The following is a 47,490-nucleotide window of genomic DNA, read 5'->3' on the forward strand; positions in this document are numbered from 1 at the left end:
GAAATTGTCCGTTTAACAGCCAAATATGGTGGTTTGTTATGGGGTGAACATGGCAAAGGATTCAGGGCAGAATATAGTCCGGCGTTTTTTGGCGATACTCTTTATGATGAGTTACGCCGGATAAAAGCAGCATTTGATCCACTTAATCGATTGAATCCGGGGAAAATTTGTCCACCCATTGGCATTGATGCCCCGATGATGAAAGTCGATGATATAAAGCGTGGCACTTACGATCGCACGATTCCAGTCAATGTAAGAGAGACGTTTCGTGGGGCGATGGAATGCAATGGCAATGGCCTGTGCTTCAATTTTGATGTCAAAAGCCCCATGTGCCCATCCATGAAAATCAGCCAACATCGTATTCATTCCCCCAAAGGCCGGGCAACACTTGTCCGGGAATGGCTGCGGCTTTTGACAGAGCAGGGAGTTGAACCAAAATTATTGTCGTCAGGGCTGGAGCAGGAACGCCCCAGTTTGCGGGGGCTGATTGAAAAAACACGCTATAGCTGGCGGGCATGGCAAGGTGAATACGATTTTTCACATGAAGTGAAAGAAGCTATGTCAGGTTGCTTGGCCTGCAAGGCCTGTTCAACCCAATGCCCAATCAAGATTGATGTACCTTCGTTCCGTGCTCGTTTTCTGGCGCTTTATCACAGCCGTTATATGCGCCCGTTGCGCGATCATATTGTGGCTAATGTTGAACACAGTACGCCATTAATGGCAAAGGCTCCGCGGGTATTTAACTTTTTCCTGAAACAACCGTGGGTGCAAAAAATTAGCCAGCGCACTATTGGCATGGTTGATTTACCCCTGCTTTCTTACCCAACATTGCAACAGCAACTGGCAGGCCACTATGCAGCAAGGACAACGCTGGAGCAGTTGGAAAACTTGCCATCATCCCAGCGTGAGCAGCACATTCTGATTGTGCAAGATCCTTTTACAAGTTATCACGATGCGAAGGTGGTCAGTGATTTTGTACAGTTGACTGAAAAATTGGGATATAAGCCGGTTTTGTTGCCATTTTCACCCAACGGGAAAGCCCAGCATGTTAAAGGCTTCCTGAATCGGTTTGCCAAAACGGCTAATAAAACGGCTGAATTTCTCAATCGGGTTTCGCGGTTGGGGATTCCGATGGTTGGTGTTGATCCTGCTTTAGTGTTGTGTTACCGAGATGAATATAAAGAAATTCTTGGCGAACAGAGGGGGAGTTTTAACGTTCAGTTGGTACATGAGTGGCTAATTGATATCCTGCAGGGCAAATTGTCCCAAGGGAAATTCACTGATGCAGCTTCCAGCCATGACTGGTATTTATTGGGGCACTGTACTGAAGTAACGTCACTGCCTAACAGCGGCAAACAATGGGCTGATATATTTCATTATTTCGGCCATCAGTTAAATAATATTAGTGTGGGATGCTGCGGCATGGCAGGCACTTATGGCCATGAAAAGAAAAATCTGGAGAACTCGCTTGGCATCTACAAACTTTCATGGGCTCCGGCATTGGAGAATCTATCTTTGGATAATTGTTTGAGTACGGGATATTCATGCCGCAGTCAGGTGAAACGTATAGAAGGAAAATTAATTAAACATCCATTGCAAGCCTTATTGGAGATAGTGCCGTGATTTGGAAACGTAATATAGATATGACTTCACTGAATGAAATGAATCGTAAAAGCATGGTATCGCATGTAGGAATTGAATTTACTCAGCTTGGCGATGATTTTATTGAAGCAATAATGCCTGTGGATCAACGGACAAAACAGCCGTTTGGCATTTTGCATGGTGGGGCGTCTGTAGTCTTGGCTGAAACACTGGGTTCGTTTGCTGGATATCTTTGTTCCGAGGGGGAGCAGAAAGTGGTAGGGGTTGAAATCAATGCTAACCATCTGAAATCTGTCCGTGAAGGTACTGTTAGAGGCGTCTGTAAACCTATTCACCTTGGGCGTTCACATCAGGTTTGGCAGATTGATATCTATAATGAACTACAACAATTATGCTGCACATCTCGTCTGACAACGGCTATTTTATCTTAATAACATCCGATTAAGCCGTCTCATTACGTTTTTGTTCCTGTCATTAGGTGGCAGGGACAAGCTGGTATGCTCTATTGTGAGCATAATTTACTATGAACACAGTTTACTACAGGCATTGTTTACCTCGAATAAGATAGAATAGTCCCGCAAAATAGTCTATTAGTTAACCACAAACATTCAAGTATGATTTCAGGGAGCATGTATGAATCGGTTTTTAACTATTGTCGGCATGTGCTTGATTGGTATGTTATCTTTAAGTGGATTGGCTAATATTGCCCATGCTGCCGAGTATCCTTTACCGCCTGCCAATAGCCGTCTTATTGGTGAAAATAGCACCTATACTGTGTCCGATGACAATCTCCCGTTGGAATTTATTGCAGCGAAATACCAAATAGGCTTATTGGCAATGTTGGAAGCTAACCCTGGGGTGGATCCATATTTGCCGAAAGCTGGTACTGAGCTGATTATTCCATCACAAATGTTACTTCCAGATACACCACGTCAGGGAATTGTCATCAATCTGGCTGAACTTAGGCTCTATTATTACCCTAAAGGAGCAAACAATGTCATCGTATACCCTATTGGTATAGGGCAACTTGGGCGCAATACGCCAACAATGACAACATCGGTCAGTCAGTTGATCAAACATCCAACATGGACACCGACCGCCAATATTCGCAAAGATTATGCCAGCCGGGGAATTACTCTGCCTGCCGTTGTGCCTGCTGGGCCAGAAAATCCAATGGGAGACTTTGCATTACGTCTGGCCGCCGGGCGGGGTGAATACCTGATCCACGGGACAAATGCAAATTTTGGCATTGGGATGCGTGTCAGTTCTGGCTGTATTCGCTTGCGGCCCGATGATATTGAAGAGTTGTTCCGAACAGTGCCGAAAGGGACTCGTGTGCAGATCATCAATGAACCGGTAAAATATGCCGTGGAGCCTGATGGCAAACGTTATGTCGAAGTGCATCAGCCACTGTCGAAAACTGAGTCAGATGATCCACAGTTGATGCCAATTGTACGTTCTACGGGGTTGGTCGAATTTATTGATAATCCTGCCACAGATGAAGTTATTGTTGATCAAGCGATTAATCGTCGTTCAGGCATGCCAGTACAGGTAAATAAAGGTCAGGTTCCAGATAATCCAAAGGGAGTGAGTGTCTCAAAACCTATTGAAGCAGTACCTGTAGAAAATAGTGAAGAAGCCATTTCTGGAATTAAACCAGCAGACGTTTCATCATTGCATCAGCCAGAGCCAATTTATCAGCCGGGTATTTAGCTGTTGTGAGGAAGGGCGGGAAACTGTCATTTTTGCTGGGAGTCAGGGAGAGATAAATAAAATGGCGTACAACTGAGTACGCCATTTTTTTATTAGTACAAGTTTATTTCTTGTATGAACGGACTTGGTTATTAAGGCGTTGATTTGCACGAGCCGCTTCGTCTTTAGCTGATTGTACATCAGAACGGATAGAACTGAGGTCATTGCTCAGCTGGTCAACTTTAGAACCCAGAGTTTGAACCTGAGAAGCGAGCTGTTCAACTTTAGTCGCGCTCGAACAACCAGCCAACAGAGTAGAAGCCAGAATTACTGCACCAAATACAACTTTAGTACGATTCATTACATTACCCTCTAGATTAAGTTAATCTCCAAGTAGCCTTCTAAGTATTACACAAACTATTTTAGAAAGAGAATAAATTTTTGCTACAAAAAAAATTTTACTGTTCTTTATCTCAGAATAATCCAATAAATTTTGGATATCGGTAATAAAATAGAGATTTTTCACTTATTTCAAATTGAGAAAACAAGCTAATGTAATCGCCTATATCTCACCAAATTTATTGCAAAAACGACATGTAATAGAAAATATAAAAACTTCAAATTTTCTTCTGTTTTATGGATGTGAATATTATTTCATGATTAACGTGCCACCGAAGATTAGGCAGCACGTTATTTATGCTTTCAGAAATTAATTAACAAAAATTTAAAGCACGTGAACAGAAGAGGTATTGGTTGTACCGCTTGGTACCAGCGCACCGGATACCATCACGACGACTTCACCTTTATGCGCCATTCCACTTGCCAGAGCTGCTTCTTTACCGATACGGTAAAAATCATCAGTAGAAGCAATTTCTTTGACTATCTGAGTAGAAACGCCTTTGACCAGCAACAATTGGCGAGCGGTGATTTCATTCGTGGTCAGCGCCAGAATCGGAGCGTTAGGGAAATATTTACGGATAGATCTTGCAGATTTACCGCCATAGGTAGCCACGACAATCAGTGGCGCTTCCAGTTTTTCTGCAATTTCGACAGCGCCACGACTGACTGCTTCGGTAACACGCAGTTTCTGGGTTTTAGTACTTTCAATGCGGCTATTCATAACGCGATCTGTACGTTCACAGATAGTTGCCATGATAGAAACTGCTTCAATAGGGTATTTCCCTTTAGCACTTTCACCAGAAAGCATAACCGCATCAGTACCATCCAAAATGGCATTGGCAACATCACCGGCTTCAGCGCGGGTAGGGCGTGGGTTTTTGATCATGGAATCCAGCATCTGGGTTGCAGTAATCACAACTTTACGTGCCGCATTACATTTTTCGATCATCATCTTCTGTGCGAAGATAACTTCTTCTACAGGAATTTCGACACCCAGATCACCACGAGCAACCATGATACCGTCTGATGATTCAAGAATTTCATCGAAATTGTTCAGACCTTCCTGGTTTTCAATTTTAGAAATAATTTGAATATGTTCGCCACCGTGTGCTTTAAGGTGCTCACGGATCTCCAGTACATCGGCACGTTTACGGATGAAAGATGCTGCGATGAAATCTACGCCTTGCTCACAACCGAATACCAGATCTTGTTTATCTTTCTCTGCCAGTGCAGGAAGGTTGATGGAAACATTTGGCAGGTTAACACCTTTATTTTCGCCCAAATCTCCATTGTTCAATACTTCGCAGATGACTTCAGTTTCAGTGACTTGTTTGACTTTCATGGCGATCAGGCCGTCATCAACAAGAACAGTGTTACCTTGAGCCAAATCAGCCGGCAACCCAGCATAAGTCACGGCTACGCGTTCTTGATTGCCGATGACGGATTTGTCTGTTGTAAAGGTGAAGGTCTGGCCTGCAGTAAGGGATACATCATTACCGCCTTCCAGTTTCATGGTGCGGATTTCAGGACCTTTAGTATCCAGTAGGATTGCTGCTTTTTTGCCTGTTTTCGCTGTGACTGCGCGAATATTTTTAATACGTTGACCATGCTCTTCGTAGTCACCGTGAGAAAAATTCAAACGCATTACGTTCATGCCTGCGTTTAGCAGCTCCGTCAATTTCTCTTCGGATTCTGTTTTTGGCCCGATAGTACAAACAATTTTGGTTTTTTTCATGACAATCTATCTACTGGTTTTAATGGATTAAAAGAGTGAATCGCCAACCATTGACATTTATGCCAACAATCGCCTGGTATTGTAAGTTGCGCAACATAATGGAAAAGGATGGCAAAACGCGTCAAATGGTTTTTTAGCGCACAGCCAGACATACGCAGGTATGCGAACTGGAAGCAATTAATTATCTGTGGTTTTTTCTGAGTTCGGTAAATCAATTGGCTGAAACCATTCAACTTATGATAGGGACGTATTATAGAGACTAATTTCTGTGAAATGAATCAAAAAAATGGTTCTTGAAAAGATTTATATGAGGAAAAGGGGCAACAGTTCAGCTCATGTTAAAGAAATCAGAGAGTTGTTGCGCAAACAGGATGTAATTGAATTTTTAGTGAGAAAATAATTGGAGGACATTTAGTGTAAGTAAATGAACAGGAAATGGAGAGGGTAGAAAAATAATATAACGAGGAAGCAGAAGAAAAACAGGGTTGAATGATATATGGTGCGTCCGAGTGGACTCGAACCACCGACCCCCACCATGTCAAGGTGGTGCTCTAACCAACTGAGCTACGGACGCACTTGAGAATTTTTGTTTCAGTCTGAAATTTGGTGCGTCCGAGTGGACTCGAACCACCGACCCCCACCATGTCAAGGTGGTGCTCTAACCAACTGAGCTACGGACGCAATCTAAATTTCTGTGGCTGACAACGGGGACGAATATTAACGGGCACTGCGCATTCTGGCAAGGGAAAAAGTGCAAATTCTTGTTCAACTGCTCGCATTTACATCTTTTAGAACGAATTTACAGCTTTCTCCCTTAATGCTGATAATTTGATGTACGAAATTATCAGCAATTGAATTAATGAGAGGATCGATTCAAAACAAACTGAACAGGTTGTTTTTGTGTCCACATAATCCGATAACCCATCATAAATGCTGCGGCAGTGAGACCAATGATGAACCCAATCCAGAATCCCTGTGGCCCCATTGGTTCCGTAACATAATCAGTCAGTGCCAGGATATAGCCACTGGTCATCCCGAAAAGCCAATAAGAAATCAAGGTGATAAAGAAAATAGAACGCGTGTCTTTATAGCCACGCAATACACCTGATCCAATAACCTGAATGGCATCTGAAAGCTGATAAATTGCAGCAAACAGCATTAAATGGGAGGCAAGAATGACAACTTCGGTATTGTCGTTGTACATAAACGCGATTTTTTCACTGAACAGTACCGTGAAAGTTGCAGTCGCACAGGCAATAATCAAACCGACAATCAGACTGGTATAAGCCGCGACTTTAGCGCCTTCGGTTGATCCTTTACCCAGATTATAGCCAACACGGATAGTTGCAGCGATCCCCAATGACAGAGGGAACATAAACATCATTGAACTGAAATTGAGGGCTATTTGGTGACCCGCAACGGCGACCACGCCAAGTGGAGAAACCAACAATGAAACAACCGCAAACAGGGTAACTTCAAAGAACATCGCAAGGGCAATAGGTAAACCAAGTAATATAATCCGTTTCTGGGTATACCACTTGGGTGCCGAAAAGTTGTTAAATGTTTGGATGTCTTTTTGACTGGGGGAACATTTAACATAAGCCAGAAGCAGCAGGAACATTACCCAATAAACAGTCGCTGTTGCAACACCACAACCGACACCACCTAATTCTGGTGCACCGAATTTACCATAAATGAAAATATAGTTAACGGGAATATTAACCAATAACCCGGTAATACCGATGACCATGCCTGGCTTAGTTTTCGACAATCCTTCACATTGACTGCGCAAAACCTGAAAAAACAGATAGCCGGGTGCTCCCCACATGATGGCGTGAATAAAGTCTGTCGCCTTTTGGGCTAATGCAGGATCAATATTATGTTGCGCTTCGATAATGAATTGGCTGTTATACAATAACGCAATAACAAAGATAGAAAGGAATGTCGCCAGCCAAAAACCTTGTTGAGTTTGCCCGGAAACTTTTTTCCTCTGACCAGAGCCATTCATATGCGCAATTATCGGGGTTAAAGCGAGCAATACACCTTGACCGAATAAGATAGTAGGTAGCCAGATTGATGTGCCTACGGCAACAGCTGACATTTCAATTGCACCGGCTTTACCGGCCATGACTGTATCGACGACCCCCATTGCAGTTTGTGAAAATTGTGCAATGATGACGGGGATCCCCAAAGCGAGCAAACTACGCGCTTCATTTAAATATTTCTGCACGTACTACACCTTTATTTAATTGATAATTAATTGAAAAAACAAGTAATACTTTTGCGAGCAAACGATAGTAGTCGAAAGGTATCGCTTATAAGCAATCGCATTGTATAGGACTCATTTTTATTAATCCAATTGTAGTACGATGCTTATACTCAATAAGTGACGCTTTAACTATGCTTATCCTCATGTACAGTGGTGCTCGAAAGTAATACAGCACTATAAGTGAAGCAGTGAATATGTTGCATAGTGTTTAAAGTAATGCTGTTTAAAATGATAGTGTTTAAAGTGATAGTGTTTAAAAACAGTGGGTAGGTTAAACTAACTTGCTATGTGAAATGATTAAAGAGGTTCGCATGTTTACAGGTATCGTTCAGGGAAAAGCACCGATAGTTGCCATTGAAGAAAAAACGCACTTTCGGATCCATACCGTTAAATTTCCGGCTGAATTATTACCCGGAATTGAAACGGGGGCTTCTGTTTCCCATAATGGTTGCTGTTTAACAGTGACTAAAATTGATGGTGATTTAGTTAGTTTTGATCTGATGAAAGAAACGCTGCGGTTAACTAACCTTGGTGAACTTAAAGTTGGCGATATCGTCAATTTGGAAAGGGCAGCCAAATTTGGTGACGAAATTGGCGGGCATTTGATGTCTGGCCATATCATTACAACTGCTGAAATTGCAAAGATATTTACTTCAGAAAATAACCATGAAATTTGGTTTCGAGTTCACGATAAACAGCTGATGAAGTATATCCTGCATAAAGGTTTTATCGGTATTGATGGGATCAGCCTGACAATTGGCGATGTTGTAAATAATCGCTTTTGTGTGCATTTAATACCAGAAACGTTAGAACGTACAACGTTGGGTAAAAAGCGTCTTGGGGCAAAAATCAATATTGAAATTGATCCACAAACTCAGGCGGTTGTAGATACCGTTGAACGGGTTATGGCACAACAAGAACAAACAAAATTATTGATTCAAGCGGAAGAGCAATAAAAAATCTTATTGAATTACCGTGAATTCAAATCGCCTTAAATTACCGTAATACAAAGCACAGTAATCAGGGAGTAATAGCAATGATGTTATAGCTATATCACTCCAAAATATAAAAGCTACAGAAATTGTTCTTCTGTAGCTTTTTAGCTCTCTCAGAGACGTTTTCTACCTAGGGACTCTTAACCCTTTCTCAATACCTCGCGGACTGAAAACAACCTGCCACAATTGAATATCCCTGGCACGGAATGCACCTGCACAGGCATTCAGATAATAACTGAACATCCGTTTGAAACGTGGGCTGTAGTTATCTTCAATTTCATGCCAACTGGCAATAAACCGCTCATACCATGCCATGAGTGTCCGATCATAATCGGCACCAAAATTGTGCCAGTCTTCCATCACAAATTTTCCATTACTTGCCTTGGCTATCTTTGATATTGATGGTAAACAGCCATTTGGGAAAATATATTTTGTGATCCAGGCATCGGTTCCCAATTTATCACGATTGGAACCGATGGTGTGGAGAAGGAATATTCCGTCAGGTTTCAGATTTTTTTTCACAATATCAAAATAGTTGGCATAATTTTTGGGACCAACGTGCTCGAACATACCGACGGAAACAATGCGATCAAACTGAAAATTTAAATTCCGGTAGTCTTCAAGAATAATTTTTACATCCAGATCCTGACAACGCTCTTGGGCAAATTTCTGCTGTTCTGCGGAAATCGTCACACCAGTAACAGAGACGCCGTAGTTTTTCGCAGCATAAGCGGCTAAGCCACCCCATCCACAACCAATATCCAATAATGTCATGCCGGGGGAAAGCTGTAATTTTTCGCAAATCAGACGAAGCTTATGGGTTTGAGCCTCTTCCAATGTGTCAGCATCTTTCCAGTAACCGCAGGAATATTGCATATAAGGATCAAGCATGTGGGTAAAAAGATCATTGCCTAAGTCATAGTGTTCTTCGCCGACAATCCAAGCTCTTTTAGGAGACTGTAAATTAAATATGCGAGAAGTAACTATTCTTAAAATATCTTTGGCATTTTTAGGTATACGATGTTCTAAACCAGCCCGTAATATTTTATGAAAGAAAATATCAAGGCGATCACATTCCCACCAACCATCCATATAACTTTCACCCAGCCCCAGAGAACCTTCTTTTAATACCCGCTTATAAAAGTCAGGGTTTTTTATGCATATATCGGAAGGGCGCTTGCCGTTGATTTCAATATCAGCTTCCTGAAGTAATTCCTGAGCAATTCGATGCCAAGAGTCAGTTGTTGTGTTTTTACCTTCAACGAAAGATGAACTCATATACTCTCCAACATTTGTGTGGTGGAATTTTGAGGTATCACTTTTTAGCTGATTTTTATTATGTTAAAGCTATATAAACTTATCTGGAAATGATGAGAAAACTATAAAAAACCGCGAACGGTATTTTCATCCTGAAATGAAAGGGAGCTTCACTGCCCTGAAAAACCTCAAGTTCCAAGTTTTTAGAATAATGAATCGGTATGAGTATATGAGTGAAACAACATTTAAACAATCGACAAAAGGTCACACATTAGCGTGACCTTTAGATAATAATGTTCTTAGATATTATTTTTTAAAAAATAGCATTATTTGCTTAATCATTTTTTTTGGTTTTTTTCTTTTGTAACCAATAGCCAAACGCCATCGGCACAATAGTGGAAACCATAACTGTTGTTGTCGAAAGGAGAGGATTATTCATAAAAATAGAAACAATCATACTTGCGAAAAAGCACAGACCCAGTTGCAGAGCATTTTGTAATGCGGCGGCCTTGCCACTGCTATTGGGGTAAACAGAAAGTGCGTTAGCCACAGCAATTGGATAGGATGCGCCGTTCATTGCAGCCATGATACAAAATGGAACCAAAATAGCCATAAATGAAGGTTCATTTAAAACGGAAAGCAAATAAATGATGAACATGCTCACCGAATAACCAATCAGCAGGAATGGAAATACCGTTTCGCTTTTCACTTTTTCCAGCAGGATGCGACAACCATATCCACCGATCATAAATGCCAGAGTTTGAGGAATGTAACTCAACCCAATATCGGTAGGGTTATAGCCCATATTTTCCAGAATTATTGGTGAACCTGTCAGCCAAGCAAAAAAACCAGCACTGCAAGCAGCATAAATCAACACGTTACCGCTAAAGACAGGTGAACGGAGCAATGCGAAGAAAGAAATTGATTTCTCATTGACATTGACTTCAGTGCTCTTGTTTTTCTTGGCTAGGAAAAATGTTGGTATCAACAATAAAAGTGTCACGATCATTAAAACAAGAAAAATGATTTTCCAGCCAGCGTGTGACAATAACCATGCGCCTAACAATGGAGCCAGGGCAGGGGAAAGGGCAACTAAAGGCATGATCATGGCAAAAACACGTTTAGCGCGCTCTGCATCGTACCTGTCAATGACCAGCGCCTGCCAAGAAACCGCTGCGGAACAAACACCTACCGCCTGAATAAATCTCAAGACAAGCAATTGTGTCGCATCAGTTATCCAAATCATACCCAAACAGCTAATGGAAAACAGAGATAATCCGATAATAAGTACAGGCTTTCTGCCTATGCGGTCTGACAATTGCCCCCATAAGAGCTGAGCAAAAGCAAAACCCGCAAGAAAAATACTGAGGCTTGCACTAATGGCATTTTCTGAGGTATCCAAATCTACTTTCATTGCACCAAAAGCAGGCAGATACATATCGATAGCCAAATAACCGAGCATGCTCAGGCCAGCGAGATAAAACATAAATGGAATTGAATTTTTATTTGTCGCCATGGTGTTCGTAACTTGATGTGGTAATTGATAAAAGAATACCCGACTTATTCTATATGGCATGATTTTTACTTGTGAAACGGTAATATTTGCACCATGCTGTGAAAAAAATTGAAAGGAAGATATATGTGGTCTGAATACTCTCTGGAAGTTATTGATGCTGTTGCCAGAACAGGAAGTTTCAGTGCGGCAGCATCAGAACTTCATCGTGTACCTTCTGCTGTAAGCTATACAGTAAAACAGCTTGAAGAATGGCTGGCAGTACCTCTATTTGAGCGACGTCACCGTGACGTGGACTTAACTGAAGCGGGAGCCATTTTTGTCAAAGAAGCTCGCTCTGTTATCAAAAAAATGCATCACACTCGGCATCAATGCCAGCAAGTTGCCAATGGTTGGCGGGGGCAATTTAGCATTGCCGTGGACAGGGTAGTGAAACCTGAGAGAACTCTCCGGCTCATTCTCGATTTTTATCGGCATTTTCCCGATATTGAGCTGTTTATTTACCCCGAGGTTTTCAATGGGGTATGGGATGCGCTGGTGAATGAACGGGTGGATGTTGCGATTGGTGCAACGCGGGCATCTCCCGTTGGTGAACGATATAACTTCAGGGACATGGGATTCATGCCTTGGTTATGTGTCGTCAGCCCTGAGCATGAATTGGCGTCAATATCGGGGAAATTAAATGACGATCAAATGCGACCTTATCCCAGTTTGTGTCTTGAAGATACTTCACGCAGTTTGCCTAAAAGGGATACATGGGCGTTGGATAACCAACGGAGACTGGTTGTCCCTGATTGGGATGCAGGGTTGAATTGCCTGATGGATGGTTTGTGTGTTGGAATGGTGCCCAAACATCGTGCATTGCCTCTTATCCGCAAAGGAAAACTGACAGCACTTGAACTTGAACAACCATTGCCTGATAGCCCATGCTGCTTGGTATGGTCGCAAAAAAGCCATTCACCAGCATTAAGTTGGTTATTTGATTATCTCGGGGATAGTGAAACACTTAATGCTGAATGGTTGCAAGAAAACTAACTGTCAGCGACGGTAATCGATAAAAGGCCCATCTGCGACGGAGCGCCGTTCAACAAGGCGTGGGTGAACTTCAATAGTTTGTGCATCTTCACGCTTATTGACGATCCTATCCAGTAGCATTGAGAAAGCCATTTGCCCCAGCCGTTCTTTGGGCTGGTGAATGGTTGTCAATGCTGGGGTAAAATAGCGGGCATTTCGGATATTGTCATAACCAATAATGGAAATGTCTTGTGGTACACGCAAACCTAATTCATCAGCGGCGCAGATTGCTCCCATTGCCATGACGTCGCCCCCGCAAAAAACAGCTGTTGGGCGGTGTTTCTGATTTAGGATCTTACACATAGCTTGGTAACCTGATTCTGGTTCGAAATCACCTTGCACAATCCACTCATCGCGAATAGCGATATTGGCCTCTTTCAGCGCCTTGAGAAAGCCTTGGTGACGCCCGCCACCTGTATTTCTTGCCAATGGGCCAGGAATGGAAGCAATATCACGGTGCCCGCGTTCAATAAGATAGCGACCAGCCAAGTAACCGCCATGAAAGGCATTGTCGATGATGGCATCGGTAAAATCCCCTCTGGACTCACCCCAATCCATTACTACCATAGGAATATTGCGATAGTCTTCTAACATGCCTAAAAGTTGTTCAGGATATTCTGAACACATAACCAGCAAACCATCTACGCGTTTTTGCGCCAACATGGCAAGATATGCTTTTTGTTTATCAAGGTTATTATGGGAATTACATAAAATCAGAGTGTAACCCTTGCTGTAGCAACTATTTTCAACAGATTCTATGATTTCAGCAAAATAGGGGGCTTCGCTGGATGTTGCCAATAATCCGATGGATTTTGTGTGGTTAACTTTCAAACTACGGGCAACGGCACTGGGAGAATAGTTCAGTTCTTTAATAGCAGCCCAAACTGCAGCCTTAGTATCTTCGGCGACGAAACGGGTTTTATTGATAACATGGGATACGGTTGTGGTAGAAACACCAGCGCGTTTGGCCACATCTTTAATCGTTGCCATGATAAAAAGGACTCCTGACCTTATGGTCTAAATTTATATATTCTAACTTTTCAAGTTGCTGATTGATTCGCCGTATCTGCTTGTCGATACGCTTTAACTTGAAATATAGATAATTGTTAATCGTTTACCAACATATTTATATATGAGGTGATGGGTTGGCAACAATTTAGCGATAAACATTGAATTTTGTCTGATCTAGCTCAAAAGTGAAAGTGATAATCGATGTTATAAAGAGTATGAATTTAAGTTGGTAGTATAATTTACAAACAATGCAGTAAATAACCATCTAAAATTATGGTGTTAGGTATCTTGCTTTTCACATTGAGGATGTTCTATGGATACAGATCTGAAGTTGGGATTGTTGGCTGCCGGTAGCGCATTAATCATGATTGTCTTTCTGGCAAGCCTTTGTCTTATTAATTGAGAGCTAGAAAAATAATTGACGTATAACACCGTTTGTATTTAGGGTTGGTTTTCTGACATTCATAATCAGAGAATGGAAGAAAACCAGCCCTTATCATTTCAAACTGGCATAAGAATCAATCTTATTAAGCCAGGTTTTCTTCAACAAATGCCCAGTTGACCAAAGCCCAGAAATGCTCCAGATATTGTGGGCGGGCATTACGGTAATCGATGTAGTATGCGTGTTCCCAAACGTCGACGGTCAGAACTGGCTTATCTTCGCCAGTCAATGGAGTTGCTGCATTGGAAGTGCTGACGATAGCCAAACTTCCGTCAGCTTTTTTGACCAACCATGTCCAGCCGGAACCAAAGTTTTTCAGTGCAGCGTCAGTAAATTGTTGTTTGAACTCAGCAAAAGAACCGAAAGCATTGTTGATGGCATCCGCTACTTTTCCAGTTGGTTCGCCACCGCCATTTGGTGACAGGCTATGCCAGTAAAAAGTGTGGTTCCAAACCTGTGCAGCATTATTGAAAACGCCGCCTTCAGATGTTTTGATGATTTCTTCCAGGGATTTTCCGGCAAATTCAGTATCTTTGATAAGATTATTCAGATTTACAACGTAGGCGTTGTGGTGTTTGCCGTAGTGATATTCCAAAGTTTCTGCAGAAATGTGTGGTTCCAGGGCATCTTTGGCATAAGGTAATGCTGGTAATTCAAAAGACATTGCATGCTCCTTTTTAATATCGGGTTTTCAGCTCTGTAGCCATGATTTTTAAGATTAATCATGGTCAGGGCAAATTTAGGATTATTATCTTGTTGCTATTTTGGTAATTATCTTAACAACTTTTCTGTCAAATAACAGGGAAAAAGATGCTATTTGGCAGAAGTTGGCGTAGATCTAAACTATCTGATGTATTTGATGTAGTTAATGTGATTAGTTGGAATAGAAATATTGAATGGTTATTTGTCTCAATTGCTGTTGAGGCACATCATGGCAAACACTTACCTTAGCAAAAACGTACTGTCCTATAGTAAAAATGGACTATGGTAAGGCCGTGTCATGACGAAACTTTATAGTGAAAATTGGCTCCAGAAAGTTCTCTGTAGAAAAATGAGCGTATAAAGTGGTATTCTAAATCAATCTTTTCTGATTCTGAAAATAGTGCTTGCAGTTTTAAGGAAGCAAAAATGACGACAACTAATACCAATACTAACACCGCTACTGATACAACTAAGGCGATCGTTGAGAAGATTGAGCGCCAAATTAAAGAAAACCCAATCCTGCTGTATATGAAAGGTTCTCCAAAATTGCCAAGCTGTGGTTTCTCGGCGCAAGCAGTACAGGCTTTGTCTGCTTGTGGTGAACGTTTTGCTTACGTGGATATTTTACAAAATCCTGATATCCGCGCTGAATTGCCTAAATATGCAAACTGGCCGACATTCCCTCAACTTTGGGTTGACGGCGAACTGGTTGGTGGCTGTGACATTCTGATGGCCATGTATCAGAATGGTGAATTACAGGCTCTGATCAAGGAGACTGCTGATAAATATCGTGAGCAGTCTGCAGAATAATCTGCTGAAATGATAAACCAGACCCCGTGCCTGCAATAAGCACGGGGTCTGATACTTTAGGAATCGTTTTCAGTGGAAGGTTCGGAAGGCAATGGCCAACCGCCGAGTCGCTTCCAGCGATTGACGAGTTCGCAAAAAAGTAAGGCAGTGCGATCAGTATCGTAAAGTGCGCTGTGTGCTTGGGTGCTATCAAACGGTATTCCCGCAGTGATACAAGCTTTGGCTAGAATTGTCTGACCAAGGACTAATCCACTAAGTGCTGCGGTATCAAAAGTCGCGAACGGATGGAATGGATTGCGTTTCAAACTGGAACGTTCAGCAGCGGCCATAACAAAACCGTGATCAAAACTGGCATTATGGGCAACCATAATTGCACGGTTACAATTCGTCTCTTTCATACCCTTGCGGATCATTTTGAAAATAGCATGCAGGGCAGTGTATTCACTGACCGCACCCCGTAGGGGATTTGTGGGATCAATACCGGTGAATGCCAGTGCAGCAGGATCAAGGTTGGCACCTTCAAAAGGGTCAATGTGGAAATGCAGCGTATCAGCAGGCATTATCCAGCCTTCTTCATCCATTTTTAAAGTAATTGCAGCGATTTCAAGTAAAGCATCTGTACGTGCATTAAACCCGCCAGTTTCGACATCAATGATAACGGGGTAATAGCCACGAAAGCGTCCACTTAGCAAGTTTTGATCGTTTTTATTAGACATCTGATTTTCAGTTCTTAATAACTTCAGGATTTTGTTTTTAACTCTGGAATAGCAAGTATTATGACAAAATTTGGCGCATCTTGCAGGGGTAATGCTGACCTAATTAAAAAGGGCAAGAAAATACGCCCTTTTTAATCTTGTTTGTATACTGCAAGTTACATTTTGAAATCTATTGGGGATTGAAAGGAATAAATAATCAATTTCCTAACGCATTGCTTGCGCTGCTGTTCTCGATGAGTTCTATTTTATAGCCATCAGGATCTTCAACAAATGCAATGACAGTTGTACCACCTTTGACTGGCCCAGCTTCACGGGTTACATTGCCACCAGCAACTTTGATGCGCTCACAAGTTGCAGCGACATCATCAACACCCAAGGCAATATGCCCAAACGCAGTTCCCATTTCGTAGTTTTCAACACCCCAATTGTAAGTCAGCTCAATAACTGCGCCTTCACTTTCGTCACTATAGCCAACAAATGCGAGAGAATATTTATACTCAGGGTTTTCACTGGTACGAAGTAAACGCATGCCCATTACTTGAGTATAGAAATCAATCGAGCGTTGTAAGTTGCCAACACGGATCATTGTATGGAGTAAACGCATGATTACCTCTTGATCTTTATTAGTTTTATTGCGAAACATTGCTTATTGTACAGCATGGCTTTATTGCAAATATAGTCTTAAATATGAACAAGTTACTATAATTTAACACAGTAGTCCTAGCCGTATACGCCTAATCAACTATAACACTTGTCTGCATAAAATAATTCAATTTGTCCTGCCGTTTATTTAGTTTCGTTTTGTTATTATTTTATTTTTAATTGTTATCTTATGGTCATATACTGACCACATAGAAACCTCCATATGGAAAAGGTTGATGAATCTGAGTGCAGGAGGATCAAATGGCTGAACAATTAGAATTTTTTGCTATTCCAAATCCCTGCCGGGGAATTTGTGAATCTGATTCTCGTGGTTTTTGCCGAGGGTGTTATCGGAGCAGAGAAGAACGATTTACATGGATGAAGTTATCGAATAGTGAGAAAAGAAAAATATTGCGGTTATGTCATCAGAGATATCTAAAAATATTAACATTAAAAAGAGAAGGTAAAGATATTATGCCGAGACAACCTGATTTATTTTAATTTTATTCTGAATTGATCGAAAAGTGTCAATTAGGTGAATAATAATTTAGGATTGCTTGAAAAATAAAAAGTGTTACCAGCAATAAATGATGTAATGCGTGTATTATATTTCTTTAATTTGACTTAAGTTAATTTTAGATATCGGCTTCGCTGGCCGGTTTCAGTATTTAAGTAAAAATTTCTTATTAAAGAATTATTTATTGTTCGATAAAAGAGCTGTTTTTTTATCTTGTTGTTTTATATATTATTTATAATAAAATGGACGTTCTCTGTAAGAGAAAAATGATATTAATGTAAAAATATATAGATTAGTATTTGGATGGCGGTTATTCTTATAGAACTTTAACCGAGTGGAAATGTATATATTTTGAGGGTTTGTATTTTTTTTGTTGATATTTAAAATTAGAATAGTTTAGTTGGAGGATTATTTTATACAGTTTATATCGTTGGTGGATTAATGCGCGAATTTATTCGGTGCGCCATAGAACTTCGCTTTTTAGAGCGACGAAGATGTCAACTTTAAGTAACAAGCCAACGCGACACACTAATTAAGTAATTAGCGAAATATCTGACTCTGCTAAATGTATAAGCATGATATAGAGTGCGTATCCATTATTCATATGAATAAACTGATTGGATAATTCATTGATGTTATATGAGTCTCTAATTATAAGGAGGGGTAATTGGAATTGACATTGGGATCAGACCTAGCACGTTTAGTCCGTGTTTGGCGCGCTTTAATTGATCATCGTTTGAAACCGTTGAAATTAACTCAAACACATTGGGTTACTTTATACAATATTAGTCAGCTACCACCAGAGCAATCACAGATACAGCTCGCGAAAGCTATTGGTATTGAACAACCATCTCTGGTAAGAACTCTTGATCAATTAGAAGAAAAGAAACTGATTACACGTCATACATGTGCCAATGACCGACGAGCTAAAAGAATCAAATTAACCGGGGAATCGGAAACTTTTATCCAAGAAGTGGATAGTGTTATTGATTCGACAAGGAAAGAAATTTTGGAGGGAATTACTCACGATGAGTTAATCCTACTTGCTTCTGTAATAAAAAAAATTGAAAAAAACATCAGTCAATTACATAAACAGGTAATATAAAAATTAACCTATAATAAAATCGCGGTCCAGATCTTGATCAGCCGCGATTTCTTGGTTTTGTATTCTCTGAGTTTTTCAGAGAGGTGATACAGTGAGAGAATCTCCGCTACCAGCAATCTTGACGCGTTGTCCTCTGCTAAATGGAACTTTATCTAATTTCTGCACCACGATGATGTTTTTTCCGCTATCCGTACGAACTCCTAGCTCAACACCTTTCGTTTGGTCTATGTATCCTTCAATCCCTTGACCAGCCATACTACCAGCAATGGCACCGGCAGCCGTAGCGAGTCTTTGACCTGAACCGCCACCGACTGTATTACCCAATAACCCGCCTAAAACAGCCCCACCAATGAGACCTAACATATTAGGATCTCCAGCTTGACTGCCTTTAATAGTGACAGGGCGTACAGACAGAATAGTGCCATAGGTTACGGCCTGAGCCTGTTTGACTTGACCAATCGAATAAGTATCACTAGAAAGCGCTCCCATGTCTGCACAACCTGACAATGTTGTTACTACAACTGCACCAACCAGGAAACGTTTAAACATAGTCACTCCTAAATTTAATGCCCGATAGGGAAGCTTGATAATAAACTGACTATCAAGCATGCGCTACTGTTAGCAGAAAACTCCCAGTAGAGAACTTATGGTTAGCAGAAGATTAATAAATCTGCTAATCATAAAGACTATATATTTGTATGTAACAAATGCCTATAGCGTACTCTTAAAGGAATAATTCCTAACCAAGAGTTTAGCATGTTTTGTGAAGAGCTTTCCAAAACTCAGATTTTATCCCCGCTATTAATCAGTAAACATATATAGTCCAAATAGATGTGTTTTATAGTTTGCTCGTGATTAGAAGTATCAACTTGCTAAATGTAATCCATTCTTTAAATAGGAGAGTATTCATGAAATCAGGACGTTATATTGGTGTTATGTCTGGCACTAGCATGGATGGTGTTGATGTTATTTTGGCAGAAATCAGTGATAAAGTTGTTATCCAACAAGAAAGTTATAATCATCCTTTCCCACAAGAACTTAAACAGCAATTGCTTTCTATCTGTCAGGGGCAGCAAACAACTTTATCAATGGTAGGGCGATTTGATTATGAACTCGGTACGCTTTTTGCTGAAGCAGTACAAGGGCTGTTGAATAAAACAGGGCTGAGTGCAAGTGATATTACGGCCATCGGGTGCCATGGCCAGACAGTTTGGCACGAGCCTGATGGCGAAAAACCTTTTACTATGCAAATCGGCGACAATAACCGCGTTGCAGCGCTCACCAATATTACAACCGTCGGTGATTTCAGGCGGCGTGATATGGCTTATGGCGGTCAGGGTGCGCCATTGGTTCCGGCATTCCACATGGCTGTACTGGGGCATCCTACAGAACGGCGCGTTATTCTTAATATTGGTGGAATTGCGAATATTTCTGCATTACTGCCTAATTCAGCTGTAAAAGGGTATGATACTGGGCCTGGCAATATGTTGATGGATGCCTGGACTTGGCGGCACAAGCAGCAGCCTTATGATAAAGATGCATTATGGGCTAGTGAAGGCACCGTTGTTGAGCCTTTGCTTCAGAAAATGCTCTCTGATCCTTATTTCGCACGAATTGCACCAAAAAGCACAGGTCGAGAATACTTCAATATGGCATGGCTGGAAAAACAACTGGCTGATTTTCCAGATGTCACGCCAGTAGATGTACAGGCAACATTGGCTGAATTAACGGCTGTAAGCATTGTTGAGCAAGTTATATTAAGTGGTGGATGTGAGCGTCTTTTAGTTTGTGGCGGCGGTGCACGGAATCCACGTGTCATGAGTCGGATGTCAGAGTTATTGCCGGATACTGAAGTGACCACGACCGATAAATATGGATTGAGTGGTGACGATATGGAAGCCTTGGCATTTGCTTGGCTGGCATTTAGAACAATGTCTGGGTTGTCTGGTAATCTGCCATCAGTAACAGGTGCAGATAGAGAAACAATTTTAGGCGCAATTTATCCCGTAGTTAAATAACTTATTTGAGCAATTAGCAATAAGTTAAACATGATTGTTAATAGTAAATAGCAGCTAATTGTGAATGACAATTGATCGCAAATAGCATTTAATTGCAAATAGAAGTTGGTCGCAAATGACAATTAGTTGCAAATATATAGTGATATGCTAATACCCATAAAAGAATCGAGAGCTAAAAATGTCAGAATATAATGAAATGGCTATCGCAGAATTGCGTCGCGAATATATACGTGGTGGGTTAAGGCGCAAAGATCTTACAGAAGAACCGATAGAACTTTTTGAGCATTGGTTGAAGCAGGCCTGTGACGCCAAACTCAGTGATCCAACTGCGATGTGCATTGCTACGGTAGATGAGCATGGGCAACCTTATCAGCGTATCGTTTTACTAAAACATTTTGACGCCCGCAGCTTAGTTTTTTATACCAACCTTGGTAGTCGCAAGGCAAAACACTTAGCCCAGAATAATCGAATCAGCCTTCATTTCCCTTGGTATCAGTTGGAACGGCAGGTTAGTTTTCTTGGTAAGGCTGAGCGCTTATCTCCGACTGAAGTTATAAAATATTTTCATAGTCGCCCAAGAGATAGCCAAATTGCAGCATGGGCTTCTCAACAATCTTCACGGATCTCTGCCCGGGGCATTCTGGAAGGAAAATTTTTGGAATTGAAACAAAAATTCCAAAATGGTGAAGTTCCGTTACCCAGCTTTTGGGGGGGATTCAAAGTCGAGTTTGATTCAGTAGAATTCTGGCAAGGAGGGGCTAACCGTTTACATGACCGTTTTCTGTACCAGCGTGAAGGTAATGGGTGGCATATTGACCGTTTAGCTCCTTAGCAAGAGAGTCTTTAGGCCTGAAATGCCCGATGGTATGCGGTCGCTTTCAAATTACAGCCTATAAAGTAAAGGCTTGATAATTTGAGTGGATAATTACTGTTTTTAATACTGGCACTTATATTACTGGCGTTTTATGCTATAGCACGCGATTTATAACGAGATACTTATATAGATATATAGGTAAAATATACAAACCGATGGAGTCATTGATGTCTAGCAATAACCTGATTAAACAACTGCAAGAGCGGGGCCTTGTTGCCCAGGTAACGGATGAGGAAGCGTTAGCTGAGAGACTGGCGCAAGGTCCGGTTTCTCTCTATTGTGGCTTCGATCCTACCGCTGATAGCTTGCATTTGGGCCATCTGGTTCCTTTGCTGTGTTTAAAACGATTCCAACTTGCTGGGCATAAGCCTATTGCATTGGTTGGTGGCGCGACAGGTTTGATTGGCGATCCAAGTTTTAAAGCAACAGAACGCAAATTGAACACAGAAGACACCGTTCAAGAGTGGGTTGAGAAAATTCGTAAGCAAGTATCACCATTCCTCAGTTTTGAAGGCGAGAATGGTGCAGAATTAGCCAATAACTATGAATGGTTTGGCGAAATGGATGTGCTGACTTTCTTACGTGATATCGGTAAGCATTTTTCTGTTAACCAAATGATTAACAAAGAAGCGGTAAAACAGCGTTTGAACCGTGACGATGTTGGTATTTCATATACTGAATTTTCTTACAATCTATTGCAATCATATGACTTTGCAAACCTGAATGGCAAATATGGTGTTGAACTGCAAATTGGGGGATCAGACCAATGGGGCAACATTACATCAGGTATCGATTTGACTCGTCGCTTACACCAGAAACAAGTGTTTGGTATGACAGTACCGCTGATCACCAAATCAGATGGTACCAAATTTGGTAAAACAGAAGGTGGGGCAGTTTGGTTGGATCCAAAGAAAACCAGCCCATATAAATTTTACCAGTTCTGGATCAACACAGCAGACGCAGATGTTTATCGTTTCCTGAAATTCTTTACATTCATGGACATTGAAGAAATCAATGCGCTTGAGCAAGAAGATAAGAACAGCGGTAAAGCACCACGCGCTCAATACGTACTGGCAGAACAAGTTACAGGTATGGTACATGGTGAAGCAGGGCTGACAGCGGCGAAGCGTATTACTGAAAGCTTATTCTCTGGGGCTGTTGCTGATTTAACCGAAGATGACTTTGCGCAATTAGCACAAGATGGTATGCCTGCGATTGAACTTGAAAAAGAGGCTGATTTGCAACAAGCATTGGTCAGCGCTGAATTTGTTCCTTCTCGCGGGCAAGCACGTACCATGATCAGTTCTAACGCCGTTTCCATCAATGGTGAAAAGCAATCTGAACCAATGTATGTATTTGCGGATTCTGATCGTTTATTTGGGCGCTATACGTTACTGCGTCGTGGTAAAAAACATTATTGCCTGATTAACTGGAAATAATTCACAAAAGCAAAAGTTTTATTAAGGGCAACAGTAATGTTGCCCTTAAAGTATGCCCAATGATTTCGAGTTGCATTGTGGCGGCAAGGGAGTGACAAATTCGTCGGGAACGAATTTGCCCAGCCAAAGGTCGAAAGGCAGGAGCCTTTCATTCATTCTCAGGAGCATAGATAACCGGATGTTTGTAAAAACGGGGATTGAAGTGAATGAGTGCCGCCAAAAAAGAGGTAATTCGAAAGACGAAGGGTATAAACGATACCTTAATAAGCCATCTGCGAATCAAAAAATAATAAACTAGGCCTTATCATGAAAAACATTCTTTCAATTCAGTCTCACGTTGTTTTTGGTCATGCAGGAAATAGCGCAGCTGTTTTTCCGATGTATCGTATGGGAGTGAACGTATGGCCATTAAATACAGTTCAGTTTTCTAACCACACTCAATATCCCCAATGGCGTGGTTGTGTGATGCCACCAGAGCATCTGACTGAAATAGCGCAAGGAATTGGTGAAATAAATAAACTTGCATCCTGTAATGCCGTACTGAGTGGTTATATCGGCTCTGCCGAGCAGGGAGATCGCATTCTTGATATCGTGAAACAGGTTAAGCAAGCTAATCCCGAGGCTTGGTATTTTTGTGATCCGGTTATGGGCCATCCGGAAAAAGGGTGTATTGTTGCGCCAGGAGTGGCGGAATTCCATTGTGAAAAATCATTGCCTGTCAGTGACATTATTGCACCTAATTTATTAGAGCTTGAAATATTATCTGCACGAACAATTGAAAATGTAGAACAAGCAATTTCTGCGGCGCGTGAATTATGCGAAAAAGGCCCAAAGATTGTGCTGGTGAAACATCTTAGCCGTGCAGGATATAAAACAGATTGTTTCGAAATGCTGCTAGTGACCAAAGAGCATAGTTGGTATATTAGCCGTCCATTGATCGATACAGGAGCGCGTCAACCTGTTGGTGTTGGCGATTTAACCAGTGGTTTATTCCTGGTGAATCTACTAAAAAGCCCATCTTTAGGAAACACAGAACTACAAGCAGCATTAGAGCATGTAACTGCCGCTGTCTATGAAGTTATGCTGGAAACGCAAAAAAGCGGAGAATACGAATTACAGTTGGCAGCCGCACAAGACAAAATGGTTGTACCAACATATCATGTCAGCGCATCACAAATTGACTGACATATCCCGGTTACTCGTCACTTTCAAGCCGCGGCTTGAAATTCGTGATATCCATAGGGACAGGTAACCTCTCAAATTAAGTTTCCGGTACGGCCGTACCGGAAGCAAACAATATTGAAAGAATATCTATCTGAAATCAGCCATAATTAATTTAAATCAAGCCTTCTGCTATTAGAGCATCATGAACATGGGGACGTTGCTTAATTTTATCCCTATAAGCGTTTACATATACCAATTCAGAAATATCTAACTTTGTGGTGCGTGCCCACAGAATAATGACGAATAGATAAGAATCTACAACGGTAAAATGATCCCCAGCGATATAAGGCTGTTTTGCTAAGATGCTATCAATATAAGCAAAGTGAAGTTTCAGCTTTTTTATCGCAATATCGATAGCGGCTTGGGGTGCCGCCATAATTGGAAACAGGGGCGCAAAATTTTGATGTAATTCACTGGATATGAAACTTAACCATTCTATTTGATGGTAATGCTCCATTGTGCCTGTCGGTGCGAGTAGGTTACTATCAGGTTTTTGGTCGGCAATATATTTAAGAATGGCAGTCGCTTCCGTGAGTATTTGGCCATTATCAAGCAGAATTGTAGGTACTTTTCCTTTGGGATTGATAGCACGAAAATCAGCACCACTTTCAGTTTTTTTATTTATCAAATCCACTTTTACCATACTGAAATCCAAACCTGTTTCACGAAGAATGATATGGGGGGAGAGTGAGCAAGCTCCCGGTGTATAGTATAGTTTCATAACTTGTTCCTTAATTAAGCCTTTAATTTTTGTGGGTATGTTAATTTTGGATACAATAAAACAAAAAACAGTAGCCATCTTTTATTTAGAAGTCAAGATGTTAAGCAGGGAGCAAAGGGGAGGAATAAGCCCAGTGTAATAAAAACAACCGGGCTTATTGAGTAGGTCAATCAGCTATCGATCTTATTTCAGTTCTAGCTCATTCATGGCAGCGATACTAAAGCCGCCGTCAACATGCAGGATCTCACCAGTAACGCCACCAGCCAGATCAGAGCACAGGAATGCAGCAGCATTACCAACATCTTCTGTCGTAACGGTACGACGGATAGGTGTCACCGCTTCGCAGTGCGCCAGCATTTTACGGAAGTCTTTAATGCCAGAAGCCGCCAAAGTACGAATTGGGCCAGCTGAAATACCGTTAACGCGAATGCCTTCAACGCCCATTGCATTTGCCATATAACGAACGTTTGCTTCCAGAGAAGCTTTTGCAAGACCCATCACGTTATAGTTAGGGATCGCACGTTCTGCACCCAGATAGCTCAGGGTAAGCAGGGCAGAATTAGGATTCAGCATGTTACGGCATGCTTTTGCCATCGCAACAAAGCTGTATGCACTGATGTCATGTGCAATTTTGAAACCTTCACGGGTAACAGCATTAACATAATCACCATCAAGTTGATCAGCAGGTGCGTATCCGATGGAGTGAACAAAACCATCGAATTTAGGCCATACTTTACCCAACTCAACAAACAATGAGTCGATGCTCTCATCTTCAGCAACATCACATGGCAGAACGATATTAGAATTCAGTGATGCAGCGAACTCTTCGACACGAGGTTTCAGCTTGTCATTTTGATAGGTAAAAGCCAGCTCTGCTCCTTGATCGTGCATTGCTTTAGCAATCCCATAAGCGATAGACAGTTTGCTGGCGACGCCAGTAATGAGAATGCGCTTGCCGGTCATGAAACCCATAGCAGTATCCTTATTGTTCTTTGTGAGCAAACACCAATGGTCACAGGGCTAAAATATTATCCATAATATGACCAAGGCATTTATTGTTAATAAACGGGGACGATTCTATCATGCCGGAGAGAAATGTGGTGAGTTTCCTGTTCTGTTCCGATCAGTGAATAAAATACGTCCGGTTAACATTAAAATATTAGGTGATATCCTGCCGCCAGGCATCAGCGGATAGAGCTTCACCAAAATGGCTGGCTATCAATCTGCGTGTAATATCATGCAGCGGAGAAGCCAGCACCTCCGCTGTATTGCCACGCTCAACAACTTCCCCTTCATGCATTACTAGCATTTGATCACTGATATGCTTCATCATACCGAGATGCTGGGTTACATAGATGTATGAAATACCATGCTTTTCCTGCAATTCCAGCATCAAATTGATGATTTGTGAACGCATTGACATGTCAAGGGAAGCTAATGCTTCATCTGCAACAATAATTTGTGGCTGTAATATTAATGCCCGTGCCAGAGCTACACGTTGTTTCTGCCCGGATGCGAGCATGTGTGGATAATAATTGGCATGGTCTGGCCGTAACCCAACTTGGCGCAATGTCTGATTGATCCGTTTCTCGCGTTCAGTCGTGGATAATTCGGTATTCAGGATTAACGGCATATCCAGAATTTGCCCGATGCGCTGGCGAGGATTCAATGAAGTACTGGGATCTTGAAAAATCATGCGAATGCGTTGGCTACGGTAGCTGTAATCCCCGTAAGTCAGTTTATGACCATCGATCAGGATTTCGCCGGAAGTAGGCTCAACAACCCCCGACAGCATTCTTGCCAGCGTAGATTTGCCGGAACCATTCGCGCCAATTATGGCCAGTGTTTTTTTAGGTTGCAAGGTAAAGCTCACTGGTTTTACTGCGTCAAGGTGAAGCCGGCGAAATAACCCCGTTTGATAGCGGAATGTTTTAGTCAGGTTTTTGACTTCCAGTAATGTATCAACCAATTACGGCTCCTCCATATTCAAAGGGAAATGGCAGGCGAATGCATGGCTTTTAATCACTCGTAGCCGTGGGGTTTCAATGCAGGTTTTCTGGGCGTAGGGGCAACGTGGCCCTAAACGGCACCCGACCGGCAGGTGTTCCAGAGAGGGAATACCTCCCGGCAGTGTATTCAGCCGGCTTTTATGTGGCAGTGGGCTGCCAAAGTCAGGGATTGAGCGGATAAGCGCCTGCGTATAGGGATGGTAAGGCGTCACCAGCAATTCATCCGGAGCGGCGCTTTCCACGGTTTGCCCGCAATATAGGACATTGATCCGTTTAACCAGTTTGCTCATCATTTGCAGATCATGACTAATCAATAAAATCGTCATGTTGTTGTTTTGATTCAAACTCGATAGCAAACGGAAAATTTGGGCCTGTGTTGTTGGCTCCATGGCATTGGTTGGTTCATCCGCAATCAACAACCTTGGTTGATTGGCAAGGGCAATGGCAATCATCACTTTCTGGCATTCACCTTCTGTCAATTCATAAGGGTAACTGTGCATGATATCGTTGTGATCTTTAATGCCAACGCGATGCAATAGCTCGATTGCCCGGCGTTTTCGCCAATTGAACCTTTGCCACCAACGGCCTTTATATGTCCAGCCGGGGATGGCTTGAATGAGTTGCTTGCCAATATTTTCAGATGGATCGAGACATGATTGCGGCTCCTGAAAAATCATTGAAATATTGTGGCCTATCACTTTGCGGCGCTGTCTTGGCGTCAGGCGCAATAAATCAATGTCGTTGAAACGAAAACGATCAGCGGTAACATTGAGGTTCTCTTTTGTGACGCCACAAATTGCTTTGGCAATCAGGCTTTTCCCTGATCCAGATTCGCCTGCCAGACCGAGAATTTCACCTTCTGTCAGTGAAATACTAAATCTATCAACGGCCTTAACAGGGCCTTCAGCGGTCATAAACTCAATGGTGAGGTTTCGAATATCAAGCAGTGGCATTATTCGACTCCTGCATTAATGGCTCGATGGAGACCATCGCCCAATAAATTGACTAACAGGACACTGAGCATAATTGCGGCTCCGGGCAGCATAACTGTCCATGGTGCAGCATAGAGCAGTTCCAGAGAATCCCCCAGCATGGCACCCCATTCTGGTGATGGTAGCTGTGCGCCAAGATCGAGGAAACCCAAGGCTGCAATATCAAGGATAGCGATAGAAAGCGCCCGGGTTAATTCACTGACAATCACGGCGGTAATATTGGGGAAAATGGCGTAGCGCAAAATCTGATAATTTGAGGCGCCATCCAGACGTGCGGCAGTGATATATTCTTTATCCAGTTCATCATGTACTGCGGTATACACAGTGCGGACTATTCTTGGCAGCAACGCCAGACAGACTGCGATCATGGCATGATGCAGGCTGGCACCGACAAATGCAACGACAATGATCGCCAGCAACAATGAAGGGATTGAAAGCAAAGTATCAAGGGTATGATTCAGTATTGCTGATCTCAATCCGTGGCTCATGCCCGCAAGGCTCCCGATAATTAAGCCGACAACGGCAGCTATCGCTGTGACAATCAGCGCGGTTCCAAACGTGGATGATGTCCCAATCAACAGACGGCTGAAAATATCGCGTCCAAGATCGTCCGTTCCTAGGAAGAAAGCGACGTTGCCGTGGTGTGACCATGAAGGAGGCATAAGCTGGTCTACAAATTGCTGGTCAAGCCGATATGGGGCGATATAGTCCCCCAACAAACTTAATGCAATTAAAATCAGCACCCCATAAAAACCCATCATTGCCAGTATGTCAGAATAGAAGAATCGCCAGATAACTTTTAATGGCGAAGGCATTTTCTTTTCCTGATAAAAGTTATCTAAAGGCATACCATTCCTTATGCTTCAGAGGATTAGCCATCGCTCCAATAATATCTGTCAGTATATTGACTGAAATAACCAAGGTTCCTACTACCATAACACCCGCTGAAATTGCTGAATAATCCTGCTGGCGAACGGCACTGATAAGCCAGCGCCCAAGGCCGGGCCAGTTAAATACTTGCTCCGTCACCATAGCCAGTGTGAGCATGGTCGAAAATTGTAACCCCAATTTAGGAATAATGGGGGGTAATGCATTATGCAACAAGTGGCGGCGGATAATTGTCAATCTCGACAAGCCGCGTGTTGCTGCTGATTTAATATAGTTTGCAGTTGAGACTTCCTCAGTACTGTTGCGCATCAAACGAATGACTTCCGTCATGGGCGCTACTGCCAACGTGAGAACGGGCAGGATCATATGCTGAATAACACTCATGATCATATCATTGCGATAAGGTGATTTTGACAGCCAGGCATCAATTAATGCCGAGCCTGTCACCGGTTCCATCCGGTAGAGCAAATCAAATCGCCCTGAAACAGGTAACCATCCCAGATGGAGAGAGAAAAGGAGCGTGAGCAGCAGGGCCAGCCAAAATACAGGGATGGAAAAACCACACAATGCGAATGTACTGATAATGGTGTCTGCTTTTTTATTGCGCCAGACACCAGCAACAATCCCCAGAGGTATCCCGATGAGCAACGCGATGGAGAAAGAGAGAATACAAAGCTCCATGGTTGCCGGAAGCACTTCATACAATTGCGTGATAATTCGCTCACCATTAATGCTGGAAATGCCGAAATCCCACTGAAGCAGGCTACGAAAATAGAATATATAAGCATCCATTAGTGAGGCACCGCTCAAAGGGCCATGCGGTGTAAAATACATCAGGCTGAAGCTGATAAATGAAAGAAAGAATAACGTCACAACCAGCAGCAGCAAACGACGCAAGATATAAATAATCATTCGCTTCCCTTTTTATTTTCAGCAGGAACAGGCGTACTTTGCTCGCGGTAAACTTTACCAAATGAGCTGTTGCCAAACGGGCTCAGAACCAATCCTTTAATGTTATAACGAAAGATTTGTAAGCGCATTGAATAAGCTAATGGTAGTACAGGTAATTGTTGAGCGAGAATTTCTTGTGCAACATGATAATTGTTGATGCGTTCTGCCAGTTGTTGGTTCAATAAAGCCTGATGAAGTGCGTCATCAAAATCCGAATTACACCAACGGCTTAAGTTTGTTTGGGAGGCAATGGCAGCACAGCTCAGCAATGGGCGGAAAAAACTGTCGGGGTCATTGCTATCGGTAGACCAACCCGCCAGAGTCATATCGTGGGTTTTATCCATCAACTGATTTTCCTGAAAACGACCTTCGACGGGGCGAATGGACATTTTAATGCCGACTTGTGCCAAATCGGCCTGAATGAGTTCAGCCATTTTCAAGGGGCTTGGATTGTAAGATTGCGATGCAGTCGGCACCCATAATGTCAGTTCCAGACCATTTAATCCCAGTTCACTTAACATCTTTCGGGATTTTTCAGGATTATATTCGGTGATTTCAGCCCGATTATCATACGCCCAAGAGGCGCGAGGCAAAATAGATGCCGCAGTTTCCGCCGTGCCATAATAAATTGATTTCATCAACCGTTGGTTATTGATGGCATAAGCAATCGCCTGGCGGACTTTCAGCTGATCCAATGGTGGTTTACTGGTATTAAATGCTAGATAAGCGATATTCATTCCTGAACGCAGTGTCTGTCGCAGGTTTGGATCATCATGCAGGATATTCCATTGATTGGCATCGGGGTAAGCCAATACATCACATTCACCGGTAAGAAGCTTGGAAATCCGCCCAGTGCCACCGGCTCCCGTATCCACGACCACCTGTTCCATTTGGGGTTTGCCATTCCAGTACTTATCGTGGCGAACAAGGCGGATAAACTGTTCCACCTGATAATCTTCCAGCATGAAAGGCCCTGTGCCTACAGGTTTCCAGTCTATCTGCTCCTGCCTGTTCATTTGATCCAGTTTCTGGGCATATTCTTGAGACAAAATGGGGGCATAGTGGGTTGCTAAATGCCAGATAAAGGACGCGTCAGGCGCATTGAGTTGAAATTCAACGGTATATTTGTCGATTTTACGGATGTCCTTTACCGCATCACCAAACTGCAAGCTATCAAAATAGGGATAATGGCCACCATTGACATAATGATAATAGTGCGTTTTATCAAAAAGGCGGCGGAAGCTGAACACGACGTCATCTGCATTCATTGTGCGGGTTGGTGTAAACCATTCGGTTGACTGGAAAGCAACATTGCGGCGCAGATAAAAACGATAGGTCGCCCCGTTATCCCGTATTTCCCAATGAGTGGCCAATTCAGGTGCCAGGCGGTAGGTTAGGGGATCAACGCCCAGCAGGCGGTTGTAAATCTGTGCAGCAAGCGTATCCACGGTGAGTCCACTGATGGATTTCTGCGGGTTAAAGGTATTCAGGTTGCCATTGACACAATAAATAAACCCACTCTGGCGTAAGTCAGTTGAAGCGTGAGATAGATTTTCCGTAGTGTCGTGAATTCTGGATCTTGGAATAAGTGTGGTACTTGTTGTTTTTATAGTCGTTTCTGTCACCGGTTCTGAAATAGCATTATTGGCCGCCAAGGCGGGAAAAGAAGATAATAATATGATCCAGTAAATCAAATATCGCATATAAAGCATCAGCCATAAAAAAGAATCCGGCCATTGTACTTAATTAACTCTTTTTGCTCAAAAACAACGGTCAGATCACGATAGTGAGAAGTATTCTCAATTAAATGCTTTACAAATAGAATTGAGAAGTATTATCATTTGGGCGTGCTTTAGGGAAACACGCTTGTAACTTCAAGTTGGGAATTCCAGATAAAGCGCGACATTGCTCACATTGCTTCCAGTATTTTGTTAGCCGGCTCGGGTGCCGGCTATTTTTTTATCTGCTTCATACCGATTTTTATCTATTGATGTTCAACTACCGACCTTCAATTAATTCCCCATCTGAATGCTGATGTGGTGTTTTTTGATTAATCCACGTAGCTGGTGGTAAGTCAGATTGAGTCTACTGGCCGCTTTTTTCTGATTGAATTGACTTTCAGCCAGCGCCTGCATAATTAAACGCTTTTCACTGTCATTTTGCCACTGCCTTAAATCGAGGGGCAATTTAGGGAGGGAATAATCGATAGCGTCATTATCTTTTGATAGCGAAGCAGGGGATTGTGAAGCCAATTGCTGTGACGCTGAAAATGGATTGATAATAATGGTATTTAATTCACTTTCATTGTTGCCGTGCCGGTAAATAGAGCGTTCTATAACATTTTTTAATTCACGGACATTACCGGGCCAATGATAAGAAAGTAGTTGCTGCTTGGCTTCGTTGGTAAAACCGGGGAAAAAAGGCAGGTTGAGTTCTTGGCACATGTGGATGGCAAAATGTTGTGCCAATAACATGATATCGGGGTGTCGTTGGCGCAACGGGGGAATTTGCACCACATCGAACGCAAGTCTGTCAAGCAGATCAGCCCTGAACTTTCCCTGAGCGGCCATAGCTGGCAGGTCTTCATTGGTTGCACAAATCAAGCGTACATCAACTTGCAATGACTGATTGCCGCCAACACGCTCCAAATAACCATATTCAATCACCCGCAATAATTTTTCCTGCACCTGCATGGGCGCGGTAGCTAATTCATCAAGAAACAATGTGCCGCCGTCTGCCCGTTCGAAGCGGCCTTGGTGTTTTGCCCGGGCACCAGTAAAAGAACCGGCTTCATGACCAAACAGCTCTGAATCAAGCAAGTTTTCATTGAGTGCTGCACAATTGAGCGAGATGAAAGGCCCTTGCCAACGCGGAGAAAGATAATGCAGGCGGCGGGCGATTAGTTCCTTACCCGTTCCTCGTTCTCCTATGACTAAAACGGGTTTATTCAATTTTGCCAGTGCAGAAACTTGCTCCAAAATTTCAATAAAACAGTTTGCTTCACCTAATAGGTTATCAATGAACTGAGGCATGGTATTTTTCGCCAATAGTTGGTCAATTTAACTTCGTTAAATGATAGTGGTTAAAAATTAAAGATAAATTATTTAAGCAATTTCAACCAGATAATTAAAATAAAAAAGTTGGCACGCATTTTGTATTAGATTAAGCGTCTTATCGTGTCGCTTGTGTTTATCTTTAACAAAACACATGCATAACATGTACCATACTAATGAAAGAGGCTTATAACTATGGGTATTTTTTCTCGTTTTGCTGATATCGTAAACGCTAATATTTCTTCTCTGTTAGATAAAGCGGAAGATCCGCAAAAAATGATCCGCTTGATGATTCAGGAAATGGAAGACACGCTGGTGGAAATCCGCTCAACTTCAGCCCGCACATTGGCAGAAAAAAAACAGCTTCTGCGTCGCATCAGCATGGGTGAAAGTCAAATTGACGGCTGGCAGGAAAAAGCGGTGTTGGCACTGAGTAAAGATAAAGAAGATTTGGCTCGTGCGGCATTGATTGAAAAACAAAAAGTCAGCAATTTGGTTGAAACTCTGACAAATGAACTGTCTCTTTTGGATGAAACGCTTGAACGCATTAAGGGAGAAGTCACGGAGCTGGAAAACAAGTTGACAGAAGCAAGGGCAAGACAACAATCATTATCTTTGCGTCATCAAGCAGCAGCATCTTCCCGGGAAGTGCGCCGCCAATTGGATAGCGGTAAAATTGATGAAGCCATGGCGCGTTTTGAGCAATTTGAACGTCGGATAGACCATATGGAAGCAGAGGCTGAAACTGTCGGGCTGGGGAAACAGAAATCACTCGATCAGCAATTTGCAGAATTAAAGGCAGATGATGAAATCAGCGCGCAACTTGCGGCCCTGAAAGCTAAAATGAATACCAAAGATTCACAATGATGACATAAGCCATGCATGACAACATCTCACGCCATGCACAACTTATTGTTTGCACAACTAAGGAAAGATAATGGGCTATATATTTCTTGGGATCCCGCTGATCATCTTTGTACTTTTTGTCTTGCCTATCTGGCTGTGGTTGCATTACAGCAGCCAGAACAATAGAGGTCAGCTAGGGGGCAATGAAATCCAGCGCTTAGAGCAATTGACAGAGAACGCCCGGCATATGCAGGAACGGATCAAAACGCTGGAAGACATCCTTGATGCAGAGCATCCAAACTGGAGGCAGTCATAATGTCGAATAGTTACAATCGGAAACTTTACCGCCTGCCAGAGCAAGGTATGGTAAAAGGGGTCTGTGCCGGGGTGGCAAACTATTTTGGTGTCCCGGTTCCACTTATCCGTACCATCACGGTACTGTCATTGTTCTTCGGGCTGTTTGGTATAACAGTATTGGCTTATATTATCTTGGCTGTTGTTATGGAGCCGGCACCTGCTGGATATCTGGCGGGCGAAAAAAATGCAGGGCCATCGGCGCAGAAAATGTTGGATGAAGTGGATTACCAATTGAGGGCAGGTGAAGCGCGTTTACGCCAAATGGAGCGTTACATTACATCTGACACTTACAGTGTGCGCAGCCGCTTTCGCCAGCTTTAGATCATAGGTAAAATTGAGCCATAAACTTAATTGAAAGACGACAACTCTATGTAATTAGTTTATGTCGTCAATAAAAAAATATGATCTGGCCGTAACAGCGGAATAACTGGGAATGAAACCTCAAACCGGTGTTACGGGCTAGGTTCAACCGAGCTACGGTATTCCATTGGGAGAAGCATGAAACGGTTGCAAAACGAACTATCAGCACTTGTGAATCGTGGAATGGACCGCCACTTGCGGTTGGCGGTAACAGGATTAAGTCGCAGTGGAAAGACTGCATTCATCACTTCTTTGGTAAACCAATTACTCCATATTCATAGCGGTGCCAGATTGCCGTTATTTTCAGCCGTGCGCGATGGGCGATTGCTTGGTGTCAAGCGAGTCCCGCAGCGGGATTTGGGTGTTCCCCGCTTTACTTATGATGATAATATTGCAGCGTTGCATGAAACACCGCCTTACTGGCCAATTCCGACACGTGGTGTGAGCGAAATCCGCTTGGCACTGCGTTATCGCTCTGAAGATTCCCTATTTCGTTACCTTAAAGAAACCTCGACCCTTTATCTGGAAATTGTCGATTATCCGGGAGAATGGCTACTGGATTTGCCTATGTTGGAGCAAAACTATCTGGCATGGTCGCGGTATATGAGTGGGTTGTTGAAAGGGGAAAGAAAGGAATGGGCCAAACCGTGGCTAGAATTATGCAAGCAATGTGATCCATTAGCCCCTGCCGATGAAAACCTGCTGGCCAGAATCGCTCAGGCATACACAGATTACCTGCACCAGTGTAAACAGCAGGGGTTGCACTTCATCCAGCCCGGTCGTTTCATATTGCCGGGGGATCTGGCTGGAGCACCTGCCCTGCAATTTTTCCCGTGGCCGGATATCGACCACATTGGCGAACCTCAATTGGCAAAAGCGGATAAACATACCAATATCGGCATGTTGAGGGAGCGTTTCGCCTATTATTGTGATCACATCGTCAAGGGGTTTTACAAAGAGCATTTTCTCCGTTTTGACCGGCAAATTGTTTTGGTGGATTGTTTGCAGCCATTGAATAGTGGCCCGCAGGCATTTAACGACATGCGGCTTGCGTTGACACAACTTATGCAGAGTTTCCACTATGGCAAGCGAACGCTGTTCCGGCGTCTGTTTTCTCCCTGCATTGATAAATTAATGTTTGCAGCCAGCAAAGCAGATCACATTACTCCCGATCAACATGCCAACCTTGTTTCCCTTTTGCAGCAATTGGTTCAGGAAGCCTGGCAAAATGCGGCATTTGAAGGGATCAGCATGGATTGTGCGGGGCTGGCATCAGTTCAGGCCACAGAAAGTGGCATAGTGGTTCATAATGGTGAAAAAATCCCTGCCATTAAGGGAAACCGTCTGTCAGACGACAAGCTAATGACGTTTTTTCCGGGAGAAGTACCACAACGTTTGCCGAACAATGATTTTTGGCAAAAACAAGGGTTTAATTTCGAATCATTCCGGCCAAGACAAGTCAATATCGATGCACCATTGCCCCATATTCGCATGGACAGTGCGATGGAATTTTTATTGGGAGATAAATTAACATGACAGAGCCTCTGAAACCGAGAATGGATTTCAGCGATCATGAGCCAACGTCGCAAGAACCGTCACTGAAATCGAAAAAGGAATTCGATAGTCAGGAAAATGAATTCTACCCAGCGATGCCGGAACTGGCTGCAGAGGAACAAGAGGGAGAATTCGAAGGTGCAATAAATGCAGCTTTGAAGCCCAAGCGTAGTTTTTGGCGTAAAATATTTACCTGCGCAATCTTGTTGCTGGGTGTCAGTGTGGTCGCTCAGTTTATCCAGTGGATATATCAGTCATGGCAACAACATGACTGGATAGCATTGGGCATTGCCGCTGCGGGCAGTATGATAATGCTGGCCGGAATAGGCAGTGTAATAAAAGAATGGCGTCGTCTTTACCATCTGCGCCAGCGTACAGAAGAACGGGATAACGCCAAAATCCTGTTACAAAGTCATGGCGTTGGCAAAGGGCGCCAGTTTTGTGAAAAATTGGCTGCACAAGCCGGGATAGAACCACAGCATCCGGCATTGCAGCGCTGGCAAGCGGCTATGCATGAAACACACAACGATCGTGAAATCGTCCTGTTGTACAGCAAACTGGTTCAGCCGGTTCTGGATGCCCAAGCCAAGAAAGAAATTAGCCGTTCTGCCGCAGAATCTGCATTAATGATTGCAGTCAGCCCATTGGCGATAGTGGATATGGCTTTTATTGCATGGAGAAATATCCGCTTGATTAACCGTATCGCGGCACTTTACGGTATCGAATTAGGTTATTTCAGCCGCATTCGCCTGTTTCGGCTGGTTTTGCTGAACATTGCTTTTGCGGGAGCATCAGAACTGGTCAGGGAAGTCGGCATGGATTGGTTATCACAGGACATTGCTGCCCGCCTTTCTGCGCGAGCCGCACAAGGCATTGGTGCCGGGCTGCTTACAGCACGTTTGGGAATCAAAGCGATGGAGTTATGCCGTCCTTTACCGTGGATTGAGGGGGACAAACCAAAGCTGGGGGATTTCCGTCATCAGCTGCTTGCCCAGATTAAAGGGACATTGCCGGCGAAAAAAAGCGCATTCACGAAAGCCAAAAATACACTTAAAGAAACAGAAAACAGCACAGTAGATAAGTGATAGCTACTGTTATTTTAGGTTGACACCTGACTTTATTGTAAACTTTTACTGACAAGGGCTTCATCTATTGCATAGTAACGGGTAACATTTCAGTCGGTTATGAGCATCGTGTAAATAAGGTCAGAATAATGCGATTGGAAGTTACTTGTCAGGATCGAATTGGGTTAACCCGAGAGTTACTTGATTTACTGGTTCTACGAAATATTGACCTGAAAGGAATTGAAATTTCTCCTGCTCGTCGTATTTACCTTAACTTTACCCAAATTGATTTCAACACATTTCGTTTATTAATGGCGGAGATCCGCCGGATCAGTGGTGTGATTGATGTCAGGACGGTTGCTTTCATGCCGTCAGAGAAAGAGCACCGGGCAATGTGGACGTTACTGGAATCGGTTCCTGAGCCTATATTTTCGATTGATATGAAAGGCAATATTGAACTGGCCAATCCGGCGTCTCTGGCACTGTTTGAACTCGACAAAGAGAAGGTCGGTCAAAAAAATATCGCCAACCTGATCAATAATTACAACTTTAGCCGCTGGTTCGAAAGCGAACATCATGAACCCAATACCGCACAAGTATCCATCAAAGGTCAGGATTACACGATGGATATTATTCCCATGCAGTTAACCGATGAGAATCAGGCTGTCAGGTGTGTTGGGGCAGTGATTATATTGCGCTCTGCGGTATCTCATTTATCAACGCAAGTTGAATCACTACGTAAAAAACTAACTGTAAATGATGATAGCGCTTTCCGGCAGATCATTGCTGTCAGCCCCAAAATGGTTCATGTGGTTGAACAAGCTCGCAAAATGGCAATGCTTGACGCCCCTTTACTACTGATTGGTGAAACAGGCACAGGGAAAGATGAATTTGCCAAAGCCTGTCATTTGCGGAGCAACAGGGGCAATCAACCTTTTCTGGGGCTGAATTGCGCCTCCATGCCAGATGATGTTGTTGAAAGCGAACTGTTTGGTTATGCCGCAGGAGCCTATCCGAATGCGGTGGAAGGTAAAAAAGGGTTCTTTGAGCAGGCTAATGGCGGTACGGTTTTATTGGATGAAATCGGCGAAATGTCGCCACAAATGCAAATTAAATTACTGCGTTTTTTGAGTGATGGAACATTCCGTCGTGTTGGTGAAGACAATGAAGTCAAAGTTGACATCCGGATTATCTGCGCCACCCAGAAAAACCTGATTGAATTGGTACAACAAGGGGAGTTTAGGGAAGATCTCTACTATCGGCTGAACGTGTTAACGATCACATTACCCCCTTTAAGAGAGCGTCAGGCAGATATCATGCCACTGACGGATTATTTTGTGACACGCTTTGCAAAAGAGCAGGGTTTAGCCAAACCCAAATATTCCCATGATTTGGAACAATTCCTGAGTGGTTATCATTGGCCGGGAAATGTCAGGCAACTACGGAACGCTATCTACCAGGCATTGACTCAATCTGAGGGCAACAAATTATGCCCGCAGGATATTCAATTACCGGGATTGGATGCTGAAATGGCATTTAATGAAGATATGCTGGAGGGATCTTTGGATGAGATCAGTAAGCGTTTCGAACGTTCTATATTGACGCGTCTTTATCGCCATTATCCCAGCACACGTAAATTGGCAAAGCGGCTTGGTGTTTCCCACACCGCCATTGCCAATAAATTACGTGAATATGGGCTGAGTGGTAAAAAACAGACAACCGAACAGGCAGGTAATGACGAATAATTACGGTTTTTTGTGATTTAAAACAGTCAGACTGAAATAAGCCAGCCAGAGATTTCTGGCTGGCTTATTTCGTTTTCCGGCCCCGTCCTAAATAAGATGTCACTATTCAATATTCGAACTTATCGAAGGGGCATCGGTACTGAGTACATCTGATAATTTTATCGGTTTGGATAATGCGAGGAATTGGGATGATTCGCAGGCAGGTGGTTTTATCATTGCGGCTAAGTCTGATGTGCTCCTTGGGCGCTCCGAAGGTTCAACAGACAAAGCCAGATCAATGGCCTGCAAGAATGAATGTGAATATCCGGCAAGGTTACGTTTGACCAAAGGCTGATAATTATCCTCAAGACTGCGCACAATGCTTACCGGCGGTGGATAACCTATAATCAGGGTATGGAGCATGGCACCGATTGCGTAGATATCTGACCAAGGGCCTTGCTGCCCTTCATCATTGGCGGTGTATTGTTCAATCGGTGTAAAGCCCGGCCTGATAGTTACCTCAGATTCATCTGACAATTGTTCAGTCATTTTCTGTGCTGAACCTAAATCGAGCAAAATCGGATCGCCATTTTCTTGAATGAGAATATTGTCCAAAGCAATATCGCAGTGTAAATAACCTGCTTGATGAAGTGTGTTAATTGCATCAAGCAAAGGTAACAAAATACGGCAAAGCCAGCGCTGGTTGATGATGTTGGGTTGTGTTGCCAGCAAGGTCTTCAATGTCACTCCATTGTAGAATGGCGTGACAATATAGGCTGTTTGGTTTTTTTGCCAGAAACGAAGAAAAACCGGTAAGCATTTATGTTTGAACTTAGTCATTAAATGCGCTTCATGCACAAAATTCGTCAATCCAATTTGATATCTTTTTTGGAAATTTTGTCTGCGTAGTTTTAACTCCAGATTTTGATTGCGAGTCACCAGAGAAAAAGGCATATATTCTTTGATAGCAACCGAACATTTCTGTTGATGATCCCATGCACGGTATACAATGCCGAAACCTCCTTTGCCAATGACTTTTTCTATTTCCAATTCGTTAAAACAGTATCCAACGGGGAGTGAACAGGAAGATAATGGATTATCTATATTACAATGAGTTGACATGATGGACGCTCTCTTAGATCGCACAGTTACTCCATGAACTGGAACTGAAATTCACCTTGTCCGAGAGATACATGCAGCTGATGATATTGCTGTCCATTAGCACTGGCAGAAAGCAAATGCTGACTGATTTGCGGCAGCAAGGTGTTGGTTAAAATAGCATCAACCATACGGCCTCCCGATTCAATTTCTGTACATCGGCTAACGATATGTTTAATCATGTCATCATCGAATACAGCCGTAATAGCATGATTTTCCAATAATCGTTTTTTTATTCTTGCTAATTGTAAATGCACAATTTCTGTCATAACCTCATCGCTCAATGGATAGTAAGGAACAACCAGCAAGCGTCCCAGTAGGGCAGCGGGAAACACATTCAACAAAGGTTTCCGCAGTGCGGTACTGAGCGTTTCAGGTTCTGGAATCGGGTTTTGTTGCATACACAGTGAGTTGATTAAATCGGCACCGACATTGGATGTCAGGATAATAATGGTGTTGCGAAAATCAATATGGCGACCTTCTCCATCCTCCATCCAGCCTTTATCGAAAACCTGAAAAAATATTTCATGGACATCCGGATGAGCTTTTTCAATTTCATCCAATAATACGACGCTGTAAGGACGGCGGCGAACGGCTTCAGTCAGTACTCCGCCTTCGCCATAACCGACATAACCCGGGGGAGCACCTTTTAATGTTGATACAGTATGAGCTTCCTGAAATTCACTCATATTGATGGTAATCAGATTTTGCTCTCCACCATACAGAGTTTCAGCCAATGCCAGTGCTGTTTCAGTTTTACCCACACCAGAGGGGCCACATAGCATAAAGACACCAACGGGCTTATTGGGATCATCTAATCTGGCCCGTGAAGTGCGCACCCGTTTTGCAATTAATTCCAGTGCATGATATTGCCCGATGACACGCTGATCGAGCGTATCCGCCAACCGCAATACCGCATCAACCTCGTCTTTTACCATACGATTTAGCGGTATCCCTGTCCAATCGGAGACTACGGCGGAGATAACGTTACTGTCTACAGAGGCAAAGATCAGGGGAGTACCGTCTTGCAGGGTTTCTAATTGCTGGTGTAGCTCCGTTAATTCATTGTGGAGCAGATTTATGTCATGAAACACATCACTCTCACCATGCTGTAGCGTATCGTTTTGTTGTGCATGGGATGAATGTTCATGAAGCTGGCTTCGCAGTTGAATGATTTTATTGATCAAAGCAAGTTCTTGTTGCCAGCGATGCTCCAGTTTGGTCTGTTCTTCTTCCAGCCGCGATAATTGGGCAAGAATATTTTCTGAACGCTGATCATCAGCAATACCTATTTTGGATTCCCGTTCAACAATATCTAATTCAATCTTCAATGCATTAATCTGATGGCGGCAGTTCTCCAGTTGGGGTGGTTCTGCATGTTGGCTGATTGCCACTCTGGCGCAGGCCGTATCCAGTAAAGCCACCGCCTTGTCCGGTAATTGACGGGCCGGAATATAGCGATGAGAGAGGCGGACAGCGGCTTCCACGGCTTCATCCAGCAACAGAACATGGTGATGTTTTTCCAGCGAATTGACCAAGCTACGCAGCATCAATAGTGCTTTTATTTCATCAGGTTCATGAACTTGGACAACTTGAAAACGGCGGGTGAGGGCTGGATCTTTTTCGATATATTTCTTGTACTCAGACCAAGTGGTGGCACCCAGTGTCCGTAAGTGGCCCCGTGCCAATGCCGGTTTCAATAAATTGGCTGCATCACCAGTCCCTTGTTGCCCGCCGGCGCCAATCAAGGTATGGATTTCGTCAATAAACAAAATAATCGGAATGGGGCTGGATTGTACTTCGTCGATAACTTTACGCAAGCGGGACTCAAATTCACCCCTGACTCCGGCCCCGGCTTGCAGCATACCGATATCCAACAGCCAAAGCTGAACGTTTTTCAGTGGCGGAGGAACTTCATCTGCCACAATTCGCAAAGCCAAACCTTCAATAACGGCAGTTTTGCCGACGCCTGCTTCACCTGTCAGCAAAGGGTTATTTTGACGGCGGCGCATCAGGATATCGATAATCTGGCGGATCTCTTCATCACGCCCTGATACGGGATCAATTTCACCATTGCGGGCACGGGCAGTCAGTTCTTGCCCATATTTCCGCAAGGCGCTGTCCGTTGTTTGTTGTGTTGTTGCCTGACTCGCGTCATTGGTTGATAAATCAGCATCACCAATGACCGCTTGCGCTTCCGTGCTGCTTCCGCAGATAGCGTTAAAATTATCTACCAGCGTATCGGCATTTATCCGGTCAAATTGTGGAGAAATGGCTTTCAATATATTGCGCAAGTTAAACGTCTTTAACATGCCGATCAGCCAGTGTGCACTGCGGATTTGGTTCACCCCGAATTTCAGCGAACCATATACCCACGCTCTTTCCACAGCGCTGTCAATGTGTTCTGAAAGGTCAGAAATAGTACTGGCACCGCGTGGCAAGCGGTCAAGCGTTGCGATGATATCTTTTCTTAAGCTGGATTCATCCAATGCAAAATAGCGAATGATTAATTGCAAGTCATTGTCTTGCTGCTGCATGAGCTGGTGCAGCCAATGCACGAGTTCGACATAAGGATTGGCGCGTAATTTACAAAATGCAGTCGCATTTTCCAGTGAAGAGAATAAGACACGGTTGAGTTTACCAAAAAGCACAGAACGGCTAATTTCTGACATAAGTATGATCCGCAATAATTGTGTTTATGGAAAATTGTGTTTATGAAAAAACGGTTAGTTAGATGGAAAAATTAATTAGAGGAAAATCGTGCAGAATTTGTGTCGGCAGCTTCTGGATTGTAGATTAAATCGTCATAGTGTACTGATCTGGTCACGAGCCCCAGCCAGCTATTCAGACCCAATTTTACGTTTTCTGACAGATGCATTTCGGTTATTGCTGCTTGACTAAGTACCAGCCTAATGTCCCATGCATATTCAATCCCCAGATATTGATAAACCCATTCACGCAGTTGTTGGGATTTAGGCTGTGCCGGCAAAAAACTATCGTATTCTGCCCGCGTCAGGGGGCCAATCTCAATGCGGAATTTATGTTGTGTATCGTATATGGCAGTGCCTAAAAACGCTGATTCCCCCAAGCGGGGTATATGACGACCAGTGGCTAATCTCACCTGATCTTGCGTTTCAAGTTCCAACCATTGGGGAATATTCTGGACGACTTTGACAGGGACATTGAAATAAACAAATAAAACTTTTTCCAGCCCCTCCGCACTGTGCCCCTGACGGGAAATATGCCCCGCCAAGGCGTAACGGGCGTGACTGTTGATGATACTGTCTGTGTCTGCATCGCCAGACTTGCCGGCATATTTCTTGTTGCAATTCTGTTGGGCTGGTAAGCCCATGCCGGTCAAGCAGGCCAGATAATGACAAAATTGTTGATTGTCTGGGCGATCCAATGATGATGTGGGTTGAGCATTGGCCCATGCCCGGTAGAAAAGCAGTATCAGCCGATGGTGGAATATATTGGCAAAGGCACCCAAAGTCGAGTCATGGTAATTATATTCCCGTGTATAGGCATACTCAGTCAGAAAAAGTGGCATGGGCCCATTGGGGCCGAACAAACCGAAGCTGTAAATAAGTATTTCATGCAAATTTGAGTTTCCCAGCTTGCGGACTTTTGAAATTGTGGCAGGGGCGAATACCATTGAAGCGTGTTGCCCTAAGCGCAAAGGTTCATAGCGCGGCAACGGTGCCGTGCCTAATCGGTAATACTCTCCTGATTGGGCGTCAATGCGGCGTAGGGTCTGAAATAAATCAAATTGCCAGGGAGTCTGGGTGAGTTGTTGCCAGAAGTTTTCTGACAAACGGCATGCCCGATGAATGGCAATGACATCTGTATTCATATTCACATGCCCTTCTTATAGTAATTTTTTGCTTCCCATGCGGGTAGACCAGAAGCCTATCTGCCCTCGTTGGTGGCTATAGAGTGACATTTCAATAAAGGAATTCATGGTGACAAGGCGTGAGAATAATTTCTCCAGCACACTGCCTAAAAGCCACGGGCTGCTGCCGGCGAATTCTTGTTCATTCACTTCTAGCCTAATACTGACACCACGGGCAAAAACGATGGGGCCGGGCTTGGGCACCCGGCGATGAATTTCTTTTAATGAACAATGGCGTATTCCATTGATCTGGCGGGCCACCGCAGGTTCTGCAAGATTGGCATAAAGACTAAGCAATTGCCGTAAAGCCTGAGTGCCTTCTTGCTCATCTTTATCCATAAAATTCGTATAATTCATTTGCAGTTGGCTAATTAAAACCCATGCAGTTGCACCTTCTGCCAGCGCCGGATGTGGAATGGTTGGTTTTTTAAGAAACAGGATCTGCTCAATGGGGATGGAATCCAGCATGGCAAAACTATTGATGTCTTGTTGGCGTAGCATTGCGGGTAAATCGCGGTTGGTGCACATGACATCGGCACTCAAGTACTTTAATGCATTGGGCCATGGAGAGTGCTGTTCATCAACAATCGAAATGAATGTTTCTGTTCCGATATAACTGGTGCGCGTTCCATAATGCTGGGCATGATCAGATAAAACGCGGGGTTCACGGCGCAATGAAAAGTAAGCGCCATAATTGCCTTTATCATCACTGTTCGTTGACCAAAAAGGGCGGAATATCCGTTCTTCTTTATGTTGTTGATCGGCACCATGCAGGCGTTGTACCGAAAAAATTTCATAATCTAATGGGCGGATATTATCTGCAACCAGATGATATTCATTGGTACTGTCATCGACAGTGACCCGCTCGGTGATTTTGGGGAATAAATTAATCACGGGGGTACAGTTCAATGCCAAATAGGATTCATCCACTAAATTTTCCAAGGCATTGTCAATCTTGTCCAAAAGCAAGATCAGTTCAAACTCCTGTTCTTTTTCTGTCTGTTCCAGCAAGGATTGCATGCCATGAATACTGAAAAAACGGAAACGTGCAGGAAAAGCAAAATACTCTTGGATCTGGCGATAACCACTGAAATTACGGGGATCATTGGGCAAGAGTGCCTGATCGTCTTCAAATCCTTCATGATAGGGTGCAATATCGGGCAAAGCCTGATATTGCGGTGTCTCACCCACGGTCTGGCATACCATGCCGACGGAGTGTTCCATAATCAATTCCAGCAATCTTTGGGATTGGATATCTGGCCCTGAAATAAAAAAAGTCAGTTTATTTAAATCCAAATCATTCAGATAAAATTTACCTTTGCATTTCAGATTGATCCGCAGTGCGCTGACCGCGCCATAATGATGCAAGTTCAACCCCATGAGCGGTAAATTAGCGGGAATTTTCCCGAGTACAACTCGTTGTATATTTAATGGTTGCAGAGTGACATCTTGAGTGGTGGCATATTTAAACGTTATCCCTTCTTTCTTCAATGATTGGCAAAACATGATGGTATTGCGTGGAACTAAAAATCCGTGACTGATATCCCCCTTGCTCATGTCCGGCTGGAGTTCCGTGATTGCCATTGAAGGTGTCGGGGCCAAATAGTTGGGGTACAGCATTTCCAATAAATGTTGGGAAAAGTGTTGGAATTCAGCATTCATTTTTAATTGAATGCGGGAAGTCAGAAAAGCGAATCCCTCCATCAGGCGTTCAACATAGGGATCAGCGATATCAATGCCATGCATGCCCAAACGGCTGGCTATTTTAGGATAACGTTCCGCAAATTCTTTTCCCATTTCACGCAAGTACATCAGCTCTTGGTTATAATATTCCAGCAACTTGCTATCCATGAAATTCTCCTGTGTTTTTATCCTGCTTGTTTCATTGTGATATAACCATTTTCCAGATCGATGTCACTGCGGAACAGAAATTCAATCGGCCAAGGGATACACCACAAAAATCCTTTTATTTCTATAGATAATATGTTGTATAGAGACAAGGAACAAATATCGGAAATACATCTAACTTGAAGTCCATCGGGAATAATACGTGGTTCAAAAATTTGAATGGCATGAGTGATTTTATTTTGAATATCACTCCATTCGATATCAGATATGCATTTTCCAGATAATGGAGATATGCCAAAATTGTAAACGGAATTCACTAACTGTGGTAAAAAAGAGAAATCTTGATGAGGTTCTCTATTCATGGTGTTAAGTAGCCATTGCAAATCCCGCAATAAATTTTTCCGTAATTTTTGATGTGACAGTAAATAGTTATTGGCAGGCTCTTTTATTTCTGAAGGCTCATTATCTGTAAGCTTGTCTAATAAAGAGGGCTGCATTCTATCTCTGGCTGTTATGCGTGGAGGTTTCCGAGAATGATAACCTCCATATAATAAAGTGATATTATCCTTCATTAATCACCTATTAAATATTGTTATATCGATTGTATTTCAAGTGATGAACTCATTATCTGCCTCTTGAAATTAAATGGATATAGAATGGATGGATTCTGATTAAGGTAATGAAAAAGAGTAAGGGGAATTGATTATAATAAAACTGGCAGGTTCTTTAATTTTTTTTATTATTTTGTGATTCTTTATATCGACTGATTTCTGCTTCATAGGATTGAAGAAAACTTTCACCAAATGGAATATTATTCTGTTCAATATCATGGATTATTTTTTGATAATGCTGGGTAAAATAGTCCCATAAAAAAGCCTTGTGTGTTATTGATAATGGTAAATCAGAGAGGGAACCCTCTTTGCGTGCCTTTTGCTCAATGGCGGAAGGCTCAAGTAACCGTAAAATGTCCGTCGCAATAGTTTGTAATCCGGCAATTGCCCCTAATTGATGAGCTTGCAATTCAATTAAAATATCTCTTGTGGATTCTTCTGGTGACATAAAACCTGGCATATGGTCACCAAACATTTGAACCAAAACAGCCTGTCCGGAAGGCAATAATTGGAAAGGGTTATTAGCATCCGCCATAATCTGGGTTATGCTGGCACTTGTATGATTTTTTAACAATATTCGGTTTTTTAGTGACGTGCGCGATGCATTGAGTGCCATTATTCCCTGAAATAGCTGGCTGAATAGTTTTCCTAATTGATACATCATCTGTTCGTCAAATTGTGGCTTTTTAATATAACCAATTCCCATGCCATCCAAGAGAGCAGTCAGGAGTTTATCATCTAATTGTATTTTATTTGACTGAACGGGATTGGAAATAGGGGAGTGAACATCAATGGGGTCAATGTTAAGGCGTTCATCGGATCTATAATGGTTACCCTCTTTATTGGTACTATTTTCATAGTGCGTTGAATCTTCAGCAGTAAAAAGAGGAGGTGGTGGCGATGATAATATTTGAGTAATTGATGGTTCAGTATCCTGATGGCGTATTTCTTGTGGCTCAGGAATCGCTGCTTTATCCGAAGAGGTCAGTGGCTCAGCATTATCCAGTATCAGGTTCAGAGGATTATCGTTTTTAATATTCCTGCGAGTGTATTTATCAGAAACGTACTTATCAGAAAATAGCGCCAGAGGATCAACCTCCTGCCTGTTACGTTGATTGCCATAGAAATTGTTTTGTTGTGTCAAGGTGCTGGGAGAGGGATTGTTCAGGATATTTTCTTGCTGAGGCTCTCCATTCGGGTTAAACATCGCAACAGGATCTGTGGTGTGGGATTGCAGGCTATCGAGATCAATCCTGGTTTCTATTTTCTCAAGTGGATTAATGGGATTGCGTTCCTCATGTTGTCCGGTATTTATTAGTGGATTATTGTCATACGATTCATCGGAAATAGGGGGCTTTTTCTGATCCGAAGCTGAATTAAAAGGCGTGAAAATATTTTCCAGACCTTCCCAAACTTCATTGGGAAT

The 47,490-nt window shown here is 42.9% G+C and carries 42 protein-coding genes and 2 tRNA genes (1 of these 44 running past the window's edge); 18 read left to right on the forward strand and 26 right to left on the reverse strand.

The features are described 5' to 3' along the window. The 3 genes from ydiJ to FE392_RS12735 all read left to right on the forward strand — a co-directional run. A protein-coding gene (gene ydiJ, locus FE392_RS12725; protein WP_319930591.1) for a D-2-hydroxyglutarate dehydrogenase YdiJ crosses the window boundary here: on the forward strand, positions 1–1,623 show its 3' portion. It extends 1,449 nt beyond the left edge of the window; 1,623 of the gene's 3,072 nt are visible here — the last part of the coding sequence; its start codon lies beyond the left edge, outside the window; it ends in the stop codon at positions 1,621–1,623. Beyond that, the gene (locus FE392_RS12730) at positions 1,620–2,033 is read left to right on the forward strand and encodes a hotdog fold thioesterase (RefSeq protein WP_319930592.1); all 414 of its coding nucleotides are present in this window, start codon (positions 1,620–1,622) and stop codon (positions 2,031–2,033) included. The genes ydiJ and FE392_RS12730 overlap by 4 nt, the downstream gene beginning before the upstream one ends. Before the next feature lie 202 nt (positions 2,034–2,235). After that, the gene (locus FE392_RS12735) at positions 2,236–3,315 is read left to right on the forward strand and encodes a L,D-transpeptidase family protein (RefSeq protein WP_319930593.1); all 1,080 of its coding nucleotides are present in this window, start codon (positions 2,236–2,238) and stop codon (positions 3,313–3,315) included. 103 nt (positions 3,316–3,418) lie between these two features. Here the strand turns inward: FE392_RS12735 and FE392_RS12740 are convergent, their stop codons facing one another. The 5 genes from FE392_RS12740 to FE392_RS12760 all read right to left on the reverse strand — a co-directional run bounded on the left by FE392_RS12740 (position 3,419) and on the right by FE392_RS12760 (position 7,658). Next, positions 3,419–3,655: a major outer membrane lipoprotein gene (locus FE392_RS12740; RefSeq protein WP_092509406.1), complete on the reverse strand. Its 237-nt coding sequence runs from the start codon at positions 3,653–3,655 to the stop codon at positions 3,419–3,421. A gap of 363 nt (positions 3,656–4,018) precedes the next feature. Beyond that, positions 4,019–5,428 (reverse strand): pyruvate kinase PykF, encoded by a 1,410-nt coding sequence (gene pykF / locus FE392_RS12745; RefSeq protein ID WP_319930594.1) that lies wholly within the window; start codon positions 5,426–5,428, stop codon positions 4,019–4,021. Between the two features lie 497 nt (positions 5,429–5,925). Further along, positions 5,926–6,002, reverse strand: a tRNA-Val gene (locus FE392_RS12750). 30 nt (positions 6,003–6,032) lie between these two features. Continuing rightward, positions 6,033–6,109, reverse strand: a tRNA-Val gene (locus FE392_RS12755). 175 nt (positions 6,110–6,284) lie between these two features. Continuing rightward, entirely contained in the window at positions 6,285–7,658 is a 1,374-nt protein-coding gene (locus FE392_RS12760) for an MATE family efflux transporter (RefSeq protein ID WP_319930595.1), read from the reverse strand. A gap of 350 nt (positions 7,659–8,008) precedes the next feature. On the opposite strand from FE392_RS12760, the gene FE392_RS12765 reads away from it, so the two are divergent. Further along, a complete protein-coding gene (locus FE392_RS12765; RefSeq protein WP_319930596.1) occupies positions 8,009–8,653 on the forward strand; it encodes a riboflavin synthase subunit alpha in 645 nt (214 codons plus the stop codon). Positions 8,654–8,818: 165 nt separating this feature from the next. Here FE392_RS12765 and cfa read toward each other — a convergent pair whose 3' ends face one another. Together cfa and punC are read right to left on the reverse strand one after the other, a co-directional pair. Then, positions 8,819–9,970, reverse strand: coding sequence for a cyclopropane fatty acyl phospholipid synthase (cfa, locus tag FE392_RS12770; protein WP_319930597.1), 1,152 nt, complete (start codon positions 9,968–9,970; stop codon positions 8,819–8,821). 313 nt (positions 9,971–10,283) lie between these two features. Further along, positions 10,284–11,465 carry a purine nucleoside transporter PunC gene (gene punC / locus FE392_RS12775; protein WP_319930598.1) on the reverse strand — a complete coding sequence of 394 codons (1,182 nt, stop codon included), beginning with the start codon at positions 11,463–11,465 and terminating at the stop codon, positions 10,284–10,286. A gap of 123 nt (positions 11,466–11,588) precedes the next feature. Between punC and punR the strand changes: the two genes are divergently transcribed. Then, the gene (punR, locus tag FE392_RS12780; protein WP_319930599.1) at positions 11,589–12,497 is read left to right on the forward strand and encodes a DNA-binding transcriptional activator PunR; all 909 of its coding nucleotides are present in this window, start codon (positions 11,589–11,591) and stop codon (positions 12,495–12,497) included. A 3-nt stretch (positions 12,498–12,500) separates the two neighbouring features. On the opposite strand, the gene purR is transcribed toward punR, so the two are convergent. Both purR and sodB read right to left on the reverse strand, forming a co-directional pair. Then, entirely contained in the window at positions 12,501–13,526 is a 1,026-nt protein-coding gene (gene purR / locus FE392_RS12785; RefSeq protein ID WP_319930600.1) for an HTH-type transcriptional repressor PurR, read from the reverse strand. A 548-nt stretch (positions 13,527–14,074) separates the two neighbouring features. Then, positions 14,075–14,653, reverse strand: coding sequence for a superoxide dismutase [Fe] (sodB, locus tag FE392_RS12790; protein WP_319930601.1), 579 nt, complete (start codon positions 14,651–14,653; stop codon positions 14,075–14,077). A 464-nt stretch (positions 14,654–15,117) separates the two neighbouring features. On the opposite strand from sodB, the gene FE392_RS12795 reads away from it, so the two are divergent. After that, positions 15,118–15,501: a Grx4 family monothiol glutaredoxin gene (locus tag FE392_RS12795; RefSeq protein WP_319930602.1), complete on the forward strand. Its 384-nt coding sequence runs from the start codon at positions 15,118–15,120 to the stop codon at positions 15,499–15,501. Positions 15,502–15,557: 56 nt separating this feature from the next. Here the strand turns inward: FE392_RS12795 and rnt are convergent, their stop codons facing one another. Together rnt and gloA are read right to left on the reverse strand one after the other, a co-directional pair. Next, entirely contained in the window at positions 15,558–16,217 is a 660-nt protein-coding gene (gene rnt / locus FE392_RS12800) for a ribonuclease T (RefSeq protein WP_319930603.1), read from the reverse strand. Between the two features lie 196 nt (positions 16,218–16,413). Then, positions 16,414–16,821 (reverse strand): lactoylglutathione lyase, encoded by a 408-nt coding sequence (gene gloA, locus FE392_RS12805; protein ID WP_319930604.1) that lies wholly within the window; start codon positions 16,819–16,821, stop codon positions 16,414–16,416. 299 nt (positions 16,822–17,120) lie between these two features. On the opposite strand from gloA, the gene FE392_RS12810 reads away from it, so the two are divergent. Both FE392_RS12810 and slyA read left to right on the forward strand, forming a co-directional pair. Beyond that, positions 17,121–17,360 (forward strand): DUF1289 domain-containing protein, encoded by a 240-nt coding sequence (locus tag FE392_RS12810; RefSeq protein WP_319930605.1) that lies wholly within the window; start codon positions 17,121–17,123, stop codon positions 17,358–17,360. A 683-nt stretch (positions 17,361–18,043) separates the two neighbouring features. Further along, on the forward strand, positions 18,044–18,481 hold the full coding sequence (gene slyA / locus FE392_RS12815) for a transcriptional regulator SlyA (RefSeq protein WP_092509432.1): 438 nt from the start codon (positions 18,044–18,046) through the stop codon (positions 18,479–18,481). Positions 18,482–18,556: 75 nt separating this feature from the next. On the opposite strand, the gene FE392_RS12820 is transcribed toward slyA, so the two are convergent. Beyond that, on the reverse strand, positions 18,557–19,030 hold the full coding sequence (locus FE392_RS12820) for an outer membrane lipoprotein (protein ID WP_319930632.1): 474 nt from the start codon (positions 19,028–19,030) through the stop codon (positions 18,557–18,559). Positions 19,031–19,389: 359 nt separating this feature from the next. Here FE392_RS12820 and anmK point away from each other — a divergent pair, with 359 nt between their 5' ends. The 4 genes from anmK (at position 19,390) to pdxY (ending at position 23,997) form a co-directional block, all read left to right on the forward strand. Next, positions 19,390–20,499 (forward strand): anhydro-N-acetylmuramic acid kinase, encoded by a 1,110-nt coding sequence (gene anmK / locus FE392_RS12825; protein WP_319930606.1) that lies wholly within the window; start codon positions 19,390–19,392, stop codon positions 20,497–20,499. Between the two features lie 178 nt (positions 20,500–20,677). Beyond that, the gene (gene pdxH, locus FE392_RS12830) at positions 20,678–21,331 is read left to right on the forward strand and encodes a pyridoxamine 5'-phosphate oxidase (protein WP_319930607.1); all 654 of its coding nucleotides are present in this window, start codon (positions 20,678–20,680) and stop codon (positions 21,329–21,331) included. Positions 21,332–21,540: 209 nt separating this feature from the next. Further along, positions 21,541–22,812, forward strand: a complete 1,272-nt coding sequence (tyrS, locus tag FE392_RS12835; RefSeq protein WP_319930608.1) for a tyrosine--tRNA ligase — start codon at positions 21,541–21,543, stop codon at positions 22,810–22,812. Positions 22,813–23,118: 306 nt separating this feature from the next. Beyond that, positions 23,119–23,997, forward strand: a complete 879-nt coding sequence (gene pdxY / locus FE392_RS12840; protein WP_319930609.1) for a pyridoxal kinase PdxY — start codon at positions 23,119–23,121, stop codon at positions 23,995–23,997. 151 nt (positions 23,998–24,148) lie between these two features. Here the strand turns inward: pdxY and gstA are convergent, their stop codons facing one another. The 8 genes from gstA to pspF all read right to left on the reverse strand — a co-directional run bounded on the left by gstA (position 24,149) and on the right by pspF (position 32,629). Then, a complete protein-coding gene (gene gstA, locus FE392_RS12845) occupies positions 24,149–24,757 on the reverse strand; it encodes a glutathione transferase GstA (protein WP_319930633.1) in 609 nt (202 codons plus the stop codon). A 183-nt stretch (positions 24,758–24,940) separates the two neighbouring features. Beyond that, positions 24,941–25,729, reverse strand: coding sequence for an enoyl-ACP reductase FabI (gene fabI / locus FE392_RS12850; protein WP_319930610.1), 789 nt, complete (start codon positions 25,727–25,729; stop codon positions 24,941–24,943). A 187-nt stretch (positions 25,730–25,916) separates the two neighbouring features. Next, positions 25,917–26,726 carry a putrescine export ABC transporter ATP-binding protein SapF gene (gene sapF, locus FE392_RS12855; protein ID WP_319930611.1) on the reverse strand — a complete coding sequence of 270 codons (810 nt, stop codon included), beginning with the start codon at positions 26,724–26,726 and terminating at the stop codon, positions 25,917–25,919. After that, positions 26,727–27,719 (reverse strand): putrescine export ABC transporter ATP-binding protein SapD, encoded by a 993-nt coding sequence (sapD, locus tag FE392_RS12860; protein WP_319930612.1) that lies wholly within the window; start codon positions 27,717–27,719, stop codon positions 26,727–26,729. Further along, complete coding sequence (gene sapC / locus FE392_RS12865) at positions 27,719–28,606, reverse strand: putrescine export ABC transporter permease SapC (RefSeq protein ID WP_319930613.1); 888 nt, start codon at positions 28,604–28,606, stop codon at positions 27,719–27,721. The genes sapD and sapC overlap by 1 nt, the downstream gene beginning before the upstream one ends. Beyond that, entirely contained in the window at positions 28,593–29,558 is a 966-nt protein-coding gene (gene sapB / locus FE392_RS12870) for a putrescine export ABC transporter permease SapB (protein ID WP_319930614.1), read from the reverse strand. Before sapB ends, sapC begins: the two co-directional genes overlap by 14 nt. Then, entirely contained in the window at positions 29,555–31,300 is a 1,746-nt protein-coding gene (sapA, locus tag FE392_RS12875; protein ID WP_319930615.1) for an ABC transporter substrate-binding protein SapA, read from the reverse strand. Before sapA ends, sapB begins: the two co-directional genes overlap by 4 nt. A 309-nt stretch (positions 31,301–31,609) precedes the next feature. Beyond that, positions 31,610–32,629: a phage shock protein operon transcriptional activator gene (gene pspF, locus FE392_RS12880; RefSeq protein WP_319930616.1), complete on the reverse strand. Its 1,020-nt coding sequence runs from the start codon at positions 32,627–32,629 to the stop codon at positions 31,610–31,612. Between the two features lie 216 nt (positions 32,630–32,845). On the opposite strand from pspF, the gene pspA reads away from it, so the two are divergent. The 6 genes from pspA (at position 32,846) to tyrR (ending at position 38,576) form a co-directional block, all read left to right on the forward strand. Then, positions 32,846–33,517 (forward strand): phage shock protein PspA, encoded by a 672-nt coding sequence (gene pspA, locus FE392_RS12885; RefSeq protein WP_319930617.1) that lies wholly within the window; start codon positions 32,846–32,848, stop codon positions 33,515–33,517. Positions 33,518–33,587: 70 nt separating this feature from the next. Then, the gene (pspB, locus tag FE392_RS12890) at positions 33,588–33,812 is read left to right on the forward strand and encodes an envelope stress response membrane protein PspB (protein ID WP_319930618.1); all 225 of its coding nucleotides are present in this window, start codon (positions 33,588–33,590) and stop codon (positions 33,810–33,812) included. Further along, positions 33,809–34,174: an envelope stress response membrane protein PspC gene (pspC, locus tag FE392_RS12895; protein WP_319930634.1), complete on the forward strand. Its 366-nt coding sequence runs from the start codon at positions 33,809–33,811 to the stop codon at positions 34,172–34,174. The genes pspB and pspC overlap by 4 nt, the downstream gene beginning before the upstream one ends. 177 nt (positions 34,175–34,351) lie before the next feature. Next, positions 34,352–35,749 carry a YcjX family GTP-binding protein gene (locus FE392_RS12900; RefSeq protein WP_319930619.1) on the forward strand — a complete coding sequence of 466 codons (1,398 nt, stop codon included), beginning with the start codon at positions 34,352–34,354 and terminating at the stop codon, positions 35,747–35,749. Then, complete coding sequence (locus FE392_RS12905; protein ID WP_319930620.1) at positions 35,746–36,852, forward strand: YcjF family protein; 1,107 nt, start codon at positions 35,746–35,748, stop codon at positions 36,850–36,852. Before FE392_RS12900 ends, FE392_RS12905 begins: the two co-directional genes overlap by 4 nt. A gap of 128 nt (positions 36,853–36,980) precedes the next feature. After that, on the forward strand, positions 36,981–38,576 hold the full coding sequence (gene tyrR, locus FE392_RS12910) for a transcriptional regulator TyrR (RefSeq protein WP_319930621.1): 1,596 nt from the start codon (positions 36,981–36,983) through the stop codon (positions 38,574–38,576). A gap of 102 nt (positions 38,577–38,678) precedes the next feature. Here tyrR and FE392_RS12915 read toward each other — a convergent pair whose 3' ends face one another. The 6 genes from FE392_RS12915 to FE392_RS12940 form a co-directional block, all read right to left on the reverse strand. Next, positions 38,679–39,677, reverse strand: coding sequence for a serine/threonine protein kinase (locus tag FE392_RS12915; RefSeq protein WP_319930622.1), 999 nt, complete (start codon positions 39,675–39,677; stop codon positions 38,679–38,681). A gap of 26 nt (positions 39,678–39,703) precedes the next feature. Next, a complete protein-coding gene (gene tssH / locus FE392_RS12920) occupies positions 39,704–42,385 on the reverse strand; it encodes a type VI secretion system ATPase TssH (RefSeq protein ID WP_319930623.1) in 2,682 nt (893 codons plus the stop codon). Positions 42,386–42,456: 71 nt separating this feature from the next. Further along, the gene (tssG, locus tag FE392_RS12925; protein WP_319930635.1) at positions 42,457–43,566 is read right to left on the reverse strand and encodes a type VI secretion system baseplate subunit TssG; all 1,110 of its coding nucleotides are present in this window, start codon (positions 43,564–43,566) and stop codon (positions 42,457–42,459) included. Positions 43,567–43,581: 15 nt separating this feature from the next. Then, complete coding sequence (gene tssF / locus FE392_RS12930) at positions 43,582–45,456, reverse strand: type VI secretion system baseplate subunit TssF (protein WP_319930624.1); 1,875 nt, start codon at positions 45,454–45,456, stop codon at positions 43,582–43,584. A gap of 17 nt (positions 45,457–45,473) precedes the next feature. Beyond that, positions 45,474–46,025 (reverse strand): type VI secretion system baseplate subunit TssE, encoded by a 552-nt coding sequence (locus tag FE392_RS12935; protein WP_319930625.1) that lies wholly within the window; start codon positions 46,023–46,025, stop codon positions 45,474–45,476. A 154-nt stretch (positions 46,026–46,179) separates the two neighbouring features. After that, positions 46,180–47,490, reverse strand: a 1,311-nt coding sequence (locus FE392_RS12940) for a type VI secretion system-associated FHA domain protein (protein WP_319930626.1), incomplete at its 5' end; no start/stop codon positions are given.

Origin of the sequence: Xenorhabdus santafensis (genome assembly GCF_033949405.1) — a bacterium.
Lineage (GTDB): Bacteria > Pseudomonadota > Gammaproteobacteria > Enterobacterales > Enterobacteriaceae > Xenorhabdus > Xenorhabdus santafensis.

Coding starts and splice junctions, on each gene's coding strand:
- sapC (WP_319930613.1), bottom strand. CDS start 28,606: ATGCCTTTAGATAACTTTTATCAGGAAAAGAAAATGCCTTCGCCATTA.
- FE392_RS12765 (WP_319930596.1), top strand. CDS start 8,009: ATGTTTACAGGTATCGTTCAGGGAAAAGCACCGATAGTTGCCATTGAA.
- FE392_RS12795 (WP_319930602.1), top strand. CDS start 15,118: ATGACGACAACTAATACCAATACTAACACCGCTACTGATACAACTAAG.
- FE392_RS12935 (WP_319930625.1), bottom strand. CDS start 46,025: ATGAAGGATAATATCACTTTATTATATGGAGGTTATCATTCTCGGAAA.
- sapD (WP_319930612.1), bottom strand. CDS start 27,719: ATGCCACTGCTTGATATTCGAAACCTCACCATTGAGTTTATGACCGCT.
- anmK (WP_319930606.1), top strand. CDS start 19,390: ATGAAATCAGGACGTTATATTGGTGTTATGTCTGGCACTAGCATGGAT.
- gloA (WP_319930604.1), bottom strand. CDS start 16,821: ATGCGTTTACTCCATACAATGATCCGTGTTGGCAACTTACAACGCTCG.
- tssF (WP_319930624.1), bottom strand. CDS start 45,456: ATGGATAGCAAGTTGCTGGAATATTATAACCAAGAGCTGATGTACTTG.
- FE392_RS12810 (WP_319930605.1), top strand. CDS start 17,121: ATGGCTGAACAATTAGAATTTTTTGCTATTCCAAATCCCTGCCGGGGA.
- purR (WP_319930600.1), bottom strand. CDS start 13,526: ATGGCAACGATTAAAGATGTGGCCAAACGCGCTGGTGTTTCTACCACA.
- tyrS (WP_319930608.1), top strand. CDS start 21,541: ATGTCTAGCAATAACCTGATTAAACAACTGCAAGAGCGGGGCCTTGTT.
- pykF (WP_319930594.1), bottom strand. CDS start 5,428: ATGAAAAAAACCAAAATTGTTTGTACTATCGGGCCAAAAACAGAATCC.
- FE392_RS12900 (WP_319930619.1), top strand. CDS start 34,352: ATGAAACGGTTGCAAAACGAACTATCAGCACTTGTGAATCGTGGAATG.
- pdxH (WP_319930607.1), top strand. CDS start 20,678: ATGTCAGAATATAATGAAATGGCTATCGCAGAATTGCGTCGCGAATAT.
- FE392_RS12820 (WP_319930632.1), bottom strand. CDS start 19,030: ATGTTTAAACGTTTCCTGGTTGGTGCAGTTGTAGTAACAACATTGTCA.
- FE392_RS12915 (WP_319930622.1), bottom strand. CDS start 39,677: ATGTCAACTCATTGTAATATAGATAATCCATTATCTTCCTGTTCACTC.
- sapA (WP_319930615.1), bottom strand. CDS start 31,300: ATGCGATATTTGATTTACTGGATCATATTATTATCTTCTTTTCCCGCC.
- punR (WP_319930599.1), top strand. CDS start 11,589: ATGTGGTCTGAATACTCTCTGGAAGTTATTGATGCTGTTGCCAGAACA.
- tssH (WP_319930623.1), bottom strand. CDS start 42,385: ATGTCAGAAATTAGCCGTTCTGTGCTTTTTGGTAAACTCAACCGTGTC.
- sodB (WP_319930601.1), bottom strand. CDS start 14,653: ATGTCTTTTGAATTACCAGCATTACCTTATGCCAAAGATGCCCTGGAA.
- pdxY (WP_319930609.1), top strand. CDS start 23,119: ATGAAAAACATTCTTTCAATTCAGTCTCACGTTGTTTTTGGTCATGCA.
- rnt (WP_319930603.1), bottom strand. CDS start 16,217: ATGTCTAATAAAAACGATCAAAACTTGCTAAGTGGACGCTTTCGTGGC.
- cfa (WP_319930597.1), bottom strand. CDS start 9,970: ATGAGTTCATCTTTCGTTGAAGGTAAAAACACAACAACTGACTCTTGG.
- gstA (WP_319930633.1), bottom strand. CDS start 24,757: ATGAAACTATACTATACACCGGGAGCTTGCTCACTCTCCCCCCATATC.
- tssG (WP_319930635.1), bottom strand. CDS start 43,566: ATGAATACAGATGTCATTGCCATTCATCGGGCATGCCGTTTGTCAGAA.
- punC (WP_319930598.1), bottom strand. CDS start 11,465: ATGGCGACAAATAAAAATTCAATTCCATTTATGTTTTATCTCGCTGGC.
- pspB (WP_319930618.1), top strand. CDS start 33,588: ATGGGCTATATATTTCTTGGGATCCCGCTGATCATCTTTGTACTTTTT.
- tyrR (WP_319930621.1), top strand. CDS start 36,981: ATGCGATTGGAAGTTACTTGTCAGGATCGAATTGGGTTAACCCGAGAG.
- FE392_RS12740 (WP_092509406.1), bottom strand. CDS start 3,655: ATGAATCGTACTAAAGTTGTATTTGGTGCAGTAATTCTGGCTTCTACT.
- pspA (WP_319930617.1), top strand. CDS start 32,846: ATGGGTATTTTTTCTCGTTTTGCTGATATCGTAAACGCTAATATTTCT.
- FE392_RS12735 (WP_319930593.1), top strand. CDS start 2,236: ATGAATCGGTTTTTAACTATTGTCGGCATGTGCTTGATTGGTATGTTA.
- sapB (WP_319930614.1), bottom strand. CDS start 29,558: ATGATTATTTATATCTTGCGTCGTTTGCTGCTGCTGGTTGTGACGTTA.
- FE392_RS12905 (WP_319930620.1), top strand. CDS start 35,746: ATGACAGAGCCTCTGAAACCGAGAATGGATTTCAGCGATCATGAGCCA.
- pspF (WP_319930616.1), bottom strand. CDS start 32,629: ATGCCTCAGTTCATTGATAACCTATTAGGTGAAGCAAACTGTTTTATT.
- fabI (WP_319930610.1), bottom strand. CDS start 25,729: ATGGGTTTCATGACCGGCAAGCGCATTCTCATTACTGGCGTCGCCAGC.